This window comes from Streptomyces sp. NPDC001153, assembly GCF_053598315.1.
Genome location: NZ_JBSFJZ010000009.1, coordinates 55,275 through 112,945 on the forward strand (window position 1 = coordinate 55,275; position 57,671 = coordinate 112,945).

At 70.3% G+C, this 57,671-nt stretch carries 45 protein-coding genes and 5 pseudogenes (2 of these 50 cut by a window edge); 30 read left to right on the forward strand and 20 right to left on the reverse strand.

Annotated elements, in window-relative coordinates; genetic code table 11:
* The 5 genes from ACWDEN_RS12570 to dnaK all read left to right on the forward strand — a co-directional run.
* Window positions 1-540: the 3' end of a phage holin family protein gene (locus ACWDEN_RS12570; protein WP_450858737.1), read on the forward strand. Its footprint begins 1,620 nt before the window's first position; only the last 540 of its 2,160 coding nucleotides appear in the window; its start codon lies off the left edge, out of view; the stop codon is at window positions 538-540.
* 80 nt (window positions 541-620) lie between these two features.
* Window positions 621-1,682 (forward strand): ATP-binding protein, encoded by a 1,062-nt coding sequence (locus tag ACWDEN_RS12575; protein WP_450858739.1) that lies wholly within the window; start codon window positions 621-623, stop codon window positions 1,680-1,682.
* An 83-nt stretch (window positions 1,683-1,765) separates the two neighbouring features.
* On the forward strand, window positions 1,766-3,499 hold the full coding sequence (locus ACWDEN_RS12580; RefSeq protein ID WP_351606668.1) for a vWA domain-containing protein: 1,734 nt from the start codon (window positions 1,766-1,768) through the stop codon (window positions 3,497-3,499).
* A gap of 82 nt (window positions 3,500-3,581) precedes the next feature.
* Window positions 3,582-4,007, forward strand: coding sequence for an OsmC family protein (locus ACWDEN_RS12585; protein WP_351606579.1), 426 nt, complete (start codon window positions 3,582-3,584; stop codon window positions 4,005-4,007).
* A 137-nt stretch (window positions 4,008-4,144) separates the two neighbouring features.
* A complete protein-coding gene (gene dnaK / locus ACWDEN_RS12590) occupies window positions 4,145-6,001 on the forward strand; it encodes a molecular chaperone DnaK (protein ID WP_351606582.1) in 1,857 nt (618 codons plus the stop codon).
* A gap of 58 nt (window positions 6,002-6,059) precedes the next feature.
* On the opposite strand, the gene ACWDEN_RS12595 is transcribed toward dnaK, so the two are convergent.
* The 3 genes from ACWDEN_RS12595 to ACWDEN_RS12605 form a co-directional block, all read right to left on the reverse strand.
* Window positions 6,060-6,869, reverse strand: coding sequence for an SAM-dependent methyltransferase (locus tag ACWDEN_RS12595; RefSeq protein ID WP_450858742.1), 810 nt, complete (start codon window positions 6,867-6,869; stop codon window positions 6,060-6,062).
* 38 nt (window positions 6,870-6,907) lie between these two features.
* Entirely contained in the window at window positions 6,908-7,771 is an 864-nt protein-coding gene (locus ACWDEN_RS12600) for a helix-turn-helix domain-containing protein (RefSeq protein ID WP_351606587.1), read from the reverse strand.
* A 97-nt stretch (window positions 7,772-7,868) separates the two neighbouring features.
* Window positions 7,869-8,696: a helix-turn-helix domain-containing protein gene (locus ACWDEN_RS12605; RefSeq protein ID WP_351606590.1), complete on the reverse strand. Its 828-nt coding sequence runs from the start codon at window positions 8,694-8,696 to the stop codon at window positions 7,869-7,871.
* Between the two features lie 29 nt (window positions 8,697-8,725).
* On the opposite strand from ACWDEN_RS12605, the gene ACWDEN_RS12610 reads away from it, so the two are divergent.
* The 3 genes from ACWDEN_RS12610 (at window position 8,726) to ACWDEN_RS12620 (ending at window position 10,990) form a co-directional block, all read left to right on the forward strand.
* Window positions 8,726-9,853 carry an ADP-ribosylglycohydrolase family protein gene (locus tag ACWDEN_RS12610; RefSeq protein ID WP_450858744.1) on the forward strand — a complete coding sequence of 376 codons (1,128 nt, stop codon included), beginning with the start codon at window positions 8,726-8,728 and terminating at the stop codon, window positions 9,851-9,853.
* Window positions 9,854-9,926: 73 nt separating this feature from the next.
* Window positions 9,927-10,235, forward strand: coding sequence for a 4a-hydroxytetrahydrobiopterin dehydratase (locus ACWDEN_RS12615; RefSeq protein ID WP_351606594.1), 309 nt, complete (start codon window positions 9,927-9,929; stop codon window positions 10,233-10,235).
* Between the two features lie 5 nt (window positions 10,236-10,240).
* Window positions 10,241-10,990: a class I SAM-dependent methyltransferase gene (locus ACWDEN_RS12620; protein ID WP_351606596.1), complete on the forward strand. Its 750-nt coding sequence runs from the start codon at window positions 10,241-10,243 to the stop codon at window positions 10,988-10,990.
* 58 nt (window positions 10,991-11,048) lie between these two features.
* Here ACWDEN_RS12620 and ACWDEN_RS12625 read toward each other — a convergent pair.
* A pseudogene (locus ACWDEN_RS12625) lies at window positions 11,049-11,430 on the reverse strand (glycoside hydrolase family 48 protein); the annotation flags it as partial.
* 56 nt (window positions 11,431-11,486) lie between these two features.
* Window positions 11,487-11,735, reverse strand: a pseudogene (locus tag ACWDEN_RS12630) (hypothetical protein); the annotation flags it as partial.
* A gap of 278 nt (window positions 11,736-12,013) precedes the next feature.
* Between ACWDEN_RS12630 and ACWDEN_RS12635 the strand changes: the two are divergent.
* The 5 genes from ACWDEN_RS12635 to ACWDEN_RS12655 all read left to right on the forward strand — a co-directional run bounded on the left by ACWDEN_RS12635 (window position 12,014) and on the right by ACWDEN_RS12655 (window position 18,458).
* Window positions 12,014-13,489, forward strand: a complete 1,476-nt coding sequence (locus ACWDEN_RS12635; protein WP_450858747.1) for a cellulose binding domain-containing protein — start codon at window positions 12,014-12,016, stop codon at window positions 13,487-13,489.
* A gap of 30 nt (window positions 13,490-13,519) precedes the next feature.
* On the forward strand, window positions 13,520-15,268 hold the full coding sequence (locus ACWDEN_RS12640; protein ID WP_450858749.1) for a glycoside hydrolase family 6 protein: 1,749 nt from the start codon (window positions 13,520-13,522) through the stop codon (window positions 15,266-15,268).
* A 215-nt stretch (window positions 15,269-15,483) separates the two neighbouring features.
* Complete coding sequence (locus ACWDEN_RS12645; RefSeq protein ID WP_450858751.1) at window positions 15,484-16,449, forward strand: hypothetical protein; 966 nt, start codon at window positions 15,484-15,486, stop codon at window positions 16,447-16,449.
* 145 nt (window positions 16,450-16,594) lie between these two features.
* Window positions 16,595-17,515 (forward strand): class I SAM-dependent methyltransferase, encoded by a 921-nt coding sequence (locus tag ACWDEN_RS12650; RefSeq protein ID WP_351606607.1) that lies wholly within the window; start codon window positions 16,595-16,597, stop codon window positions 17,513-17,515.
* Window positions 17,516-17,756: 241 nt separating this feature from the next.
* Window positions 17,757-18,458, forward strand: a complete 702-nt coding sequence (locus tag ACWDEN_RS12655) for an SDR family oxidoreductase (protein WP_351606609.1) — start codon at window positions 17,757-17,759, stop codon at window positions 18,456-18,458.
* Window positions 18,459-18,471: 13 nt separating this feature from the next.
* Here ACWDEN_RS12655 and ACWDEN_RS12660 read toward each other — a convergent pair whose 3' ends face one another.
* Window positions 18,472-19,179, reverse strand: a complete 708-nt coding sequence (locus tag ACWDEN_RS12660; protein ID WP_351606611.1) for a glycoside hydrolase family 75 protein — start codon at window positions 19,177-19,179, stop codon at window positions 18,472-18,474.
* Window positions 19,180-19,390: 211 nt separating this feature from the next.
* On the opposite strand from ACWDEN_RS12660, the gene ACWDEN_RS12665 reads away from it, so the two are divergent.
* Window positions 19,391-20,002, forward strand: coding sequence for a hypothetical protein (locus ACWDEN_RS12665; RefSeq protein WP_450858754.1), 612 nt, complete (start codon window positions 19,391-19,393; stop codon window positions 20,000-20,002).
* Window positions 20,003-20,452: 450 nt separating this feature from the next.
* On the opposite strand, the gene ACWDEN_RS12670 is transcribed toward ACWDEN_RS12665, so the two are convergent.
* Complete coding sequence (locus ACWDEN_RS12670; protein ID WP_351606614.1) at window positions 20,453-21,289, reverse strand: aldo/keto reductase; 837 nt, start codon at window positions 21,287-21,289, stop codon at window positions 20,453-20,455.
* Window positions 21,290-21,604: 315 nt separating this feature from the next.
* Here ACWDEN_RS12670 and pqqA point away from each other — a divergent pair, with 315 nt between their 5' ends.
* The 8 genes from pqqA to ACWDEN_RS12710 all read left to right on the forward strand — a co-directional run bounded on the left by pqqA (window position 21,605) and on the right by ACWDEN_RS12710 (window position 33,627).
* The gene (gene pqqA / locus ACWDEN_RS12675; RefSeq protein ID WP_351606617.1) at window positions 21,605-21,772 is read left to right on the forward strand and encodes a pyrroloquinoline quinone precursor peptide PqqA; all 168 of its coding nucleotides are present in this window, start codon (window positions 21,605-21,607) and stop codon (window positions 21,770-21,772) included.
* Window positions 21,769-22,485 (forward strand): pyrroloquinoline-quinone synthase PqqC, encoded by a 717-nt coding sequence (gene pqqC, locus ACWDEN_RS12680; RefSeq protein ID WP_351606620.1) that lies wholly within the window; start codon window positions 21,769-21,771, stop codon window positions 22,483-22,485. Before pqqA ends, pqqC begins: the two co-directional genes overlap by 4 nt.
* The gene (gene pqqD, locus ACWDEN_RS12685) at window positions 22,482-22,766 is read left to right on the forward strand and encodes a pyrroloquinoline quinone biosynthesis peptide chaperone PqqD (RefSeq protein ID WP_351606623.1); all 285 of its coding nucleotides are present in this window, start codon (window positions 22,482-22,484) and stop codon (window positions 22,764-22,766) included. Before pqqC ends, pqqD begins: the two co-directional genes overlap by 4 nt.
* The gene (pqqE, locus tag ACWDEN_RS12690) at window positions 22,754-23,863 is read left to right on the forward strand and encodes a pyrroloquinoline quinone biosynthesis protein PqqE (protein ID WP_450858919.1); all 1,110 of its coding nucleotides are present in this window, start codon (window positions 22,754-22,756) and stop codon (window positions 23,861-23,863) included. The genes pqqD and pqqE overlap by 13 nt, the downstream gene beginning before the upstream one ends.
* A 316-nt stretch (window positions 23,864-24,179) precedes the next feature.
* Entirely contained in the window at window positions 24,180-25,376 is a 1,197-nt protein-coding gene (locus ACWDEN_RS12695) for a glycoside hydrolase family 88/105 protein (RefSeq protein WP_450858757.1), read from the forward strand.
* Window positions 25,373-26,158, forward strand: a complete 786-nt coding sequence (locus ACWDEN_RS12700) for a Tat pathway signal sequence domain protein (protein ID WP_450858759.1) — start codon at window positions 25,373-25,375, stop codon at window positions 26,156-26,158. The genes ACWDEN_RS12695 and ACWDEN_RS12700 overlap by 4 nt, the downstream gene beginning before the upstream one ends.
* A gap of 151 nt (window positions 26,159-26,309) precedes the next feature.
* Window positions 26,310-31,574: a glycosyl hydrolase family 28 protein gene (locus ACWDEN_RS12705; RefSeq protein WP_450858921.1), complete on the forward strand. Its 5,265-nt coding sequence runs from the start codon at window positions 26,310-26,312 to the stop codon at window positions 31,572-31,574.
* Window positions 31,575-31,596: 22 nt separating this feature from the next.
* Window positions 31,597-33,627 carry a PQQ-dependent sugar dehydrogenase gene (locus ACWDEN_RS12710; RefSeq protein WP_450858761.1) on the forward strand — a complete coding sequence of 677 codons (2,031 nt, stop codon included), beginning with the start codon at window positions 31,597-31,599 and terminating at the stop codon, window positions 33,625-33,627.
* 16 nt (window positions 33,628-33,643) lie between these two features.
* Here ACWDEN_RS12710 and ACWDEN_RS12715 read toward each other — a convergent pair whose 3' ends face one another.
* On the reverse strand, window positions 33,644-35,470 hold the full coding sequence (locus ACWDEN_RS12715) for an AMP-dependent synthetase/ligase (RefSeq protein WP_450858763.1): 1,827 nt from the start codon (window positions 35,468-35,470) through the stop codon (window positions 33,644-33,646).
* Window positions 35,471-36,137: 667 nt separating this feature from the next.
* Window positions 36,138-37,007: a LysR substrate-binding domain-containing protein gene (locus ACWDEN_RS12720; protein WP_450858765.1), complete on the reverse strand. Its 870-nt coding sequence runs from the start codon at window positions 37,005-37,007 to the stop codon at window positions 36,138-36,140.
* A gap of 136 nt (window positions 37,008-37,143) precedes the next feature.
* On the opposite strand from ACWDEN_RS12720, the gene ACWDEN_RS12725 reads away from it, so the two are divergent.
* A complete protein-coding gene (locus ACWDEN_RS12725; RefSeq protein WP_450858767.1) occupies window positions 37,144-38,187 on the forward strand; it encodes a bile acid:sodium symporter family protein in 1,044 nt (347 codons plus the stop codon).
* On the opposite strand, the gene ACWDEN_RS12730 is transcribed toward ACWDEN_RS12725, so the two are convergent.
* The gene (locus tag ACWDEN_RS12730) at window positions 38,137-40,014 is read right to left on the reverse strand and encodes an exo-alpha-sialidase (RefSeq protein WP_450858769.1); all 1,878 of its coding nucleotides are present in this window, start codon (window positions 40,012-40,014) and stop codon (window positions 38,137-38,139) included. The genes ACWDEN_RS12725 and ACWDEN_RS12730 overlap by 51 nt on opposite strands.
* Window positions 40,015-40,144: 130 nt before the next feature.
* A complete protein-coding gene (locus tag ACWDEN_RS12735; RefSeq protein ID WP_450858771.1) occupies window positions 40,145-41,062 on the reverse strand; it encodes a quinone oxidoreductase family protein in 918 nt (305 codons plus the stop codon).
* 129 nt (window positions 41,063-41,191) lie between these two features.
* Here ACWDEN_RS12735 and ACWDEN_RS12740 point away from each other — a divergent pair, with 129 nt between their 5' ends.
* Both ACWDEN_RS12740 and ACWDEN_RS12745 read left to right on the forward strand, forming a co-directional pair.
* Entirely contained in the window at window positions 41,192-41,629 is a 438-nt protein-coding gene (locus tag ACWDEN_RS12740; protein ID WP_351606648.1) for a MarR family winged helix-turn-helix transcriptional regulator, read from the forward strand.
* A 19-nt stretch (window positions 41,630-41,648) separates the two neighbouring features.
* Complete coding sequence (locus ACWDEN_RS12745; protein WP_450858773.1) at window positions 41,649-42,176, forward strand: isochorismatase family protein; 528 nt, start codon at window positions 41,649-41,651, stop codon at window positions 42,174-42,176.
* Window positions 42,177-42,357: 181 nt separating this feature from the next.
* Here ACWDEN_RS12745 and fdhD read toward each other — a convergent pair whose 3' ends face one another.
* The 4 genes and pseudogenes from fdhD to ACWDEN_RS12765 all read right to left on the reverse strand — a co-directional run bounded on the left by fdhD (window position 42,358) and on the right by ACWDEN_RS12765 (window position 46,258).
* Window positions 42,358-43,206: a formate dehydrogenase accessory sulfurtransferase FdhD gene (gene fdhD / locus ACWDEN_RS12750; protein ID WP_351606654.1), complete on the reverse strand. Its 849-nt coding sequence runs from the start codon at window positions 43,204-43,206 to the stop codon at window positions 42,358-42,360.
* Between the two features lie 7 nt (window positions 43,207-43,213).
* Window positions 43,214-43,884, reverse strand: a pseudogene (locus ACWDEN_RS12755) (4Fe-4S dicluster domain-containing protein); the annotation flags it as partial.
* Window positions 43,885-43,973: 89 nt separating this feature from the next.
* On the reverse strand, window positions 43,974-45,734 hold the full coding sequence (locus ACWDEN_RS12760) for an MOSC domain-containing protein (RefSeq protein ID WP_450858775.1): 1,761 nt from the start codon (window positions 45,732-45,734) through the stop codon (window positions 43,974-43,976).
* 242 nt (window positions 45,735-45,976) lie between these two features.
* Window positions 45,977-46,258, reverse strand: a complete 282-nt coding sequence (locus ACWDEN_RS12765; protein WP_450858777.1) for a hypothetical protein — start codon at window positions 46,256-46,258, stop codon at window positions 45,977-45,979.
* Window positions 46,259-46,411: 153 nt separating this feature from the next.
* Here ACWDEN_RS12765 and ACWDEN_RS12770 point away from each other — a divergent pair, with 153 nt between their 5' ends.
* The 5 genes from ACWDEN_RS12770 (at window position 46,412) to ACWDEN_RS12790 (ending at window position 50,308) form a co-directional block, all read left to right on the forward strand.
* On the forward strand, window positions 46,412-47,743 hold the full coding sequence (locus ACWDEN_RS12770; RefSeq protein ID WP_351604195.1) for an OFA family MFS transporter: 1,332 nt from the start codon (window positions 46,412-46,414) through the stop codon (window positions 47,741-47,743).
* Window positions 47,718-47,846 carry an MFS transporter small subunit gene (locus ACWDEN_RS12775; RefSeq protein ID WP_351604196.1) on the forward strand — a complete coding sequence of 43 codons (129 nt, stop codon included), beginning with the start codon at window positions 47,718-47,720 and terminating at the stop codon, window positions 47,844-47,846. Before ACWDEN_RS12770 ends, ACWDEN_RS12775 begins: the two co-directional genes overlap by 26 nt.
* A gap of 138 nt (window positions 47,847-47,984) precedes the next feature.
* Complete coding sequence (locus ACWDEN_RS12780) at window positions 47,985-48,932, forward strand: beta-ketoacyl-ACP synthase III (RefSeq protein WP_450858780.1); 948 nt, start codon at window positions 47,985-47,987, stop codon at window positions 48,930-48,932.
* Between the two features lie 117 nt (window positions 48,933-49,049).
* Window positions 49,050-49,727 carry a GntR family transcriptional regulator gene (locus tag ACWDEN_RS12785; RefSeq protein WP_351604200.1) on the forward strand — a complete coding sequence of 226 codons (678 nt, stop codon included), beginning with the start codon at window positions 49,050-49,052 and terminating at the stop codon, window positions 49,725-49,727.
* Window positions 49,728-49,987: 260 nt separating this feature from the next.
* Window positions 49,988-50,308, forward strand: a complete 321-nt coding sequence (locus ACWDEN_RS12790) for a hypothetical protein (protein ID WP_450858782.1) — start codon at window positions 49,988-49,990, stop codon at window positions 50,306-50,308.
* 291 nt (window positions 50,309-50,599) lie between these two features.
* Here the strand turns inward: ACWDEN_RS12790 and ACWDEN_RS12795 are convergent.
* The 5 genes and pseudogenes from ACWDEN_RS12795 to ACWDEN_RS12815 form a co-directional block, all read right to left on the reverse strand.
* Window positions 50,600-50,758: pseudogene (locus ACWDEN_RS12795) on the reverse strand (DUF4241 domain-containing protein); the annotation flags it as partial.
* A pseudogene (locus ACWDEN_RS12800) lies at window positions 50,754-51,185 on the reverse strand (DUF4241 domain-containing protein); the annotation flags it as partial. The pseudogenes ACWDEN_RS12800 and ACWDEN_RS12795, both read right to left, overlap by 5 nt.
* A 477-nt stretch (window positions 51,186-51,662) precedes the next feature.
* The gene (locus tag ACWDEN_RS12805; protein ID WP_450858784.1) at window positions 51,663-52,094 is read right to left on the reverse strand and encodes a hypothetical protein; all 432 of its coding nucleotides are present in this window, start codon (window positions 52,092-52,094) and stop codon (window positions 51,663-51,665) included.
* Between the two features lie 1,238 nt (window positions 52,095-53,332).
* Window positions 53,333-53,869, reverse strand: a complete 537-nt coding sequence (locus ACWDEN_RS12810; RefSeq protein ID WP_450858786.1) for a hypothetical protein — start codon at window positions 53,867-53,869, stop codon at window positions 53,333-53,335.
* 76 nt (window positions 53,870-53,945) lie between these two features.
* On the reverse strand, window positions 53,946-57,671 hold the final stretch of the coding sequence (locus ACWDEN_RS12815) for a golvesin C-terminal-like domain-containing protein (RefSeq protein ID WP_450858788.1). 5,055 nt of this gene lie beyond the right edge of the window; the window shows 3,726 of its 8,781 coding nt (coding positions 5,056-8,781); the start codon falls outside the window, past its right edge; its stop codon occupies window positions 53,946-53,948.

The window sequence follows — 57,671 nt, forward strand, 5'->3', positions numbered from 1 at the left end:
GACGCCCGTCACCCCGCCCTGCTGACCACCCTCGCCAACCACCCCGGCATCGGCTTCCTGCTGGTGCGCAGCACGGAACACGACGGCGTGGTGCTCGGTGCCCACGGCGCCGAGATCCCGCTGGCCGAGCTCGACGACCAGCCCGGCCCGCTGGCCCGGTTCGGCCCCGGCGCCGCCGACGCGGTGCGCCGTACCCACTCCTTCCCGCACACCGCCGACATCATGGTGAACTCCGCCCTCGACCCCGCCGACGGCGAGGTCCTCGCCTTCGAGGAGCAGATCGGCTCCCACGGCGGCCTCGGCGGCGCCCAGTCCCACCCGTTCCTGCTCTCGCCGCTGGAGTTGTCCGCACCGGTCGACGGCGGGGAGGAACTGACCGGCGCCGAGCGGGTGCACCAGGTGCTGCGCCGCTGGCTGGGCGAGCTCGACGGCCCCCAGGTCCCGCTCACCGACGGCACCGGTACCGACAGCACCGGTACCGATGACACCGGAACCGATGACACCGGCGTCGACGGCACCCAGGACGAGCGGGCCGCCTGAAAATCGGCTGCGCCGGGCCGGCCGGGCACCGACACTGTTGGCGTCGTACATGACTCGAACTCCCCTGAGGATGCTCCGCCTTGCAGGCTGCCGTCACCGTCACTCCCGCCCGTGTCCCCGAACTCCTCCTCGGTCTCGCCACCGTCCGGCCCGTGTTCCTCTGGGGCGCCCCCGGCATCGGAAAGTCGTCCCTGGTGCGGGAGTTCGCCGACTCACTGGGCATCGAGTGTGTGAGCCTGCTCGGTACGCAGCTCGCCCCCGAGGACCTGATCGGCGTGCCGCAGATCCGCGACGGGCGGTCGGTGTTCTGCCCGCCGGAGACGATCGCCCGGGACGAGCCGTACTGCCTGTTCCTGGACGAGCTCAACGCGGCCACCCCGGATGTGCAGAAGGCGTTCTACTCGCTGATCCTCGACCGCCGCATCGGAAACTACGAGCTGCCCGCGGGGTCCATCGTCATCGGTGCCGGGAACCGGGCGACGGACAACGCGCTCGCCCGGCCGCTGGCCTCCGCCCTGGTCAACCGGCTCGCCCACGTCCATCTGGAGGTCTCCGCCACGGACTGGCTGGCCTGGGCCGCCGCCCACGGCATCCACCCGTGGATCCTGGACCACCTCACCGACCGGCCGGACCACCTGTGGTCCAAGCCGCCGAAAACCGAGGAACCGTTTTCCACGCCCCGCTCCTGGCACATGCTCTCCGACGCCCTGCACTCCTTCGGCCCCGACCTGGACGAGCCGACCCTGACCGTCCTCGCGCACGGCACGCTCACGCCCGCGCACGCGACCGCGTTCTGCGGTTACGTGAAGGTCGTGCGCAGCCGGTTCGGCATCGAGGCGATCCTCAAGGGCGACGCCCGCTGGCCGCACCGCGTGCAGGACCGCGACCTGCTGTACTACCTCGCCGAGTCGTTCCGCGGCCGGCTCGTCAAGGAACTGCCCGCCGGCAAGGAGCACATGTCGGCGAACGGCCGGCAGATCGCCTACCGCGCCAAGTCGCTGCTGGTGCAGCTCGCCGAGATCTCCGTGGAGGTCGCCCAGACCGTCATCGCCGCGGACTCCGACGGCAACCCGGTGCTGCCCTCGTGGTTCCTGGTCGAGGCCGCCCGCGACATGCCCCGCCTGGTGGAGGCCCGGCGGTGAGCCGCACCGGGCAGAGGAACGGCCCGAAGAAGACCGGACCGGAGAAGAAGCGCGACCTGGCCGGTGAGGCGTTCGCCGAGGGCATGCGGCTGCTGCGCGCCAACCCCGCCCTCGCCGCCGTCGACTTCGGCACCTGCCGCAGCGAGACCTGCACCCGTGCCCCGCGCGACGGGCTGCTCGTCGTCGACTCCGACGCCACCGTGCACGCCCGCCCCGACCGGCTCGCCGAGCCGGGCGCCTGGGCCTGGGCGCTCGCGCACGCCGCCCTCCACCTCGGCTTCGGGCACCTCCCGGCCGCCAAGGGCCCGCGCGAGCAGCCCGACCGCTACGACCTCGCCGCCCGCTGTGTCGTGGTGAACCGTTTTCTACTCGGTTTCCCCATCGGCACCACCCCCGAGGACCTCCCGGCGAGCTACCCCGACGGAGACGAGGAGCGGCTCGCCGCGCGCTGGCGGGCCCACGGCCTGCCGCCCGCCTACGAGCGCTGCGGCACCGCCGGCGACGCACCCGACCAGGTGCTCACCGAATGGCACGCCTGGCAGCGCCCCGTCCCGGACCGGCAGCTGGCCTTCGCCACCGCGCTGACCCGGACCGTGTCCGCCGCGATGGACATGGCCGGCGGCCGCCGGGACTCACTCGACGGTGAGCGGGTCCCACAGCGCCCCTGGGAGCGCGCCCTGAGCTGGTTCGTCTCCTCCTACCCGCTGCTCGGCGGCATCGCCGCCGGCATCGAACTGGTCGCCGACGCCGAACTCGCCCGCGCCCACGGCATCCAGATCGCCGCCGTGAACCCCGAGGCCGGCGAGATCTACATCAACCCGCTGCGCACCTTCGACGCCGAGGAGTGGCGGTTCGTCCTCGCCCACGAGATGCTGCACGCCGCCCTCCGCCACGGCGACCGCTGCGGTCCCCGCGACCCCTTCCTCTTCAACGTCGCCTGCGACTACGTCATCAACGGCTGGCTGGTCGAGATGCGGGTCGGCACCATGCCGGAGGGCCTGCTGCACGACCCGCGGCTGGCCGGCCTGTCCGCCGAGGAGGTCTACGACCGCATCGCCGGCGACCTGCGCCGCATCCGCCGCCTGGCCACCCTGCGCGGCAAGGGCACCGGCGACATCCTCGGCGCCCCGCTGGGGCAGCCCGGCGAGTACGTGGATCTGGACGAGTTCTACCGGCGCGGCCTCAGCCGCGGTCTCGATCTGCACCAGGCCCAGGAGCGCGGCTTCCTGCCCGGCGGCCTGGTCGAGGAGATCCGCGCGCTCAGCCATCCACCGCTGCCCTGGGACGCACAACTCGCCCGCTGGTTCGACGAGTTCGTGCCCCGCCCGGAGCCCGTACGGTCCTTCGCCCGCCCCGCCCGCCGACAGGCGTCCACCCCCGGCATCCCGCGCGCGGGCCGCTGGTTCCCGCCCGAGGAGGTCGCGCGCTGCACCTTCGGGGTGGTCCTCGACACCTCCGGCTCGATGAGCCGCACCCTGCTCGGCAAGGCGCTCGGCGCGATCGCCTCCTACGCCGAGGCCCGGGACGTACCGGCCGCCCGCGTGGTGTTCTGCGACGCGGCCCCGCACGACGCCGGCTATCTCCCGGCCACCGAGATCGCGGGCCGGGTACGGGTGCACGGGCGCGGCGGCACGGTCCTGCAGCCCGGCATCGACCTGCTGCACCGGGCCGAGGACTTCCCGCCCGCCGCACCGGTGCTGGTCATCACCGACGGCTGGTGCGACGTGCTGCGGGTGCGCCGTGAGCACGCCTATCTGATCCCGCAGGGAAGTCACCTCCCGTTCACGCCGCGTGGGCCGGTCTTCAGAGTGAGATGAGCCCGGATGTGATCGGATAGGAGCACGGAAAACCCCCGTAACGGGATCTCACGTCACGGGACCCGACGCGAAAGGAATCATCGTGGCCACCACGCGCACCGCGCACACCGTCTGGGAAGGCAACCTGCTCGAGGGCAACGGCGTCGTCACCTTCGACTCCTCCGGCATCGGCGAGCAGCCGGTCACGTGGGCCTCGCGCTCCCAGGACGCGAACGGGAAGACCAGCCCCGAGGAGCTGATCGCCGGCGCTCACTCCAGCTGCTTCTCCATGGCCCTCTCGCACGCCCTGGCCGGTGCCGGCACCCCGCCCACCCGGCTGCAGACCAAGGCCGACGTGACCTTCCAGCCCGGTGAGGGCATCACCGGCATCCACCTCACCGTGCGCGGCGAGGTGCCCGGCCTGGACGCGGAGGGCTTCGCCTCGGCCGCCGAGGAGGCCAAGAAGAACTGCCCGGTCAGCCAGGCCCTGGCCGGTACGACGATCACCCTGACGGCCGAGCTGGCCTGACGCCCGTACGGTCCCGGATGCCGCGTCCCGCTCCAGGGGCGCGGCATCGCCGTGTGCGGGTACCCGGCCATTGACAGCGTCGCGGGCACGTCCTGTGCTGGGAGTGCGGCAGGCGCCCGGGCGGAAGGGGACGGACCATGGCACGTGCGGTCGGGATCGATCTCGGGACGACGAACTCGGTGGTGGCCGTCCTGGAGGGCGGCGAGCCCACCGTCGTCACCAACGCGGAGGGTGCGCGCACCACGCCGTCCGTGGTGGCGTTCGCGAAGAACGGGGAGGTGCTGGTCGGCGAGGTCGCCAAGCGGCAGGCCGTGACCAACGTGGAGCGCACCGCCCGCTCGGTGAAACGGCACATGGGAGACGCTTCCTGGCGTTTTCCGGAGCAGGGCTCCATCGACGGCAGCCGTCTGCGGGCGCAGGAGCTGTCCGCGCGGGTGCTGCAGAAACTGAAGCGGGACGCGGAGGCCTACCTCGGCGAGGACGTCACGGACGCGGTGATCACCGTACCGGCGTACTTCGACGACGCCCAGCGGCAGGCCACCAAGGAGGCCGGCGAGATCGCGGGCCTGAAGGTGCTCAGGATCATCAACGAGCCGACGGCCGCCGCCCTCGCCTACGGCCTGGACAGGGGCGACGAACAGACGGTCCTGGTCTTCGACCTCGGCGGCGGCACCTTCGACGTGTCCCTGCTGGAGATCGGCGACGGCGTCATCGAGGTGAAGGCCACCAACGGCGACACCCACCTCGGCGGCGACGACTGGGACCAGCGGATCGTCGAGTACCTGGTGAAGCGGTTCAAGGGGAGTTACGGCATCGATCTCGGCGCCGACAAGATGGCGGTCCAGCGGCTGCGCGAGGCCGCCGAGAAGGCCAAGATCGAGCTGTCGTCGTCCTCGGAGACCTCGATCAACCTGCCCTACATCACCGCCTCCGCCGAGGGCCCGCTGCACCTGGAGGAGAAGCTGACCCGGGCCCAGCTCCAGGAGCTGACCGCCGATCTGCTGGACCGCTGCAAGAAGCCGTTCCACCAGGCCGTGCAGGACGCCGGGATCCAGCTGTCCGCGATCGACCACGTCATCCTGGTCGGCGGCTCCACCCGCATGCCCGCCGTCACCGACCTGGTGCGCGACCTCACCGGCAAGGATCCGCACAAGGGCGTCAACCCCGACGAGGTGGTCGCCGTCGGCGCCGCCCTGCAGGCCGGCGTGCTGCGCGGCGACGTCAAGGACGTCCTGCTGCTCGACGTCACCCCGCTGTCCCTGGGCATCGAGACCAAGGGCGGCATCATGACCAAGCTGATCGAACGCAACACCACGATCCCGACGCGCCGTTCGGAGATCTTCACCACCGCCACCGACAACCAGCCCTCGGTCGGCATCCAGGTCTACCAGGGCGAACGCGAGATCGCCGCGTACAACAAGAAGCTCGGCGTCTTCGACCTCACCGGCCTGCCGCCCGCCCCGCGCGGCGTGCCGCAGATCGAGGTGGCCTTCGACATCGACGCCAACGGGATCATGCACGTCTCCGCGAAGGACCTGGCGACGGGACGCGAGCAGAAGATGACCGTCACCGGTGGTTCGGCGCTTCCCAAGGACGACATCGACCGCATGATGCGGGAGGCCGAACAGTACGCCGAGGAGGACCGCAAGCGCCGCGAGGCCGCCGAGACCCGCAACCAGGCCGAGCAACTCGTCTACCAGACCGAGAAGTTCATCCGCGACAACCACGACCGCGTCCCCGCCGACACGCGCGGCGAGGTCGAGACGGCCGCGGCGGAACTGAAGACCCTGCTGGAACAGAACGCCGACACCACCGCCCTGCGCACCGGCGTGGAGAAACTCGCCACCGTCAGCCAGAAGATGGGGCAGGCCATGTACGCGTCCGCCTCCGCCGGCGGGACCACGCAGGAGAACGAGACCCCGGCCGACACGGAGGGCGTGGTCGACGCGGAGATCGTGGACGACGAACACGACGGCAAGGGCGGAGCCGCCTGACGCCTGCCTGCCCGGCCGGGGGCGTACGGCGGCACACACACCAGTGGAGGCGGGGCGGTCAGCGCTTGACCGCCACCCCCGCGTACACCGGCACGACGCCCTCCGCCTGGGCGGCCACGTCCACCGGGTCCGGGCGCCAGCCGTACACCGGGATGACGCCGGGGCCGAGCAGTTCCAGGCCGTCGAAGAAGCGGTGGAACTCGGGCAGCGTGCGGGGGTGGAACGGTGTGCCGCTCCTGCGGAACAGCTCGGCCGCCCTGGCCACGCCCTCGGGGCTGAGGTCCTGGGTGACCTGGGACAGGATCAGGAAACTGCCGGGGGTGAGCGCGTCGACGTACCGCTCGACCAGCCCGAACACGTCGTCCTCCTGCTCACCCAGGTAGTGGGTGAGCGCGACCAGGGACAGGGCGACCGGGCGGCCGAAGTCGAGGGACTCGCCCGCGAGTTCCAGGATGGTCTCGGGATCGCGGACATCGGCGTGGACGTAGTCGGTGCTGCCCTCGGCGGCACTGCGCAGCAGGGCCTCGGCGTGCCGGAGCACGATCGGGTCGTTGTCCGCGTATACCACCCTGGACTCCGGGGCCACGCCCTGGGCGACCTGGTGCAGGTTGGGCTCGGTCGGGATACCGGTCCCGATGTCGAGGAACTGCCGTACCCCGGCCTCGGCCGCCGTACGGACGGCCCGGTGCATGAACCGCCGGTTGGCCCGCGCCCCGCGCACCACCGTGCCGTCCACGGCGAGGATCCTCCGCGCCAGTTCCTCGTCCACCGGGTAGTTGTCCTTGCCGCCCAGCCACCAGTCGTACACCCGGGCGGGGTGCGGACGGCTGGTGTCGATCGGCGTGGGCGTGGCATCGCGTGCGGTCATACGGCTGTTTCCCCCAGAGGAATCGGTCGGACGTGGCGTCACAAGGTCGTGCGGAACTCCCGCAGCAGGGCCTGAGTGCGCTGTGCCGACGCGGCGCGGGCCGTCATGTGGTCCAGCACCTCCAGATGCGCGGACACCTCGCGGCGGGAGTCCAGGTACAGGGCGCCGGTCAGGTACTCGGTGAACACCATGTCCGGCAGCTCCGGTTCGGCGAAGCGGAACAGCGTGAACGGCGCGTACGTCCCCGGATGCGGGCCCGCCGCGAACTCGGCGAGCTGGAGGGTGACCCGGTCCCGCTCGGCGTACTCCAGCAGCTTCTCAAGCTGCTCGCGCATCACCTCGCCGCGCATGCTCACCGGGCGTCGCAGCACCGTCTCGTCCATGATCACCCAGAGGTGGGGCGGGTCGTCCCGCTCCAGCAGCCGCTGCCGCTCCATGCGCAGCGACACATGCCGCTCCACGGACTGCGGCGAGGTCTGCCCGATCGTCCCGGCCTCCAGCACCGCCCGGGCGTAGTCCTCCGTCTGCAGCAGACCGGGTATGAAGTGCGGCTCGTAGGAGCGGATGATCCGGGCGGCGCCCTCCAGGCTGACGTACAGGCTGAACCAGTCCGGGAGCACGTCGTGGAACCGCTGCCACCAGCCCGGCTGGTTCGCCTCCTCGGCCAGCCGCACGAACGCGGCAGCCTCCTCCTCGGGCACCCCGTAGGTGTCCAGCAGCACCTGCACGTACGGGATCTTCAGCGCGACCTCGGCCATCTCCATCCGCCGTACGGTCGCCGACGCCACCCTGAGGACCTTGGCGGCCTCCTCCCGGCCGAGGCCCGACGCCTCGCGCAGTTCCTGCAACCGTTTACCGAGCACCACCTGGCCCACGGTGGGCGCGGCCCGCCGCTCACTCACGCCACGCCCTCCCCTACGCGCCGAAGTACGCGGGCAGTCTGCCATGTGATCCCCTCTCGCACACCGGTCCGAGGCGACGAGTACCGCAGGGGAGGGGTCAACCGGCCAGCCCGTGCAGGTACTTGGCCGTCGCCGGGTCCGCGGGCAGGAACGTCTCGATGGCGAGTTCGGCGACCGTGACGTCCATCGGCGTGTTGAACGTGGAGATCGACGACACGAACGACAGGACCCGGCCGTCGTGCTCGATGAGCATCGGCAGCGCGAAGTACGGGACGGGCTCGGCGGGTTCGTCACCCGGCGCGTCCTCGGGCACCGGGTACGCGGCCACCTCCTCGTACAGGGCGCGCAGTCGGTCCGAGCGCTGCAGGGCGATCTGCCGCTCCATCTGCGCCAGCAGATGCCCGCGCCACTCGCGCAGATTGCGGATGCGCGGTGCGAGACCCTCCGGATGCAGGGTCAGCCGCATCGCGTTCGGCGACGACATCAGCGTCTCCGGCACCCCGTCCAGCAGCATCATGATGCCCCGGTTCGCGGTGACCACCGTGTACCCGGCGTCGACCACCAGCGCCGGATAGGGCTCGTAGCCCTGGATGAGACGCTCCATGCCGTCGCGCAACGCGTCCAGCGCCGGGTCGCCGAGCGGGGTCTCCGGGTAGTGCGGGGCGTAACCGGCCGCCAGCAGCAGCGCGTTGCGCTCGCGCACCGGCACGTCGAGATGCTCGGCGAGCCGCAGCACCATCTCCTCGCTCGGCCGGGACCGGCCGGTCTCGATGAAGCTGATGTGCCGGGCCGAGGAGTCGGCGCGCAGCGCCAGCTCCAGCTGGGAGACCCGGCGCCGCTCCCGCCAGGCGCGCAGCAGCGGGCCGACACCCTTGTCGGACGGGGTGGCGGAGAAAGTGGCCTTACCGGTCGTGACAATGGTCATGGATACGACCGTAGTCGAGGAGTGCATGTATGAACGGGCCGTGGGACAGGGACGGTGCGGCGCAGTACCGCGCCAGGGTGCGCGGCTGCCTGCTGGGCGGGGCGATCGGCGACGCGCTGGGCTATCCCGTCGAGTTCGACGCCATCGACCGGATCCGCGCCGCCCACGGCCCCTACGGGGTGACCGACCTGGTTCCCGGGCCGCACGGCGAGGTGGGCCTGATCAGTGACGACACACAGATGACGCTCTTCACGGCCGAGGCCCTCGTGGAGGCCTACTCCTTCGAAAGGAAGGGGGAACGCCACGACCGCAGAAGAATGGGGGACATCTCCGACCGTTGGCCCGAGATGATGCTCCAGGCGTATGAACGCTGGCTGCACACCCAGTCCCAGCCCGGACCGGAAACCGGGCCGTTGCCGGCCGGCCCTGCGCACGGCCTGGTCACCGAGCCGTGGCTGTACGCCCGCCGCGCCCCCGGCAACGCCTGCCTGTCCGGCGTCGCCCAGCGGTACACCCCCGGCCGGTGGCTGCCTCTCGAGGGCCGGCCGGGCGAGGCCAATCCCGGCTCCAAGGGCTGCGGCGCGGTGATGCGCTCGGCCCCCTTCGGCCTCATCGCCCAGTACGACCACGTCGCCTTCCAGATGGCGGCCCGCGCCGCCCAGATCACCCACGGCCACCCCACCGGCTACTACGCGGCCGGCACGCTGGCCGCGATCGTCGCCAATCTCGTCGCCGGGGACTCCATGAAGGGCGCGGTCCTGCGTGCGATGCGGTTGCTGGCCGGCTACCCGGGCCACGAGGAGACGACCGAGGCCCTGGAGCGCGCCGTCACCGAGGCCGGGGACCACCAGGTGGCGCCGCCGGAGCGTGTCGAGAGGCTCGGCGCGGGCTGGGTGGCCGAGGAGGCGCTGGCCATCGCCGTCTTCTGCGCGCTGTATCCGGGCCGCGTCGAGACCAAGCTGCTGATGGCGGTCAACCACTCCGGCGACAGCGACTCCACCGGCGCCATCTGCGGAAACCTCCTCGGCGCGCAGTACGGCGACCATGCCCTGCCGCACGAGTGGGTCCAGCGGGTGGAGGGCCGGGCCAGGATCGCCGTGCTCGCCGACGACCTCGGCGCGGTGCGGGTCCGCGGATGGCTGTTCGGGCCGGCGTGATCGAACCGAGCCGGGCTGGTACGGCTGTGGCAGGCTGGGAGTCCGTGCCGCATCATCGGGAAGGACCGAGGCCATGGCCGTCGAACCGCTGTCGCAGAAGGAGATCGAGGACCGGCTCGCCGAGCTGCCCGGCTGGTCGGTCGACGACGCCGGCCGGCTCACCCGCTCCTACCGCCTCGGCTCGCATGTCGCGGCGGCGGCGCTCGTCATGCACATCGCCGCCGTCCAGGACGAACTGGACCACCACTCAGACCTCACCCTCGGCTACAACACCGTCTCCCTCAGCGTCCAGACACACAGCGCGGGCGGCGCGCTCACCGCGAACGACTTCGCGCTCGCCCGCAGGGTGGAGGACATCGCCCCAGGTCACCACGCACACTGAGGGGCGTGCTCGACTACGAGAAGGAAGCCGACGCCTATGACGCGTCCCGGGGCGGCGAGGCCCGCGCCGCGGCGGCCACGCGGGCGGTGCTCGGCCTGATCCCCGAGGGGCCGGGCCGCCTGCTCGACGTGGCCTGCGGCACCGGCATCGTCACCCGCCGGCTGGCCGCCGGCCGTCCCGCGCTGCGGGTGACCGGCGCCGACCTCACCGCCGCCATGGTGCGCAGGGCGGGCGCGCGACTGCCGGGCGCGATCGTACGGGCCGACAGCCGCCGGCTGCCGTTTCGCACCGGCACCTTCCACGCCCTCACCAGCATCTGGCTGCTGCACCTGCTGCAGGACGCCGAGGACGTCCGCCGGATCGTCGCCGAGTGCGCCCGGGTGCTGCGGCCCGGCGGGGTCTACGTCACCACCGTCGACAAGGCCGCGGCGCACGACGTCGGCAGCGACATCGACGCCGTCCTCGCCCCCCGTCCGCGCCGCCCCGCACAGGACGCCGCCGCCACCGTCACCGCGTACGCCGTCCACCACGGGCTCCGGCCGGCCGGTGCCACCGCGTTCCCCGGCGTCGGCCAGGGCCGCAGCCCCCGCGCCACCATCGCCGACCTGCGCCGCGGCTGGTTCACCCTGCTGCCACCGGGCGAGCCGCGCACCGAGGAGTTCGCCGCGAGCCTGTCCCGTCTCCCGGACCAGGACCGCCCCCGCCCGGACCCGGTGTTCGCGGTGCGCGCGTTCCGGAAGACGGAGGCGGGCTGACGGCGAAATCTTCGCCGTGGGAGGTGCGGTTACGGTCGGCCTACTCCACAAGCTCCGCCTACGAGCCCATGGCCAGGGCGATGTCCGCCTGGGCCCAGAACCGGTGATAGGTGAAGCTGGGCGCGGCGCCGCCCTTGAGGCAGGCCTCGATCTTCGACCAGGCCGGGTCGTGCTTGCTAGAAGGACCGGATCGAGGTGAACGTGGCCGAGGAGTTGACCGGGTCGCCGTTCGGCATCGTGCCGCTCCAGCCGCTCGGCACGTACACGCTGTCCCGGGAGTTGTTCGACATGCCGTCCAGCAGCGCCTTCGCGGTGGACTTCGCAGTCGCGTCGCCGGATTTGGCGCCGTAGTCGGCCACGGTGACGTGAAGTCCGCTGTTGCTGCCCGGACTTGAGGGGTTCCAGGTGTCGGGCGACCCACTTGTCGAGGACCGCCTTGGCCGTGGCGTTTGAACTGCGCACCGGTGGAGACGGCCGCGCCCGCGGCGATCGTGCCGTTGTGCAAGGCGTTCTTCACGGTGACGGTCCTGCCGGACTGGGACCAGGTGCCGTTCCAGCCGTTCGACGGCGTCTGGTTGCCCGTGTAGGCGTGAGCGAGCGTCGTTGGTCCTGTAGTCGACGCTGCACTGCACGGACGCCGCGTGCGCGGTCGTGGCGCCGGTGGCGAGCATCGACAGGGGCAGGGCGAACGCGGCCGCCACGGCGGTTCAAAGCCGCCGCCCGGCTCTGCTCTTACGTCCGGGATCCATGTGCTGGTTCCTCCTTGCGGGCTTGTCGCTCGGGAGAGCGTCCTCGGGAGAAGTCAAGGCTTGAACCAGTGGGAGCGCTCCCATAGTGGAGACGACCCCGTGAGCGGTCAAGGTGCGCGAAGAGTCGAAATGATTCGACGCGGACGGTTGAGGAAAAGTCAGCAACTCCCCTGTGCAGCAACGCCTCTTGGCGCTACCTTCCTTCGCACCAGTGGGAGCGGTTCCAGTCAGTCGACGCGCCCGTCACGGCGCGCCCATCTGCAAGGAGTCGCTCATGCGACACCCCCCGCGTTCAGTACTTTTAGCCACCGCCGGTGCGGCCGCGCTCGTGGGGAGCACGGTCGTCCCCGTGGTGTCGGCCCGGGGAGCCACGCCCGCGTGCACGGTGGAGTACTCCGTCACCAACCAGTGGGCCGGCGGCTTCCAGGGGACGGTGAGAATCACCAACAACCAGGCCTCGCTGAGCAGTTGGCGGATCGGCTTCGACTTCGCCGACGGCCAGAAGGTCACCCAGGGCTGGAACGCCGAGTGGTCCCAGTCCGGCACCACCGTGACCGCCGGGAACGAGAGCTACAACGGTTCCCTCGGCACCGGCGCGAGCGTCACCGCCGGCTTCCTCGCCTCCTGGTCGGGGTCCAACACCGCCCCCACGGTGTTCAAGCTCAACGGCACCACCTGCAACGCGGACCCCGAGCCGACCCCGCCGCCGACCACACCGCCCCCGTCCTCCGGTGGCACCGCCCCCGCCCTGCACGTCTCCGGGAACAGGCTCGTGGACGCCGACGGCAAGGGCCACCGCCTCCTCGGCGTCAACCGCTCCGGCGGCGAGTTCATGTGCGTCCAGGGCCACGGCATCTGGGACGGCCCGGTCGACGACGCGGCCATCCAGGCGATCGCCGACTGGAAGGCCGACGCCGTGCGCATCCCGCTCAACGAGGAGTGCTGGCTGGGCCTCTCCACCGTCAAACCCGAGTACGGAGGCGCCCATTACATAGCCGCCGTCAAGGACCTGGTGGCCCGCGTCGAGGCCCACGGCCTGACCCCGATCCTCGACCTGCACTGGTCCTACGGCCAGTACACCGGCAACTCGGCCGGCTGCTCCGACGTCCACGCCACCTGCCAGAAGCCGATGCCCGACATGCAGTACAGCCCGTCGTTCTGGGCGTCGGTGGCCGGCACCTTCAAGGACGACCCGGCCCCGGTGTTCGACCTGTTCAACGAGCCCTATCCGGACCGGGCCACCGCCGGCACGGCCGACGCCTGGAAGTGCTGGCGGGACGGCGGGGCCTGCCCCGGGATCCCGTACGAGGTCGCCGGCATGCAGGATCTCGTGGACAGCATCCGGGGTGCCGGGGCCAAGAACGTCATCATGGCCGGCGGTCTGGCCTACTCCAACGACCTCGGCCAGTGGCTGACGTACAGGCCCACCGACCCGGCCGGCAATCTGACCGCCGCCTACCACGGCTACAACTTCAACACCTGCTCGAACGAGAGCTGCTGGAACTCCACCCTCGCCCCGGTCGCCGCCCAGGTGCCGCTGATCGCCGGCGAGATCGGTGAGAACACCTGCTCGCACGCGTTCGTCGACCAGGTCATGAAGTGGTTCGACGACCGGAACCTGTCCTATCTGGGCTGGACCTGGAACACCTGGGACTGCTCCTCGGGCCCGTCCCTGATCTCCGCCTACGACGGCACACCCACCACGTACGGCATCGGGCTGCGCGACCACCTGCGCGCCCTGAACCCGTAGACACCACGGACGACAGAAGGAACCTCACTCATGAGTCCTACCAGAACCTCGCTGTTCGCCGCCCTGGCGCTGCTCACCGGGACGTCCGGGACGGCACTGCTGGCGGCACCGGCCGGCGCCGCCACCGAGGCCGTCCCCTGCACCGTGGCCTACACCGTGCAGAACCAGTGGGACACCGGCTTCACCGCCGCCGTCACCGTCACCAACAACGGTGCGGCGAAGTCCAGTTGGTCCCTGAAGTGGACCTACGCCGGCAACCAGAAGGTCACCAGCGGCTGGAACGCGCAGATCAGCCAGAGCGGTGCCGATGTCACCGCCGCCAACGCGAGCTACAACGGCTCACTGGCGAACGGCGGTTCGGTCGGCTTCGGCTTCAACGCCTCCTACAGCGGCACCAACGCCGTGCCCGGCACGTTCACCCTCGACGGCGTCACCTGCAACGTCGACGACGGCGGCGGAACGGGCGGCGGAGGAACCGGCGGTGGCGGAACGGGTGGCGGCGGAACGGGTGGCGGCGGCACCGGCAGCCGGGTCGACAATCCCTACGCCGGGGCCAAGGTCTATGTGAATCCCGAGTGGTCGGCCAAGGCCGCCGCCGAGCCGGGCGGCAGCCGCGTCTCGAACCAGCCCACCGCCGTGTGGCTCGACCGGATCGCCGCGATCAACGGCGTGAGCGGCGGCATGGGCCTGCGTGACCACCTCGACGCGGCCCTGAAGCAGAAGGGCTCCGGCGACCTGGTCGTCCAGCTGGTCATCTACGATCTTCCCGGACGCGACTGCGCCGCCCTCGCCTCCAACGGCGAACTCGGTCCCGACGACATCGACAGGTACAAGTCGCAGTACATCGACCCGATCGCCTCCATCCTCTCCGACCCGGCCTACGCGTCCCTGAGGATCGCCACCGTCATCGAGCCCGACTCGCTGCCCAACCTGGTCACCAACGCCGGCGGCACCAACACCAGCACCGACGCCTGCGTGACCATGAAGAACAACGGCAACTACGAGAAGGGGATCTCCTACGCCCTGGAGAAGCTCGGCGCCATCCCCAACGTCTACAACTACGTGGACGCCGGCCACCACGGCTGGCTCGGCTGGGACACCAACCTGGGCCCGACGGTGCAGGAGTTCCACAAGGTCGCGACGACGAACGGCGCGAGCGTGAACGACGTGGCCGGCTTCATCGTCAACACCGCCAACTACAGCGCCACCAAGGAGCCGTACTTCAAGGTCACCGACACGGTGAACGGCACGACCGTGCGCCAGTCGAAGTGGGTGGACTGGAACCAGTACGCGGACGAGCAGTCGTACGCCCTCGGTCTGCGGGACAAGCTCGTCGCGGCCGGGTTCGACTCCGGCATCGGCATGCTGGTCGACACCTCCCGCAACGGCTGGGGCGGCACCGCCCGGCCCACCGGCTCGGGCCCGCTGACCTCCGTGGACGACTACGTCAACGGCGGCCGCACCGACCGGCGCATCCACGTCGGGAACTGGTGCAACCAGAGCGGCGCCGGCCTCGGCGAACGGCCGACCGCGGCCCCGGCCGCCGGCATCGACGCCTATGTGTGGGCCAAGCCGCCGGGGGAGTCCGACGGGTCCAGCACCGCCATCGCCAACGACGAGGGCAAGGGCTTCGACCGGATGTGCGACCCGACGTACGGCGGCAACGCCCGCAACGGCAACAACCCCACCGGTGCGCTGCCGAACGCGCCGCTGGCCGGGCATTGGTTCTCCGCCCAGTTCCAGCAGCTGATGCAGAACGCGTATCCGCCGCTGCCCTGACCCGGTGACCTCCGCCGGGGCCCGGGCCCCACCGGCAAAGGCCCCGGCGGATCGCGCGCCCCACCGGCGGGTACACGCCGTCCACCCGCTGAAGCGATGAGGTCGGCCTTCGGTACTGACCCGCAGCTCCCGGGGCCTGACGGGCAAACGCCCAGGGGCCGGAGGTGTGGCCTCCGCCATAGCCTCGGTTGGTCTGCACCTGGTGGGCTGTCCGGATGCGCCAGACCACTCCTCTCGCCGCAGCAGCCGTCGCAGTGTTCGCCCTCGTCACCGCGTGCGGCGGACGGCAGCCGGCCTCCCGGCAGCACGAAGAGCCGGCCGGCTCCGCTGATGCCCCGGCCTTTCCCGTCGACCGCTACCAACTGACCAAGGCGGACGACGAAACCATCGACAGGGCACGCTGGGCCCTGGCGCGTTCCTGCATGAGCGACCTGGGATTCCCCGCGCTTCGCACGCTGAGCCTCGACCCGCCCCCGGCGTGGCCGATGCCTCCGCAGCAGGCCGGCGTGCTGGTCGCCATGATCTTCACGACCGACACCGACCGGTACGGCGTCAGCGACCCCAAGCAGGCGGCCGTCCACGGCTACCAGGGCGCGTACGCGGAGTGGAAAGCCGGCCGGAAGACCGTCGACCGGAAGTGGACCCTGCCGCAGTACGTCGCCCTGACCGGCGAGTTCGAGTACCTGCGCAACAACGACACCATCAACGGGCACACCGTCCCCAAGCACGGCTGTCTCGGCCAGGCAGACCGTATCCTGTACGGCTTCCGGCCCCAGGACCGCCGGAACCCGGTGCTGGACGTGGAGGGAGAAGGCATCACCGAGGGCGAGAAGACGAACGAGTGGAAGGCGGCGGACCGCGCCTGGTCGGCGTGCATGAAAGCGCGCGGCTACCACTACGCCAAGCCCTCCGATGCCCGCAACGACCCCAAGCGAAGGGAGAGGGAGTTCGAACAGAACCCCCACCGCAACCCCCATGTTCCCTCCGAGCTGGAGAAGGCGACCGCCGTCGCGGACGCCGTCTGCAAGCAGAGGACCCACTACATTCCCACGGTCCGCGCGATCGACATCCGCGTCCAGAAACACCTGATCCAGAAGAACCGGACCGCTCTCGAAGAGGCATACCGGCAGAGCAAGGCCGCTGTCGGCAAAGCCCAGGCGATCTTGAGGAACCTGCCGTGAGACAAACGCCGTGCGGCGGCCGGGTGGATGTCCGCGTCCGTGTCGCGAGTACCGCCGGCACCTTTTTTGCGGCACCGGCAAGGAAAGTGGCATCTCCCCGTGCGCCGTCGCACTCTGGCCGCATCCGAGCGAGAGGCTGAGCGACATGGCACATGACCACCAGGCCCACCACGTGCACCCCACACAGCACGGCCATGGTCACGCCCAAGGTCACACCCACGGCGGCGACGTCGACTGGGGCGCGCTGGCGGCGCTGCTGGAGGCGGAGGCCGAGGTGTGCGCCCCGGTGTACGCGCGCGCCCTGGCCTGGCTGGGCCAGGAGGTGACCGAGCCGGGGCTGATCGTGGACGCGGGCAGCGGGCCCGGAGTGATCGCCTGCCTGATGGCGGAGACGTTCCCCGGCGCGCGGGTGGTCGCCGCCGACGCCTCCGCACCGCTTCTGGAGCGTGCCCAGGCCCGGGCCGCCCGTCAGGGCTTCGCCGACCGCTTCGACACCCTCGTCGGTGAACTGCCGGAATCCCTGGCGGAGTTGGACTATCCGGCGGACCTGCTGTGGGCCAGTCGCAGCCTGCACCACCTCGGCGACCAGAAGGCCGCGCTGGCCGCGTTCGCCGCCCGGCTCGCCCCCGGCGGCACCCTGGCCATCCTGGAGGGTGGCCTGCCCAGCCGCTATCTGCCCCGTGACATCGGCTTCGGCCGCCCCGGACTCCAGGCCCGCCTCGACGCGGCCCAGGAGGACCGCTTCGCACGGATGCGCGCCGAACTGCCCGGCGCGGTTCCCGAGACCGAGGACTGGCCCGCCCTGCTGACCGCGGCCGGACTGAAGCACACCGGCACCCGCAGCTTCCTCCTCGACATCCCCGCCCCCGTGCCGGACCGGGCCCGCGCCTTCGTCGTCGGGTGGCTGACCCGCACCCGGGACATCCACGCCGACGCCCTGGACGCCGAGGACCGCGCCACCCTCGACCGTCTCCTCGACCCGGCCGACCCCGCGAGCCTCCACCGGCGGCCCGACGTGTTCGTCCTGGCGGCCCACACGCTGCACCGAGCGGTACGGCCGGTGTGACCCGCCGCGGCTCGGCATGCCCGGGCGGGGCGGCCTGCCGAGCCGCGCGAGCCGGGCGGGCATGCGGCGCCGGGGGTCGTGGTCGTGGGCGGCACGTCATCCCGCCCCCGGAGTGCCGGTCCCGCCGCCTGGCACCGCCACCCCCCGTCGGTGCCGTACCGCCGTACCTGCGACGGCACTTGACTTCGAGGGCTCTCCAAGTGATGCACTGCGGACTCACCGACACACAGGGGGACCGCACATGAACGACTCTCCGGTCGCACTCGTCACCGGTGGCGCCACCGGCATCGGCGCCGCCGTCACCCGGCAGCTGCTGGCCGCGGGCCACCGCGTCACCGTCACCGGCCGTACGGAGGCCCGGCTGCGGGACTTCGCCGACGGGCTCGGCGATCCCGAGGAGCTGATGACGGTCGCCGGTGACGCGGCGGCATTCGACGACGTGCAGGATGCCGTCGACCGTACGCTCAAGGCATACGGCCGGCTGGACACGGTCGTCGCCAACGCCGGCTACGCCACCCATGACACCGTCGCCGACGGCGACCCGGCCGGCTGGACCGAGATGGTGCTCACCAACGTCCTCGGCCCCGCTCTGCTCATCCGTGCCACCGTCGAGGCGCTGAAGGAGACCCGCGGCCGGATCGTCCTCGTCGGCAGCGTCGCCGGTTTCGTGAACACCCCGGGCAATCTCTACGGCGCCACCAAGTGGGCGGTCACCGGGCTCGCCGAGAACACCCGGCGCCAGGTCACGGAGTTCGGGATCGGTGTGACGCTGGTCGCCCCCGGCCGGGTGGAGACCCCGTTCTGGGACGGCCTTGGCAGCCTTCCCCCGGGACACCTGCTGACCGCCGACCAGATCGCCGACTCGGTGGTCTGGGCGATCCGGCAGCCGGCCGGAGTCGACGTCAACACCGTGGTCGTACGCCCGCTGGGTCAGCCCAACTGACGTACGGCGCTGGTCAGTTGTTCGCGATGAACTGCTTGGCCAGCTGGTCCCCGAGAGAGACCGCGGCGCTGTGGCTCTCGATGGGGGAGACCTTGGAGTTCTTGAACAGGATGTAGGTCACGCCCGAGTCGGCGCCGCCGGTCTTCGGGTCTGGATCGATGCCGAGCGCCTTGGCGGTGGCGTACGACGCCTCGCCGATGATCTTCGTGGGGCCGGTGTCGCCGACGACGGCGTACTCCACCTTGTTGTTGTAGATGACCGCGACCACGCCGCCGCCCTTGATGCCGGCGCTGGAGTAGTTCCAGATGCTGCTGGAGCTGGGGACGACGATGTACGGGAGCGATTCCGCCTTCAGCGGCTTGCCGTCGGACTGGTGGAAGGCGGTGTCGTTCTGGTACCAGGGGTCGCGGTTCTCGTTGCAGTTGGTGGTGCGCTGGCCGTCGCAGTCGATGTCCATGTCGGCTTTCCAGAACACCGCGCCGTTCTTGCCGCACACGGGGACCGTGGCCGACGTCTCGTCGTCGGTCTTGTACTTGCCGTTCGATATCTGCGAACAGGACTTCACCTTGGCGAGCAGATCGGCCGCGCTGACCGAGCCCTCCTGAGCGGAGGCGGGAGCGGTCCGCGCCGCCGGGCCGGCGGACGCGTGCGCGGGCAGCACTCCGGCGGCGAGCAGGGCGGCTCCGGAGGCCGCGGCAAGGGTCAGGTTTCGAAGGCGCACTGTGGGGGGCCCTTCTGTTAGGAAAGTTTCCTTACCAGGTGCCGTACACCGTGGACCCCTGTGCATGTCCTCGTCAAGCCTCCGGTTGCGAGCTCCCGAAAGCTGTGCGTATTGCGGGGATTTGAGACCGTGGCAAAACTGAAGAGGACCACTTTTCCTGATATGTCTGCCGCGTCGGTCGGCAGGGTCACCGCTCCGGGAGGCGAGGCGCATGTTCGTACGCACGGTGTACGCGACCGGCGATCCGGCGCAGCTGGGCACGGCCGTGGGGGCCCTGAACACGCGGGGGCACGACCTGCTGGAGGAGCGGCCCGGCTATCGGGGCGCGGGTGTCTTCGTCGACCGTGAGCTCGGCAAACTGCTCACGGTCAGCTGGTGGGAGTCCGCCGACGCGCGCCGCAACAGCGACGAGGTGATGAGCGCCCGGCGGCCGGAGCTGCTGCAGCCCTTCGCGGGGACCGTCGCGGTCGAGAACTACGAGGCCGTCGTGTTCCACCGCGCGCACCGGCCCCTCATCGGCGGCGGCCTGCGGGTCACCCGGCTCGAGTTCGACCCGGCGGACGCGGACCTCGCCACCGACACCTTCCACGCCGGTGTGCTGCCCCGGCTGGAGGTCCTGCCCGGATTCGCCGGCGCGGCTCTCTTCCTGGACCGTGACCGCGGCCGCGGCATGGCGGGCACCCTCTTCGCCGACCGCGTGTCGCTCGCCGCGTCCCGGGCCGGACAGGCGGTCATCCGGCGCGAGAGCGCGGCCAAGGCGCATGTGAGCGTCGTCGCCCTGGAGGAGTTCGAGGTCGTCCACGCGGACGTGCGGGGCGACTGAACCCGCCGCCGCGCCGACGCGCGGTAGGCGGCGCGGCAGGGTGGGCGTGGCTGGGCCTGCGTGGGGTCGCAGTCCGGACCGGCGCGCGCGAGGCGCCGGGTGGCGCGGGCGCGTGATGTGATCCGAGCTGGGGTGCGCGCAGCGGTTTGGGCCGGGCTGCGCCGCTGGTCAGGCGCTTGGTGGGCCGCGTGGTGCGGGCGCGTGATCCGGTATGGGGCGCGCACGTCCGTGTGGTTCGAGGCGGCGCAGGTCAGGTGCTTGCGTGTAGTGGGTCAGGCGCGTGGCGCGCCGGGTGGCCGTCCCCGGACCGCACGCGGCCGCCCGCCCCGGCGCGCGTTCGGGACGCGCGGCCGGGTGGTGCGCGGTGGGTGTCGGTCCAGACTCATGGCGATGGGGCCGGGGCCCCACCCCCGAGACGGCGGGGTCAGCCCGGGCCGGAAGTGACGGGTGTCAGCCCATGTCGAAGATGGCCGGGTCGGGGCCCAGGCGCCGGTCCTCGTTGAGGGCGCGGATCGCCGCGAGGTCCTCGTCGTCGAGGCTGAAGTCGAAGACCTCGATGTTCTCCCTGATCCGGGACGGCGTCACGGACTTCGGGATCACGATGTTGCCGAGCTGGATGTGCCAGCGCAGCACGACCTGGGCCGGAGTGCGGCCGTGCTTCTGCGCGATGGCGACGATCGCCGGCACCTCCAGCAGGCCCTTGCCCTGGCCGAGCGGCGACCAGGCCTCGGTCGCGATGCCCTGCTCGGCGTGGAACTCGCGGGCGGCGGGCTGCTGCAGATGCGGGTGCAGCTCGATCTGGTTGACCGCGGGGATGACGGAGGTCTCGGAGATCAGCCGCTCGAGGTGCTCGGGAAGGAAGTTGGACACGCCGATGGCGCGGACCCGCTTGTCCGACAGCAGCTTCTCGAACGCCTTGTAGCTGTCGGTCGACGTGCCGCGGGCCGGCAGCGGCCAGTGGATCAGGTACAGGTCGACGTAGTCGAGACCCAGCTTCTCGAGCGACGCGTCGAACGCGCGCAGTGTGGAGTCGTACCCCTGGTCGCTGTTCCAGAGCTTGGTGGTGACGAAGACGTCCTCGCGGGGCAGGCCGGAGGCGGCGATCGCCTTGCCGGTGCCCTCTTCGTTGCCGTAGATGGCCGCGGTGTCGATGCTGCGGTACCCGGCCTCCAGCGCCGTGGCGACGGCCCGCTCGGCCTCGTCGTCCGGCACCTGCCACACGCCGTAGCCCAGCTGGGGCATCTCGACGCCGTTGTTGAGGATGATCGGGGGGACCTTGCTGCTCACGAGCCTCTTGATCCTTCGGTTGTCGACAGGTGGTACTTCCTATCGTCAACGATCACACGCCGCGATGCATTCCTGACGCGCGACCCGCCTCTACTGACCGGTCAGTCAGTGCCCGAACGGAGATTGGCCGGAAACGCATCCGACGTTTTCGGTCCGGACCATTGACCGGAGCTCTCCAGTCCCGCAACTCTGTATCGCGCCACCGGACGTGTCGCTGAACCCGGTACATACATGTGAACGGCCCTGACCAGGCCGCGTCTTCCTTCCGGCCTCCGGCCTCCTTCTGAGACTCCCCTCAGGAAAGAGAGTACGCACATGAACGAGAGCCCTTCCCTGTCTGCCTCGACACACCACTCCGGCCCCCAGACATCGGATGAAAAGCTCTGGAAAAGCCCTGGTTACCACGTCGTGGAGACCGCGCTGGAGGTGACCGCGTACGCGCTCGCCGACCGCCGTCCGCCCGAGCCGCTCCCGGCCGCATGACCGCGGCACCACCGGAACTCGACGGCCGCGCCGCCTGGCCGGCCGACGGGTTCACCGAACGGCTGCGCGCGGTCACCGCGACGCGCTACCACGACCGGCACCCCTTCAACCAGCGGATGCACCGCGGCGAACTGACCCCCGCCGAACTGCGCCGCTGGATCGCCGCCCGCTTCCACTACCAGCGGCACATCCCCGTCAAGGACGCGCTGATCCTCGCGAAGCTCGACCGGCCCGAGGAGCGCCGCGCCTGGCTGCGCCGCATCCACGACCAGGACGGTACCGACGCCGCGGGGGGCGGTATCGAGCGCTGGTTACGGCTCGGCGAGGCGGCCGGCCTGGCTCGCGAGGAGCTGTGGGACACCTCCCGGGTGCCGCCCGGGGTGCGGTTCGCGGTGGAGGGGTACGTCACCTTCTGCCGGCGGCGCCCGGTGCTGGACGCCGTCGCGGCCTCCCTGACCGAGTTGTCCGCCCCGGACCTGATGCGCACCCGCATCGCCGCCTTCGAACGCCACTACCCGTGGATCGACCCGGCGGGCCTCGCCTACTTCCGCACCCGTGTCACCCAGGGCGCCCGGGACGCCGAGCAGGCCCTCGCCCTGGTCCTCGCCCGGGCCCGCACCCGCGAGGAGCAGCAACGGGCCGTCACAGCACTTGAGTTCAAGTGCGAGGTGCTGTGGGCCCTGCTGGACGCGGTGGACCGGAGCGACCCATGACAGCGGCGTCGTCGGCCCCGCCGGCCACGTCGTGGCGCCCCGTCCTCGCCCGCGGTGTGGTGCTGCGGCACGACCCGGTGCGGGACACCGACCTGTTGCTGCTGCCGGAGCGGGTGGTGGTGCTCGACGGAAGTGCGGGCGGTGTGCTCCGGCTGTGCGACGGCCTGCGGAACGTGTCCGCCGTCGTCGCGGAGCTGGCCCTACGGCACCCCGCCGCGCCCGTCGCCACCGAAGTCCCCGCGTTTCTGGACCGGTTACGGAAGGAGGGCTGGCTCAGGTGACCGCACCTCCCGCTCCTTGCGGCCCTCCCTGGGCCCTGCTCGCCGAGCTCACCCACGCCTGCCCGCTGCGCTGCGGCTACTGCTCCAACCCGCTCGAACTGGTCGGCCGGTCGGCCGAGTTGACCACTGTGCAGTGGTCGGAGGTCTTCCGGCAGGCGGGTGCGCTCGGTGTCGTCCACACCCATCTGTCCGGCGGCGAGCCGCTGCTGCGGCGCGACCTGCCCGACCTGGTCGCCGCCGCCGACGGTGCGGGCCTGTACACCCAGCTCGTCACCAGCGGTGTGGGCCTCGGTGAGCGGCGGCTGGCCGAGCTGACCGGGGCCGGGCTGCGCAGTGTGCAGCTGTCGGTGCAGCACGCGGACCGCGCAGCCGCGGAACGCATCGCGGGAGCACGGTCGTTCACCGCGAAGGAACGCGCCGCCCGACTGGTCCGCGAGGCCGGACTGCCGCTCGGGCTGAACGCCGTGCTGCACCGCGGCAACCTGGACGACCTCGACTGCCTGGTCCGGCTCGCGCTCGACTGGGGTGCCGACCGGATCGAGCTGGCGAACACCCAGTACCACGGCTGGGCGGCCCGCAACCGCGCCGCGCTGCTGCCCACACCCGCCCAGGTCGAACGCGCCCGCGACCGAGTGGCCCACTGGCGTGACCGACTCGGCGACACACTGGAGTTGGTCTGGGTGGCCCCCGACCTGGTGGACGCCACGGCCAAACCCTGCATGGGCGGCTGGGGTGCCGTCTCGCTCACCGTCGCCCCGGACGGCACGGTGCTGCCCTGCCCCGCGGCCGGCACCCTGCCCGGCCTGGACCCGCCGAACGTGACCCACCGCGAACTGGCCTGGATCTGGCGGGAGTCGAGGGCTTTCAACGCCTTCCGGGGCGAGTCCTGGATGCCCGAACCGTGCCGTGCCTGCGCCCTGCGCACGGTCGACCACGGCGGCTGCCGCTGCCAGGCATACGCCCTGACCGGCGACGCCACCCGCACCGACCCCGCCTGCCGGCACGCCCCGGACCGCCGTCTCGTCGACGCGGCGGTGCACGGCACCGCCGACGCCGCTGATCCGCCCGTGTACGTCTACCGAGGGGGAGGACGTTGATGTGCCGACGTCTGCGGGTCGCGCTGTCCGGCGACGCGAGCCCCGCCGACCCTGGCTGCCGGCGGGCCTCGGACCGCCGTCTCGTCGTCGCGGTGGTGCACGGCGCCGCGGGCGCCGCTGATTCGCCCGTGTACGTCTACCGAGGGGGAGGACGTTGATGTGCCGACGTCTGCGGGTCGCGCTGTCCGGCGACGCGACCCCCGCCGACCCCGCCTGCCGAAACGTCCCGGACCGACCGTCGTCACGTCGGCGCGGCGGTGCACGGCTGCGCCGGCGCCGCTCGTCCGACCGCGTACGCCTACCCAGAAGGAGGACCATGAGACGCCGACGTCTGCGGGCCGCGCTGACCGCGGCGACGCTCGCCACCGCCGGCCTGGTCGCGCTGCCCGCCGCCGTGCCCCCGGCGAGCGCCGCCCCGGCGCCCGTGCCCCGCCCCGCCGCCGCCCGTGACTGGTCGACGGCCGTCGTGGACTCCACCATGGCGCGCTACACACCGGCCACCATCGGCGGCTGGTCCTACCCCGTGGGCCTGTACCTCTACGGCCAGTACCTCGTCTACCGGCGCACCCACGATCCCCGCCTGCTCGCCTACATCAAGGCCTATGTCGACCGCTTCGTGCACAGCGACGGCACGATCGCCCAGTCCTTCAACAGCCTCGACAGCATGGAGGCGGGCCGGCTGCTGGTGATCCTGCACCACGAGACCGGCCAGGACCGCTACCGCAAGGCCGCGCGGAAGATCCGCGACCGCCTGAACAGCTATCCACGCACCTCCGACGGCGGCTTCTGGCACGCCGACACCAGCAGCCGGGCCCACCAACTGTGGGCGGACGGCGCGTACATGGTGAACCCGTTCCTGGTCGAGTACGGCAGGGAGTTCGGCGACAGCGCCTACACGAACGGCGAGGCCGCCCAGCAGTTGTTCGTCTACGGCGGTCATCTCCAGGTGGCGAACGGCCTGTTGCGCCACGCCTACGACGAGTCCAGGTCGGCGAGCTGGGCCGACCCGGCCACCGGACTCGCCCCGGAGCACTGGTGCCGTGCCGTCGGCTGGTACGCCATGGCGCTGGTGAACGTCCTCGACGCGATCCCCGCCGACCAGCCCCGGCGTCCCCAACTGCTCGGCACCCTCCGGACGCTGGCCTCGGCGCTGGAGAAGTACCAGGACCCGGCGTCCGGACGCTGGTTCCAGGTGATGGACAAGGGCTCCCGGCCGGACAACTGGACCGAGACCTCCTGCTCCAGCATGTTCGCCTACGCCCTCTCCCGCGGCGTCCGACAGGGCTACCTGGACCCGCACTTCGACGCGGTCGCCCGGCGCGGATACCAGGGCGTGCTCGCCCGGCTGTCGGTCGGAGCGGACGGCCGTACGAACCTCGCCGACATCTCCGTCGGCACCGACGTCGGCGACTACGCGTACTACGTCGGCCGCACCCGAGCCACCAACGACTTCCACGGGCTCGGGGCCTTCCTGATCATGAACGAGCAACTGCGAGGTGATTCAGTGTCATGAGCACGTCCAGAAGGGCTGTGCTGGGTGCCGCGCTCGGCGGCGCCGCCGCAGCCGTGACCGGCCTGCCGGTCACCGAGGCCCACGCCGCCTCCTGGCAGCTGAAGTGGTCGCCGTCGGCGCGCACCGACGGGCTCGGCGCCTTCGAGACCGTCGAGGACGACCGCGCGCACTCCCACCCGGCCGGCCATCCGCACATCTTCGCCACCGGCGACAACTGGCGCTTCAACATGCACACGGTCGACCGGGACACCTCCACCGACCGCCAGCGCCAGGAGGTCACCGGGCTGCGCACCGGCGCCGACAGCTATCTGAAGTGGACCGAGGGCCAGTCCTGGCGGCTCACGTACTCGATGTACATCCCGAGCACGCTGAAGGCGACGACCACCTTCACCCACATCATGCAGATGAAGCAGCCCGGCGCCGGGACCTCGCCGATCGTCGTGCAGTCGCTGCGGCGCGTGAACGGCGTACAGACCATCGAACTGCGGCTCGCCGTCGACGACATCCTCGTCGGCCGTACGAACCTCGATCCACTGCACGACACATGGACCGACGTCGACTTCCAGATCAAGGTCGGCAACGGCTCGGCCGGTTCCGTCCGCTGGATCCTCAAGAGCGGTTCCACCACCGTCGTCGACAGGTCCAGGTCCGGTGTCGACACCTTCCTCGCCGACCGGGTGCGGCCCAAGTGGGGCATCTACCGCTCCCTCGGTGACACCTCCGGATCCCTGCAGGACACCTACCTGCTGCTCACCAACCTCCGCGGCTACCAACTCGCCTAGAGGAGCGGACCTCGTGAAACCCGCCATCGCCGACCCGAGACGGGCGGCGGCGATCGTCCTGTGCGTCCTCGCCGTCGTCCTCGGCCTCAGCCACCCCGCCGCCCTCGCGGCCCCGCACCCTGCCACGCCCCGCCCGGCAACCGTGTACGACGTGCGCGACTACGGCGCCAAGGGCGACGGCTCGGCCAACGACACCCCCGCCATCGACAAGGCCATCACCGCGGCCAACGCGGCCGGCGGCGGCACCGTCCGCTTCCCGGCCGGCACATACAAGTCCCCGAACACCATCCACATGAAGAGCCATGTGACGCTCCAGGTCGACAAGGGCGCCACCCTCCAGGGCTCCTCCGCCGGCACCTACGACCCGCCAGAGTCCAACCCGAACGACAAGTACCAGGACTACGGGCACAGCCACTTCCACGACGCGATGATCTACGGCGACCGGCTGACCGACATCGGTTTCACCGGCGACGGGGTCATCGACGGCGCCGGCAACCTGATCACGGGCAACCCGAAGTCCGGCCAGGCCGACAAGATCCTGTCGCTGACCCGCTGCGACGGACTCCGGCTCGGCGACGGACTCACCCTGCGCCGCGGGGGCCACTTCGCCGCGCTGATCAACGGCTGCACGAACGTCGTCTCCGACCACCTCACCATCGACACCGCGAGCGACCGCGACGGCTGGAACGTCATCTCCACCACCAACGTCACGATCACCAACGCGCACATCGCCGCCAACGACGACGCCCTGGTCTTCAAGAGCGACTACGCCCTCGGCGCCAAACTCCCGAGCGGCCATGTGCGCGTGAGTGATTCCGTGCTGTCGGCGCGCTGCTGCAACGCCCTGATGTTCGGTTCCGAGACCTGCGGTGACTTCTCCGACTACCGGTTCGAGAACATCCGCATCGAAGGCGCCGACAAGTCCGGGCTCGGCATGGTCTCCATGGACGGTGCGAAGATCTCCGACGTCCACTACCGCGACATCACCATGACGAACGTGCACTCGCCGATCATGGAGAAGATCGGCACGCGCAAACGGTGCGGAAACAGTCCCGGTGTCGGCTCGATCAGCAACGTCTCCTACGACAACATCACGGCCACCGGCAACAGCCCGTCCTTCAGTCCGACCCTGTGGGGCGAGGACGGCCACCGCATCAGCGACATCACCTTCAACAACGTCAACATCACCGTCCCGGGTGGGAACGGCACCCTGTCCACCGGTGTGCCGAGCAACGACCCGAAGGACTACAACCCGAAGAGCATCGGGACGCGGCCGGCGTACGGCTGGTATCTGCACAACGCCGACGGTGTCACCTTCACCGACAGCTCCGTGAAGTTCGCGGCGGACGACGGCCGTCCCGCCTTCATCGCCAACGCGGCGAGCGGCATCCGGTTGACCCGGTTCACAGCACAGAAGGGCGGCCACTCACCTCACGACCTCGGTTTCCAGTCCGTCACCGGCTACTGCGTCAGCGACAGCCACGCCACCGGCGGCGGTGCCCTGCGCGTCTCGGCCACCGGATCCAGCCAGAACTGTGCCGCCCCGGTCCGCCCGCGCGACGTCGAGAACCCCCGCCAGGCCTTCCTCCGCGCGTCCGTCGGCGGCCTGTTCCTGCACTGGGGCCTGCGCACCGCCCCCGCCCACACCAGCTGCACCGCCTGGGAGAAGGACGTCACCAGCGGCGGCTGGACGCCGGACTACTGGGTGAACGAGGCGCGCAAACTGCACACGCAGTACATCGTGCTGGCGACGTTCCACAGCCGGCTCGGCTACGCCCGCCCGTGGCCGTCGAAGATCCCCGGCTCCTGCTCCACCAAACGGGACTTCCTCGGCGAGCTGATCAACGCCGCCAAGGCCAAGGGCATGAAGGTCATCCTCTACATGACCGACGACCCCCAGTGGCACGACGAGGGCGGCCATGAGTGGCTCGACTCGGCCGCCTACTCCGCCTACAAGGGCAAGAACATCGACCTGACCACCCGCGACGGCTTCGGGCAGTTCTCGTACGACAACTTCTTCGAGGTCATGGACCGCTACCCGGACCTCGGCGGCTTCTGGATCGACAACGACAACGCGTACTGGGAGAGCCACAACCTCTACGCGCAGATCTATCAGAAGCGCCCGAACTACACGCTCAGCAACAACAACGAAGACACGCCGATCATGGACATGATCAGCAATGAGCAGAAGACGGGAATGACGCCCGCCTACGACTACCCGCAGGCGATCTACACCGCCCAACCCCGGTTGACCGAGGCCGACTTCAAGCTGCCGTCGACCGGCGCCTGGTGGTACGACGGCTCGAACCCGACCGTCGACAAGATGCTCACCCTCGGCCGGCTGATCACCAACGCCGGCTCCTCGGTGAAGGCGCTCATGGCGGAGACCGCCCAGGTCAACGGGAAGTTCCCCACGAACCAGGCGGACTTCAACAACTTCGCGAACTCCTACCTCGACAAGATCTGGGAGTCCCTGCACGGCACCGATGGCGGCGGCTACATGTACGGCGGCCTCAAACCCGGCTTCTGGAACGACGGCGCCCACGGCGTCACCACCATCGCCAAGGACGACCCGAACCGGCAGTACCTCCACGTCCTGACCCCGCCGAGCACCAGCGCCCTGCGCATCCGCGACAACGGCTACCGCATCGCCTCGGTCACCAACCTCCGCACCGGCGCCCCGGTTTCCTGGTCGCAGTCCGGCGGCGTGCTCACTCTCACCGGCCTCGGCGGCTGGGACCCGTACGACACCGTCTTCAAGGTGATCACGGCGGGCCGCCAGGGCATCGCGACCGGCGTCAAGGTCACCGCGAGCACGTCCGCGAGCGGCCACCCCGGCTCCGCCGCCGGGGACGGCGACTACCTCACCTACTGGGACAACGACAAGACGCTGCCGGTCACCCTCACCTTCGACCTCGGCGCGGCGAAGAAGGTGCAGTACATCGGGCTCAACCAGCGTGAGGACTCCGTCGCCTACGCCCGCTCCGCCACCGAACAGTCCGCGCGGATCAAGGGCTACAAGGTCTACCTCAGCGATGACGGCAGGACCTGGGGCAGCCCGGTGAACACCGGTCAGCTCCCCAGCGCCCGCGGCATCCAGGGCATCGACCTGCCCGGCACCACGGCCCGCTACGTCCGCCTCGAGGTCGACACCACCTGGGCGGCCTCCAGCGACACCACCCGCTACCAGCGGCTGCGGATCGACGAGGCCTGGATCGGCACGTCGTACGCCACGCCGGCGGCCACTTACACCCCGTCTTCCGGCAACGGGCAGTCCTCGCGCCCCACCATGGGCTGGAGCAGCTGGAGTTTCGTGCGCAGGCAGCCGACCGAGGCGAAGATCAGGGCACAGGCCGACGCGCTGGCGTCGAGCGGCCTGCGGGACCACGGATTCGTCCAGGTCAACCTCGACGACTTCTGGCAGAAATGCGACACCAACGGGTTCGTCGTCGACTCCTACGGCCGCTGGACCGTGGACACCGCCAAGTTCCCGGGCGGCATCAAGGCCCTCGCCGACTACGTCCATGCCAAGGGGCTGAAATTCGGCTTCTACGTCACCCCCGGCATCGCGAAGAACGCCGTGCTGAAGAACACCCCGATCGAGGGCACGCCGTACCACGCGCAGGACATCGCGGACACCTCGAAGACCGAGAAGAACTACAACTGCAAGAACATGTACTACCTCGACTACGCGAAGCCCGGCGCCCAGGAGTTCGTCAACTCCTGGGCCAGGCAGTTCGCTTCATGGGGCGTCGACTACCTGAAGATCGACGGCGTGGGCAGCCAGGACGTCCCCGACGTCCAGGCCTGGGACAAGGCCCTGCGCGCCACCGGGCGGCCCATCACCTTCGCCCTGTCCAACAACCTCCCCCTCGACCACGCCACCACCTGGCGCGCGCTCGCCAACAGCTGGCGCACCCAGGGCGACGTCGAGTGCTACTGCGGGCCCGGCCCCAACGGAAGCGGTTATCCGCTCACGAACTGGTCGCACGTCTCCACCCGCTTCGACTCGGCCGCCGCCTGGCAGCCGTACGCCGGGCCCGGCGGCTGGAACGACCTGGACTCCCTGGAGATCGGCAACGGCGACCAGGCGGGACTCACCGCCGACCAGCGCCGATCCCAGTTCACCCTGTGGTCGATGGCGGCGGCACCGCTGCTGCTGGGCACCGACCTGACCCACCTCGACCCGGTCGACAAGGCGATGCTCACCAACGACCGGCTGATCGGCGTGGACCAGGACGGGGTCGCGGCGAAACGGATCGTGAACAGCGGTGTCAAGCAGGCCTGGAGCAAGCGGGAGAGCGACGGGGACTACGTGGTGGCCCTGTTCAACAGCGGAACCTCGGGCAGCGCCACGGTCACCGTGAACTGGTCCCAGGTCGGCTTCACCGGCTCCGGTGACGTCACCGACCTGTGGTCCGGCTCCGACAAGGGCACGGTCGCCGGCTCCTACAGCGCGACCCTCCGCCCCGGCGAGACCCGGCTCGTCCGGGTCAGGCCCACCGCCCCCGCCACGGCGCTCGCGGCGTCCCCCGGCATGGCCGTCGCCCCGTACGAGTACCTCGGCTGGGGCAGCCCGCCGGACCCGGCCCAGGTGATGTCGGCGACCGGCGTCAAGTGGTTCACCCTCGCCTTCGTCCTGTCCGACGGCACCTGCAACCCCAAGTGGGACGGCAGCCGGCCGCTGACCGGCGGCAGCGACCAGGCCGCGATCGACCGCATCCGGTCCGCGGGCGGCGACGTGATCGTCTCCGTCGGCGGCTGGAGCGGCGCCAAGCTGGGGGAGAAGTGCTCCAGCGCGGCCAGGCTGGCGTCCGCGTACCAGAAGGTCATCAGCGCGTACCGGCTGCGGGCGCTCGACATCGACATCGAGAACACCGAGTGGTCGAACGCCACCGTCCGCCAGCGTGTCGTGGACGCCCTGAAGACCGTGAAGGCGAACAACCCCGGCCTGAAGACGGTCATCACCTTCGGTACCACCACCAGCGGCCCCGACGCCACCGGCGTCGACATGATCCAGCGCGCGGCCAGGTCCGGCCTGGCGAACGACGTCTGGTGCGTCATGCCGTTCGACTTCGGCGGCGGCACCACGAACATGGGCACCCTCACCACGCAGGCCATGGAGGGCCTCAAGGCCCGGGTCAAGGCGGCCTACGGCTACGACGACGCCACCGCCTACGCCCGCATCGGCCTGTCGTCGATGAACGGAAAGACCGACGACTCCGGTGAGCGCGTCCGCGTCGCCGACTTCCGGACCATGCTCGCCTACGCCCGGCAGCACCACATCGCGCGGCTCACCTACTGGTCCGCCAACCGCGACCGCCCCTGCGGCGCCGGCACCGACGGCGACTCCTGCAGCGGCGTGTCGCAGCAGCCGTACGACTACCTCAAGGTCTTCACCCAGTACGCGGGCTGAGGGGAAACAAGGGGAAACACCCATGCATCTGAAGAGAGTTCTGCCGTACGGTCTCGCCGCCGTCCTCGCACTGCCCCTGTCCGGCCTGGGCCAGGGCACCGCCCTCGCGGCCACCGACTACCAGGCCGAGGACGCCCTGATCTCCCAGGGTGCCGTCGCCACCAACCACACCGGCTACACAGGCACCGGATTCGTCGACTACACCAACGTCACGGGCTCCTACGTGGAGTTCACGGTCAGCGCGGCCTCCGCCGGCCCGGCCTCGGTCAGTCTGCGGTACGCCAACGGCACCACAGCCGACCGGCCGATGGACCTCTCCGTCAACGGCACCGTCGTCGCGCCCGCCGTCTCCTTCCCGGCCACGGCGGACTGGAACACCTGGGCCGCCAAGTCCGTCAACGTCACCCTGAAGGCGGGCAGCAACAGGATCCGGGCGACGGCCACGACGGCCAACGGCGGCCCCAACCTCGACCGCCTGAGCCTCGGCACGCCGAGCGACACCCAGGCCCCCACCCGCCCCGGGCAGCCCTCCTGCTCGGACATCGGCGAGGACCACCTGACCCTTTCCTGGGGCGCCTCGACCGACGACGTGGGTGTCGCGGCGTACGACCTCTACGAGCACGGCAACAAGATCGGCGAGGCGCCGGGCGACGCGACCTCGAAGACACTGACCGGGCTCGCCCCGAACACCACCTACGACCTCACGGTCATCGCCCGTGACGCGGCGGGCAACACCTCGCCCGCCAGCCCGGTCGTCGACTGCACCACCAAGCCGAGCTCCGACACCACACCGCCGACCGCGCCCGGCACCCTGCACACCGCCGGTGTCACCTCGAACACGGTCGACCTCACCTGGGGCGCCTCGACCGACGACCGCGCGGTCACCGCCTACGACGTGCGCAGCGACACCACCGTCTACAAGACCGTCACCAGCGGAACGTCCACCACGCTCACCGGGCTCGCCTGCGACAGCCCGTACAGCCTGAACGTCGTCGCCCGTGACGCCGCCGGCAATGTCTCCGCGCCCAGCAACACGGTCACCTTCACCACCAGCGCCTGCGCCACCGACGGCGGTGTCCCGTCCTCCATCGCCACCCTCTCCACCGGCTGGACCATCCCCTGGGGCACCTACTGGATGCCCGACGGCCAGTCCGCCCTGGTCACCGAGCGGGACGCCTTCCGGGTCTGGAAGCTGACCAAGAGCGGCACGAAAACGCAGGTGGGCACGGTTCCCAACGCCGTCACCACCAACGGCGAGGGCGGTCTGCTCGGCGTCGCCGTCGATCCCAAGTGGGAGAGCAACCACTACGTGTACTTCATGCACACCGCCGCCGAGGGCAACCGGGTCGTCCGCATGACCTACGACGGCACGACGCTCAGCGACTACAAGGTGCTGCTGCAGGGCATCAAGAAGAACCGCTACCACAACGGCGGCCGCCTCGCCTTCGGCCCCGACGGCTACCTGTACGTCTCCACCGGCGAGGCCCAGCAGCCCGACCTCGCGCAGGACAAGAACTCCCTCAACGGCAAGATCCTGCGCATGACCACCGACGGCAGGCCGGCCCCCGGCAACCCGTTCGGCAACTACGTCTACTCGTACGGCCACCGCAACCCGCAGGGTCTCGCCTTCGACCGCAACGGCCGACTCTGGGAGGCGGAGTTCGGCAACAGCTCCAAGGACGAGCTCAACCTCATCAAGCCCGGCGCCGACTACGGCTGGCCCACCTGCGAGGGCAGCTGCAACGTCGCCGGCATGACGAACCCCAAGGCCACCTGGAACGTCTCCGAGGCCTCGCCGAGCGGCATCGCCGTCGTCCGCAACGTGATCTACATGGCGTCCCTGCGCGGCGAACGCCTGTGGCGGATCCCCATCAACGGCGACACCGAGAGCGTCGGCACACCGAGCGCGTACTACGTCGGCGCCTACGGCCGACTCCGTACGGTCACCAAGGTCCCGGGCGCCGACCAGCTGTGGCTGTCCACCACCAACTGCGACAACAACGGAGGTGCCGCCGCCGGGTCCGACAAGATCTTCAAGGTGACGATCAGTTGACGCTCCATCAGGAGGATCACGTCCGGTAGAGGGCCTCGACCTCGTTGTCGTACGCCTTCTCGATCGCCTTCCGCTTCAGCTTCAACGACGGTGTGAGCAGGCCGTGTTCCTCGGTGAACGGCTGCGCGAGGATGCGGAAGGTACGGATCGACTCGGCCTGGGAGACGAGGGTGTTGGCGGCGACCACCGCCCGCCGCACCTCCGTCTCCAGGTCGGGGTCGCGCACCAGCTGGACCGGGGTCATCCTCGGCTTTCCGCGCATCTGCAGCCAGTGCTCGACGGCCTCCTGGTCGAGGGTGACCAGGGCGGCGATGTAGGGGCGGTCGTTGCCGACGACGATGCACTGGTTGACCAGCGGATGCTCGCGGACCCGCTCCTCCAGCACACCGGGGGAGACGCTCTTGCCGCCGGAGGTCACCAGGATCTCCTTCTTGCGGCCGGTGATGGTCAGATAGCCGTCCTCGTCGAGCGAACCGAGGTCACCTGTGGCCAGCCAGCCGTCGTGCAGGGTCTGGTCGGTGGCCTTCGGGTTGTTGAGATAGCCCTGGAAAACGTTTCCTCCGTACAGCCAGATCTCCCCGTCGTCACCGATGTGCACGGTCACCCCGGGGATGGCCTGGCCGACGGTGCCGTAGCGGGTGCGCTCGGGCGGGTTGGCGGTCGCCGCGGCCGTCGACTCGGTCAGGCCGTAGCCCTCGTAGATCTGCACACCGGCGCCCGCGAAGAACAGGCCCAGCCGGCGGTCCATCGCGGAACCGCCGGACATGGCGTTGCGGATCCGGCCGCCCATCGCCGCGCGGACCTTGGAGTAGACGACCTTGTCGAAGAACTGGTGCTGCATGCGCAGCCCCGCCGACGGGCCGGGCCCGGTGCCCCACGCCCTGGCCTCCACGGCCTCCGCGTACTTCACCGCGATGTCGACCGCCTTCTCGAACGGCCCCGACTTGCCCTCCTTCTCCGCCTTCCGGCGGGCCGCGTTGAACACCTTCTCGAAGATGTACGGCACCGCGAGGATGAAGGTCGGTTTGAACGCCTGCAGGTCGGGCAGCAGGGCGGCGGCGTTCAGCTGCGGCTGGTGCCCGAAGCGGACCCGGCCGCGGATCGCGGCGACCTCCACCATCCGCCCGAAGACGTGCGCGAGCGGCAGGAACAGCAGGGTGGAGGCCTCGTCGTCCTTCTTGGTGTGGAACACCGGCTGCCACCGCTGGATCATCGTGTCCGCCTCGTACATGAAGTTGGCGTGCGAGAGGACACAGCCCTTGGGGCGGCCGGTGGTGCCCGAGGTGTAGATGATGGTGGCGACCGAGTCCGGGGTGACCGCCTGCCGGTGCCGGTGAACCAGGTCGTCGTCCAGGTGCGCCCCGGCGTCGTACAGCTCCTGCACACAGCCGGAGTCCAGCTGCCACAGCTGCCGCAGCTGCGGGAGGCGGTCGATGACGGTGGCGATGGTCATCGCGTGGTCCTCGTGCTCCACGATCGCCGCGGACACCTCGGCGTCGTACAGCATCCAGAAGCACTGCTCGGCCGAGGACGTCGGGTAGACGGGCACCACCTGGGCGCCGATCGACCACAGGGCGAAGTCGAACAGGGTCCACTCGTAGCGGGTGCGGGACATGATGGCGACGCGGTCGCCGAAGCGGATGCCGCGGGCGAGGAGGCCCTTGGCGAGGGCCATGACCTCGTCGCGGAACTCGGCGGAGGTCACCTCCCGCCACTGCCCGGAGGCGTCCTTGCGTCCGAGGGCGACGTGTGCCGGGTCCGTCCGGGCATGCTCGAAGACCGCGTCGGCCAGACCGCCCACCGGCGGTGCCGACGTGAGCGGCGGGTTGGTGAACTCGCGCAAACCTCGCTCCCCGATCCTCGCTGCTTGGTCAGGCCCGTGATGCTCGGCACAGCGCGGTGAAAGCTACCCCACGCCGTCACCGGGCGGGAGGGGGTCGGAAACCGAGCAAACCTCACGTTTCCCCCGGGCGGTGACCGGAAAATGCCCGCACATGGGGAAGGGCCGGACACAATACTGACGGGTCAGTAAGTTTCGGTGCCGTAATCTCCACCGAATCTGTACGCGGCGATTACGGCGCACATCATACCGATCATCACATATCCGACACCGCGTTCCCCGCCTCCGCCTTCTCCGCCGCTGCCCAGGCGCCCCTCCGCCGCACGGGCCGGTCCGCCCGCACGAGCAGCGGCACCAGCGCGCCCGCGACCGTACCCGCGTTCCCCGCCACAGCACGGTGCCGAGAACGGCCACGCCGACCGCGTACCCGAGCTGCCGCACGGTGTTCACCGCACCGCCCGCCATCCCGGCCCGGCCCGCATCGAACCCGAGGACGAACCCCTGCCGGCCGCGCGCTGTGAATCAGCGCCGCGCCAGCCGCCCTGCACTCCGTCGGCGAGGCCCTGACCGCACACATGGAGACGGCCTGGGTCTCCGCCACGGCCGGGCCGTCCGACCTCGCCGCCACCGCGCCGGCCCGCAGCACCGCCGGTCTCCCCGCTGACCGCCCTCAGCCACCCCGCCGCCGCAGTCGCTCCCCGCCCGCCAGGACGGCCGCGGCCAGCGCGTCCGCCGCTTCCTCCGCCGTGTCCCGGCGCCGGCCGTGGACGAGGACGAAGTCGACCTTGCCGAGGTCGGGCAGCCCGGCACGGTCCGGCAGGCGGAAGAGGCCGGGCGGGATCAGGTGCCGGGAGTGGGCCATCACGCCGAGCCCGGCGCGGGCCGCCGCGATCAGCCCGTTGAGGCTGCCGCTGGTGCACACGATCCGCCAGGCACGGCCCTCCCGCTCCAGCGCCTCCAGCGCGCGGGCCCGGGTGATGCCCGGCGGGGGATACACGATCAGCGGGACGGGCCGGTCCGCGTCCAGGCGCAGCCGCTCGGCGCCGATCCACACCAGGTCGTCGCGCCAGACCAGTTCGCCACGCGGATCCTGCGGGCGCCGCTTGGCGAGGACCAGGTCCAGCTTCCCGGCGGCCAGCTGCTCGTGCAGGGTGCCGGACAGCTCCACGGTCAGCTCCAGGTCGACCTCCGGATGGTCGTAGCGGAAGCCCTCCAGGATCTCCGGCAGCCGGGTGAGCACGAAGTCCTCGGACGCGCCGAAGCGCAGCCGGCCGCGCACCCGGGTGCCGGTGAAGAACGCCGTCGCCTGCTCGTGGACCCGCAGGATCCGGCGGGCGAAGCCCAGCATCGCCTCGCCGTCCTCGGTGAGCTCCACCGCATGGGTGTCCCGGGTGAACAGCTGCCGCCCGGTCGCGTCCTCCAGCCGGCGCACATGCTGGCTGACCGTGGACTGGCGCAGCCCCAGCCGGCGAGCGGCCTGCGTGAAGCTCAGCGTCTGGGCGACCGCGAGAAAGGTGCGCAGATGCGTCGGGTCGTACACGGTACGAGGTTATCGCGGAATTCGATGACAGTCAGAGTGGTATGCGGGATTCCCGATCGGTCCTCCGCAGAGGAAGATGAACGAGGGGCCCTGCGGGGCCGCACCGGAACGAAAGCAAGAGAGCAATCGGAGCACCGTGAAACGCCTGCGCTGGCCGAGCTGGATGCCGATCGACCCCTACATCGTCCTGCTGCTGGGGACGGTGGGGCTCGCCGCCCTGTTCCCGGCGCACGGCACCGGCGCCGCCGTGGCCTCGGGCGCGTCGACGGCCGCGATCGCCTTCCTCTTCTTCCTCTACGGCGCCCGGCTCTCCACCCGGGAGGCGCTGGACGGACTGCGCCACTGGCGGCTCCACGTCACCGTGCTGGTCTGCACGTTCGTCCTCTTCCCGGTGTTCGGGCTGGCGGCGCGCGCCCTGGTGCCGGTGCTGCTGACCCAGCCGCTCTACCAGGGGCTGCTCTTCCTGACGCTGGTGCCGTCCACGATCCAGTCGTCCATCGCCTTCACCTCGATCGCCCGCGGAAACGTCCCCGCGGCGATCTGCGCGGGCTCCTTCTCCTCCCTCGTCGGCATCGTCCTCACCCCGCTGCTGGCGGCCGCACTGCTCGGCAACAGCGGCGGGGGGTTCTCGGCCGACTCACTGGTCAAGATCGTGCTCCAGCTGCTGGTGCCGTTCCTCGCGGGACAGGTGCTGCGGCGCTGGATCGGCCGCTTCGTCGCCCGGCACAAGAAGGTCCTCGGACTGGTCGACCGCGGCTCGATCCTGCTGGTCGTCTACACCGCCTTCAGCGAGGGCATGACCCGGGGCATCTGGCACCAGGTCAGCCCCGCCCGGCTCGGCGGGCTGCTCGCCGTCGAGGCCGCCCTGCTCGCCGTGATGCTCCTGCTGACCTGGTACGGCGGCAGGGCGCTCGGCTTCCGCCGGGAGGACCGGATCGCCATCCAGTTCGCCGGCTCGAAGAAGTCCCTCGCCTCCGGGCTGCCCATGGCCAGTGTCCTCTTCGGCGCGCACGCCTCCCTCGCCGTGCTGCCGCTGATGCTCTTCCACCAGATGCAGCTGATGGTGTGCGCGGTCATCGCCAGGCGCCGGGCCCGGGACCCGGAAAAGGCCCCGGGCGGTGTCGGCGCGTCAGCCGCTCACATGGTCCAGGGGCAGCCACAGGACCGTGTCCTTCGGTGACCTGAGCGCCTTCGGGTCCGACAGCTCCTCGTCGGTCAGGGCCCGGTCCCAGAGGTGCACCTCGTCGATGGCGCCGGTGAAGAAGGCCCGGCTGTCCATGCGCTGACCGATGTGCACGCCGAAGGGGGAGTTACGGCTGACCGACCCCGGTATGTCGGCGACGGAGGTCTGCGTACCGTCGACGAACAACGTCAGCCGCCCCCCGCCCCGGCGCAGCACCAGGTGATGCCACCTGCCGTCGTTGTACGCGGTGCCCGTGCGGACGTAGGCGGTCTGCGGCGCCATCGCCCCGTCCCGTACCGTGATCAGCCCCTGTATCCGGTTGTTCGCCGGCTCCCCGCGCACCCACACCTGCGGCTGGGTGGTGCCGACACCGCCCATCCACAGCAGCGGCTGCTCCCCGGCCGTGGCCGTGTACCGGAACCACAGGGAGGCCGTGAAGTCCTTCGTCCCCAGGGGCAGCCCGGTACGGAAGGGCAGACGGACGGCGTCGTCGGTGCCGTCGAACTCCAGCGCGCCGCCGAAGACCCCGGCCGTCTCCTCGGCGCCGCCGAGCACCGCGGCCGGGCGGGCGTGCGGGGCGAGGTCGGCGGTGACCGGGTCGGGGCCGCGGCGCGGGGCGAGCCAGTCCTCGGTGAAGCGGGCGAAGCGGATCTCGTCGCGCGCGTCCACCGCGCCGCCCTCGTAGATCAGGCCCACCGTGTCCGCGTCGGCGCGCACCAGGTCGGAGTAGCCGGACCAGTCCGTGGTGACGACCGTGCCGCGGTCCACGCTGTCCCAGGTGCGGCCGCCGTCGTAGGAGGAGCGGATCATCATCGTGCGCCGCCGGTCGGGGTCGGCGGGGCAGGCCAGCAGGAGGCGGTCGCCGAGGCGCAGCAGGGAACCCTGCACTTGCGGGGCGTACAGGTCGGGCAGGTCGTGGAAGGGCGTGGTGAAGCTGCCCCCGCCGTCGCGGCTGACGGCCTGGGTGCGGTGGCCGAGGTCGGTGCCGTCCTGCTCCCGGGCGCTGACCAGGATGGAGCCGTCGCCGCGCTCGGCGAGGGCGAGTTCGGACGGCTTCTGCCGGAAGGTGCCGTCGTCGGCGATCGGCCAGGTGTCGGTGGCGCCGATCCGCCAGTGGCCGCCGTGGTCGTCGCTCACGATCAGCGCCGCGTGGTTGGCGGTGACCCGGCTGCCGTCCCAGGTCTCGGTGTTGACGCCGAAGACCAGCCGGCCCGCGTAGCGGCCCCGGGTGAGCTGGATGCCGTGTGCGGGCCCGGTCGCGTACCAGGAGTTCCAGTCGGCGGGCAGGATCTCCGGGCTCAGATCGCGCGGCACGGACCAGGTCCGGCCGTCGTCGTCGCTGTACTGGAGGTGCGGGGTGCGGTCGCAGGGGATCGAGCAACTGGCGCTGTCGGTACGGCCGGTGTTGTACGTCTCCGCGAGCCAGACCCGGCCCGTTGCGCGGTCCACGATCGGCGCCGGGTTGCCGTGCGTGTCACCGGCGCCCTCGTTGACCACCTGCAGCGGGCCCCAGGTGTGGCCGCCGTCGGTGGAGCGCCTGAGCACGATGTCGATGTCGGCGGCGTCCCCGCAGTTGGGGACCCGGCCCTCGGCGAATGCCAGCAGGGTGCCGTCGGTCGTCCTCACGATCGCCGGTATGCGGAAGCAGGCGTAGCCGGGTTCCTGGGAGGCCTTGAAGAGGACCTGCTGTGTGAACTCGGGTCCGCCTGCGGGGGATTGGGCGTGTGCCGGGTGAGGGTTTGCGAGCGGCACCAGGAGCAGTGCCGCCGTGGTGAGGGCGGTGGCGAGTACGGCTCTGAGACGGGCGCGAAGACCTGACGGCATGTGCGACCTGCCCTTCGTCGGCGGACATCCGGACATCCGGACATCCCATCTCCAACGTGCGCCCCATAGACGGTAGTTGGGGCCAGGGCGCCTCACAAGAAGCGTGCAGCACAAGGAGCGCGCACCGGGCCTACGGGCGCAGCACCACCTTGCCGAGGTTGGCCCGCCGCTCGATCGTCTCGTGCGCCTTCGCCGCGTCCTCCAGGGCGAACTCGGCGTGCACGGCGGGTTTCAGGGTCCCCTCGGCGAACAGCCGCCACAGCTCCCGGCGCCACTGCTCGTACAGGTCGGGCCGGCCTCGGGCGATCAGCGCCATCTGGAAGCCGATCACCGACTTGGCGCCCACCAGCAGGTCGTACGCCTGGATGGTGCCGCCGCCCGAGCTGTAGGCGACGAGGCGGCCGTGCGGGGCCAGGGCGGCGAGGGCGGGGGTGAGCAGGGCACCGCCGACGGCGTCCAGGACGCAGTCCACGGGATCTCCCCAGCTGTCGTCGCCGTAGTGGACACAGTCGTCCGCGCCGAGCGAGCGGACGAACTCGGCCTTGCCCGGGTCGGACACGGCCCCCACCACCCGCCCGGCGCCCCGCGCCCGCGCCAGCTGCACGGCGAGGTGGCCGATCCCGCTGGCCGCCGCCGTGACGAGGACCGCCTCGCCCGGCGCCGGCCGCGCCGCCTCCAGCGCCCCATACGCCACCAGGCCGCTGCGCACCAGCGCGATCGCGTCCACGGCGTCGGCGCCGTCCGGTACGGGGGAGGTCATGGCCTCGTGCAGCAGGGCGAAGTCGGCGTACCCGTGCCCGAAGCACATCCCCGTCACCTGTTCGCCCGGCCGGAAGCGGGTCGCGCCCTCGCCGACCGCCACCACCTCGCCGGCGATCTCGCCGCCCAGCGCGATCGGCTCGGCGGCCTCGGTGACCTTGCGGACCACGGGCAGGGTGACGCCGATCGCGGCGCAGCGCACCAGCAGCTCGCCGGGGCCGGGCTCGGGGACGGGTGCCTCCTCCAGGAACAGCGGGCCGCCGGTGGATTCGTACCGGACACGACGCATCGCACACACCTCCAGGGCCGGGTGCATCCCGGCGCGTCGAGCGTGGGAACACCCAAAAATTCGTTGGGAGTCCCAACGGTATCCGAGTTTCGTTGGGAGGTCCAACGATTTCTCGGTTAGGCTGCCGGCATGGCCGAAGCACCCCTGCCCGCGATCCGCTCCCTGCCCAGTTGGCTCCTCGGCCGCGCCGCCGCCCGGGGCCGCGCCCTGGTCGCCGACGCGCTCGCGGCCGAGGGCCAGAGGATGTGGCACCACGTGGTCCTCTCCGCCGTCCGCGACCTCCAGCCCGTCGCCCAGGCCGACCTCGGCCGCAGCGTGGGCCTGGACCCCAAGGACCTGGTCGGCGTGCTCAACGACCTGCAGTCCGCCGGCCATGTCCTCCGCGCCCCCGACCCCAGGGACCGCCGCAAGAACGCCGTGACCCTCACCGACGACGGCGCCCGCCTCCTCCTGCGCTGCGAGAAGGCGGCCCGCGAGGCCAACGACGTGCTCCTCGCCCCGCTGTCAGCCGCCGAACGCGATCAGTTCACGGGCCTGTTGATCCGGATTTCCGGCACGGACGGCTGACGGCGGCTAACGTTCCGTCATGACCGCAGCTCCCGTCCTCGACCCGCAGCGCACCGCCCTGGTCCTCGTCGACCTGATGGAACGCATCGTCGCGCTGCCCCTGGAACCCCGCAAAGGCACCGAAGTGCTGGCCACCGCAGAGGAGTTGGCGCACACCTTCCGCACCGCCGGCGCTCCCGTCGTCCTCGTCCGGGTCGAACGCCCCTCGCTCGCCGAACAGCCGCCCGGCAGCTCACTCGTGCCCGGCCTCGCCGGACACGGCGACCTGGAGGTGGTCAAGCGGACCATAGGCGCCTTCCAGGGCACCGGCCTGGACGAGCGGCTGCGCGAACGCGGCGTCACCACCCTGGCGGTCGGCGGCATCGCCACCAACCTCGGCGTCGAGTCCACCGCCCGCGCCGCCGCCGACCTCGGCTACGACCTCGTCTTCGTCGAGGACGCCATGGCCGCCTTCACCGCCGCCGAGCACGAGGCGTCCGTCCGGCTCGACTTCCCCCGGCTCGGCACGGTGGTGACCGCCGCCGACGTACGCCTCACCCCCGCCTGAGTCCTCACACCGGCGTCCCGCCCCCGTCCACGACCACCACCGAACCGGTGGTCCTCCGCCGCGTCGCTGCCGGTGCGGCGGACCGGGGAGCCGGGGAGTCCCTCGGCTGAGGCGGGGCCCGGCGGCGCAGGGGGCGCCCCCCGCCGGCCCGGGCCCCGCCACCGTGCCGCGGGGAGGCGCCTCAGCCCTGGGCGGCCGCCTCTCGCAGGGCGATGCGGTCCTCTCCCGCGTACACGTTCATCGAGCTGCCCCGCAGGAACCCCACCAGCGTCAGACCCGTCTCCGCGGCCAGGTCCACCGCCAGCGACGACGGCGCCGACACCGCGGCCAGCACCGGGATGCCCGCCATCACCGCCTTCTGCGCCAGCTCGAACGACGCCCGCCCGGACACCAGGAGGATCACCCGCGACAGCGGCAGACCGCCGTTCTGCAGCGCCCGCCCGACCAGCTTGTCGACCGCGTTGTGCCGGCCCACGTCCTCCCGTACGTCCAGCAGCTCCCCGTCCTCGGTGAACAGGGCCGCCGCGTGCAGGCCCCCGGTCCGGTCGAACACCCGCTGGGCCGCCCGCAGCCGGTCGGGGAGGCTCGCCAGCAGCTCCGGGGTGACCCGGACCGGGGGAGTGTCGGCGATCGGGAAGCGCGCGGTCGTCCGTACGGCGTCCAGGCTGGCCTTGCCGCACAGGCCGCACGAGGAGGACGTGTAGACGTTCCGCTCCAGGGTGAAGTCCGGGAGGGCGACGCCGGGCGCGGTCTTCACGTCGACCACGTTGTAGGTGTTCGAGCCGTCCGCCGTCGCCCCCGCGCAGTAGACGATGTTCTGCAGGTCGTCCGCGGTCGCCAGCACACCCTCGCTGACCAGGAACCCCGCCGCCAGCGCGAAGTCGTCGCCCGGTGTGCGCATGGTGATCGCGAGCGGTTTGCCGTTGAGGCGGATCTCCAGGGGTTCCTCGGCGACGAGTGTGTCCGGCCGGGTGGAGAGCGCCCCGTCCCGGATGCGGAGGACCTTGCGTCGTTCCGTGACTCGTCCCATGTCCTGATCAGCCCCGGTTCTGTACGTGCTGGTAGCCGAAACGGCCCTTGATGCAGAGATTGCCGTGGGTCACCGGGTTGTGGTGCGGCGAGGTGACCTTCACGATCTCATTGTCCTGCACATGGAGCGTGAGGGTGCAGCCCACTCCGCAGTACGCGCACACCGTGGACGTCCGGGTCTGCCGGGACTCGTCCCAGGTGCCCGCCGCCCGCATGTCGAACTACGTCCTCGGCGCCAGCGCCCCGGTCGGGCACACCTCGACGCAGTTCCCGCGCAGTACACGCAGGCCGAGTCGGTGAGCGGAGCGTCATGCTCGACGGCGATCCGGGCCTCGAAACCGCGCCCGGCGACCGAGATCGCGAAGAAGTTCTGCCACTGGTCGCCGCAGGCGTCGACGCACTTGTAGCACGGGATGCACTTGCCGTAGTCGCGCACATACAGCTCGTTGTCGATCCTCGGTCCCTCGTTCACCCGGGCCGCGTCGGGGCCGAAACGGCCGGGCTTCGCGTCGTACTCCTTGATCCACCCGGCGACCTCCGGTGTGGTCGACAAGTCGACCGAGGAGGCGAGCAGCTCCAGGACGATCTTCCGGCTGTGCCGGGCGCGCTCGGTGTCGGTGCGGATCTCCATCCCCGGCTCCGCCCTGCGCGAGCAGGCCGGCACCAGCGTCCGCGAGCCACGGTCGGCGAACTCGCCGTCGAATTATCCGTCTTGGAAGCGGTCGGCGACGGTGATGCGCAGGCCCGGCCTGTGCCTTTGCCGGCCGGCTAGAGGTCGAGGACGACTTCGGTGGCCGGCGCGCTGCAGCAGACGAGGATGGTGCCGGCTTCGGGGAGTTCGAGGGGTGGGGTGGTGTAGGTGATGTCGCCTGACACAAGGTGGGTGATGCAGGTGTGGCAGACGCCCGTGCGGCAGGACCAGCGGGTGGGGATGTCACAGGCTTCGGCGAGATCGAGGAGGGACGCGTGGGCGGGTGACCACGGGGTCGTGATGCCGCTGCGGGCGAAGGTGATGAGGGGGCCGGTGCCCGGTGGACCGGATGGTTGGTGCGGCCGCACCACGGCGGTGGGGGTGACGCCGGGGTTGATGGCCGGGAGGGCGCTGAACTGTTCCGTATGGATCCGCTCGGGGCGCAGACCATGATCGCGCAGGAAGCCACCGACGTCGTCCATGAAGGCGGGTGGTCCGCACAGGTAGGCGTCGGCGTCGGTGGGGATGCCCATGGCCGTGAGTGATCGTGCGGTCGGGCGGCCCTGGGTGATGTAGAGCTCGCCGGGATGCGGGGTTTCGGAGGTGTAATAGATGTGCTCGTGGGCGTTGGGGAGTTGCGCCAGAAGGGCGTGGCTCTCCTCCGCGAAAGCGTGGTGGGCGCGGTCGTGGGCGGTGTGGATCCACCAGACAGGGCGTGCGTCTGTTGTGGCGGCGAGTCGGTGGAGCATGGCGAGCACGGGGGTGGCACCGATCCCTGCGGAGATCAGGAGGATCGGGCGGGTGCTTTCTTGGAGTACGAATGTCCCGCGGGGGCTGGCGATGTCCACGAGGTCCCCGGGGCGGAGCGTGGCATGGATGTAGCCGCTGACTTTCCCGTGGGGCTCGTGCTTGACGCTGATGCGGTAGGTGTCGGCTGTGCGTGCGGAGGAGAGTGAGTAGCTGCGCACTGCGGGGGCGGCATCGCCGACGGCGAGGCGGATGGACAGGTACTGGCCCGGACGGGCTTCGGGCAAGGGTGTGCCATCAGTGGCGGCGAGGTAGATCGACGAGACGGTGGGGGTCTCAGGGACGATGCGGGCGATGCGCATGGTCTTGAACCCCGGCCATTGCGGCTCTTGTCTGGGCTGCTGGCAGCTGGCGCGTTCGCCCGGCCATCCCGGTTCCTGTTTAGGCTGCTGGGCGGCGGCGAGTTCGCGGAAGGACTGCTGCCATCCGGGGCTGAGAGCGGGGATGTTCAGCGCTTTACGCAGCTTCGCGGGGTCGCGACCGGGGAGGTAGAGCAGCGCGTCGATCTCGGCAACGCTGAGTTGTTCGGGACCTTTGCGGATGAGGCTGATCTCATCGCCGGCTTCGACGCGCCCCTCGGTGAGGACGCGCAGGTAAAAGCCGGGTCGGTGGTGGGCGACCAGCAAGGAGGCCATGGTCGGTTCGCCCAGGCGCATGCCGACCCGGTAGCAGGTGACGCGCGGCTGGGTGACTTCGAATTCGGCTTCGCCGATGCGGTACCGGTCGCCGATGGACACTTCGTCGTCGGGCAGACCGTCGACAGTGAAGTTCTCCCCGAAGATCCCGAAGGTCAGGTCGTCGCGACCGAGTTGCTTTTGCCAGTACTGATAGGACTGCAACTGGTAGACGAGAACGGCTCGAATTTCGCCGCCATGCCCGGCCAGATCTCCTTGACCGTCTCCATCGACGTTCAGCCGCCGGACCATGCGGGGGCCCTGGACGGGGGCCTTCCAGGCTCCGGTGTGGACAGTCCTTCCCTGCCAGGGGACGTCTCTGGGCATGCCTACGTTCACGGACAGCAGCGTCGCCATTGCGGACCTCCTGCGGGCCGGCCGGCCGGGTCAGCCCCTCACAGCGCCGTGATCTGTGCTCTGGGACCGATCCTAGTTCCCGTGCCGGGGCCGCCGCGATTCCGTGATCACGAATCGTTTGGTGCATTCGCTGAGATTCGGACGGAGGGACCGGCGCGGAAGGGCATGTCCACTCGCTTTTCCTGGGCGGATCGTCCATGCCGTGCACGCTCGGTGGCGGGGCTGCGCCGTGCTGCACCAGATCAAATGGAGTACAAGCTCGAGGTCGTCATCCTGCCTGTGAGCGATGTCGACTGCTCTTTGGCCTTGAGCCCTTTCCGAGCCGGCGGTGCTGACCGTGTGCTGGACACGCATGCGCGACGACGAAGCTCCTGGTAGACGGGTTCTCGACCAAGATCACCCGTGTCTGCCAGCGACTGCTTGTTGGCCATGGCGACGATCACGCGGGCCATTGCGCGTCCGTTGTCGGTGAGGAGATCCAGGGTGCCGGTGATGTCGATGATCGGCCGGTGGTAGTGCTCCACGGTCTCGATCGCGTCTTCCTGTTGTCTACAGTATGGAATGCCGCTCAGCAAGGGTTCGCGCGGCGACCGTTGAGCGCCTCCCGGATACCGTTCACCGCATACGGTCGACCGTGCCCTTCTCAACTCCCGCCGCTCGCCCTACCGTCCGCGGGCATGAGCCCCCCTCTCGCACCCCCGGGCTGGAGCCGCTGGCTCGTCCCGCCCGCCGCCCTCTCCGTCCATCTGTCCATCGGACAGGCCTACGCCTGGAGCGTGTTCAAACCGCCGCTGGAATCCGCGCTCCATCTCGACGGCACCCAGAGCGCGTTGCCCTTCCAGCTCGCGATCGTGATGCTCGGTCTGTCCGCCGCGTTCGGCGGCACGCTCGTGGAGCGCAACGGGCCGCGCTGGGCCATGACCGTCGCCCTCGTCTGTTTCTCCTCCGGCTTTCTGATCTCCGCGCTCGGCGCCCAGACGAAGCAGTACTGGCTGATCGTCCTCGGCTACGGTTTCGTCGGCGGGATCGGCCTCGGCATCGGCTACATCTCGCCCGTCTCCACCCTGATCAAGTGGTTCCCGGACCGGCCCGGCATGGCCACCGGCATCGCCATCATGGGCTTCGGCGGCGGCGCCCTGATCGCCTCGCCCTGGTCCGCGCAGATGCTCGCCTCCTTCGGCACCGGCCACTCCGGGATCGCCCTCGCGTTCCTGGTGCACGGACTGTCGTACGCCCTGTTCATGACGCTCGGCGTGCTCCTCGTGCGCGTGCCACGCGCGGACACACCCGGCGCGAGCGCGAGCGGGCCGAGCTCCGCCGACGGCGTGCAGGTGTCCGCCCGCAGCGCGGTGCGCACGCCGCAGTTCTGGCTGCTGTGGATCGTGCTGTGCACGAACGTGACCGCCGGCATCGGCATCCTGGAGAAGGCCGCCCCGATGATCACGGACTTCTTCGCGGACAGCTCCACGCCGGTGTCGGCCTCCGCGGCCGCCGGATTCGTCGCGCTGCTGTCGGCGGCCAACATGGCCGGGCGGATCGGCTGGTCGTCCGCCTCCGACCGGATCGGCCGCAAGAACATCTACCGCTGCTACCTCGGCGTCGGCGCGCTGATGTACCTGCTCATCGCGCTGTTCGGGGACTCGGCGAAGCCGCTGTTCGTCCTGTGCGCCCTCGTGATCCTCTCCTTCTACGGCGGCGGGTTCGCGACCGTCCCCGCCTATCTGAAGGACCTCTTCGGCACCTACCAGGTCGGCGCCATCCACGGCCGGCTGCTCACCGCCTGGTCCACCGCGGGCGTGCTCGGGCCGCTGATCGTCAACTGGATCGCGGACCGGCAGAAGGAGGCCGGGAAGCACGGCCCGGCGCTGTACGGGCTGTCGTTCGGCATCATGATCGGCCTGCTCGTCGTCGGCTTCGTCGCCAACGAGCTCGTCCGTCCCGTGCACACCCGCCACCACATCCCCGCCCAGAGGGAGGCCGCCGATGCCCAGCGACAGCAGCCCGCCTAGCCGGCGCGGCCTGATCATCCTCGCCTGGCTGTGGGTGGGGGCGCCCCTCGCCTACGGGGTGTACGAACTCGTGCACAAGGCGACGCAGCTGTTCACGGGGTGAGTGCTCGGGCGTCCGAGGGTCTGAGGGAAGCCGACAACTCGGACGCCCGATTCCTGTGGCTTCACCTGCCGTCGTACCCGTGGGTCACTGATCAGACTGGTGGATCCCGCTACCCACGGCCACGAGGGGACTCCCGCCATGAACGGCTCGCGCATCGCCGCCATCGGTCACTACCAGCCCGCCCGGGTGCTCACCAACGAGGACCTGGCCGGCATGGTCGACACGAGCGACGAGTGGATCCGCAGCCGGGTCGGCATCCGCAACCGGCACATCGCCGGACCCGACGAGCCGGTCGACGAGCTGGCCGCGCACGCCGTCGCCAAGGCCCTGGCCGCCGCCGGTCTGGCCCCCGGCGACATCGACCTGGTCCTCGTCGCCACCTCCACGGCGATCGACCGCTCCCCGAACACCGCCGCCCGGGTCGCGGCCCGGCTCGGCATCCCGCAGCCGGCCGCGATGGACGTCAACGTGGTGTGCGCCGGGTTCACCCACGCGCTGGCCACCGCGGACCACACCGTCCGGGCGGGCGCGGCCACCCGTGCGCTGGTCATCGGCGCCGACAAGATGTCCGACGTCACCGACTGGAGCGACCGCACCACCTGCGTCCTGGTCGGCGACGGGGCCGGGGCCGCCGTCGTCGAGGCCTGCCCGCCGGGTCAGGAGCCGGGCATCGGGCCGGTGCTGTGGGGATCGGTGCCGGAGATGGGGCACGCCGTGCGGATCGAGGGCACCCCGCCGCGGTTCGCGCAGGAGGGGCAGAGCGTCTACCGCTGGGCCACCACCCAGCTCCCGGCCATCGCCCGCCGCGCCTGCGAGAAGGCCGGCGTGACGCCCGCGGACCTGGCCGGTGTCGTCCTGCACCAGGCCAACCTGCGCATCATCGAACCACTGGCCGAGAAGCTGGGCGCCGTCAACGCCGTGGTCGCCCGCGATGTCACGGAGTCCGGCAACACCTCGGCCGCCAGCATCCCGCTCGCCTTCTCCAAGCTGCTCGAGCAGGGTGCGCTCGGCTCCGGCGACCCGGTGCTGCTGTTCGGCTTCGGCGGCAATCTGTCGTACGCCGGGCAGGTCGTACGCTGCCCCTGAACGGCGAAGTGGGCGCACACAGGTCTGGATTTTGTGCACCGTAGACTGTAGACAAAAGACAATCGTCACTGAGCGTCCAGGGTCCGCACAGCCAGACCTGCCCAGGAGGGGACCGCGATGTTGTCGACCGGACTGCCGCAGGGGGCGGTGCCCAGGCTGGAACGCCCCGGACCGCTGCGCGAGCGCGTCTACGAGGCACTGCTGGAGCTCATCACCACCCGCGCCCTGCAGCCCGGCCAGCATCTGGTCGAGAGCGAGCTCGCCGGTCACCTCGGTGTCTCCCGGCAGCCGGTGCGCGAGGCGCTGCAGCGGCTCAACACCGAGGGCTGGGTCGATCTGCGGCCCGCACAGGGCGCGTTCGTGCACGAGCCGACGGAGGAGGAGGCCGACCAGCTCCTCACCGTCCGTACCCTGCTGGAGGCGGAGGCGGCCCGGCTGGCCGCCACCCACGCCGGCGCCCCGGGCGTCGGCGCGCTGGAGGAGCTGTGCGCCGAGGGCGAGCAGGCCGTCGCCGCCGACGACGTGGACCGCGCCGTCGTCCTCAACGCGGCCTTCCACGCCAAGATCATGGAACTGGCCGGCAACGCGGTCCTCGCCGAACTCGCCGCCCAGGTCGACCGCCGGGTCCGCTGGTACTACACCCCGGTGGCCCGCCGGCGCGGACGCCAGTCCTGGATCGAACACCGCGAACTGATCACCGCGATCGCCGCCCGCGACGATGAACGGGCCGCCCAGCTGATGCGCACCCACACGGAACACACCCGCCGCTCCTACCACGAGCGAAGCGGCTCCTGATCACCAACTGGAGTGCCGCTCACCTGCGTTGACGGTCCGCAGGCAGGCACGCTCGTCCGTCGTCGCTCGTCTCGCGTGGTGGCGCATCGCGGCTTTCTCGATCAGCTGCCGATGCTTCCATGTCCGAGGGCCGGCCTGGGCGTTGGACGGCGGCCAGGATTGCCAAAAGGGCCGACTGGGAGCTCACGCACTGCCATGCAGGGCTCACGGAGGGTCTCCGGTCCGGACGCCACATCTGATGCAGAGCGAGGGACGAGGCAATGACCGAACCTGACTACGGCTACTGGCACACGCCCTACGGCTCCGAGCGTGAACTGATGGAGCCTGGCAAGGTCCCTTACCTTCACCAGCGGGTAATCATCGATCTGCAACTCGACGGGGCCGCGCACGAGGTCGACATCAACCCCACCGCGGTCAGGAGCGCGACGCTCGACGATGGTGGCGAGGCCCTGGAGTTCACGGTAACCGCATCGACCCAGATTCCCGGGCAGAGCCTGAACGTTCGCATCGGACGGATCTGGATCACCGTTCCGCCCGGCGCCAATGCGGTCCCCGAGGTGGTCAACGTGGCCCCGGCGTAGGACGTTTGCGCCCGGAAGGGGCCGCCTCGGAGCAGCGGCTGTGAGGCCTCCTCCTCTGCGGACGCCGGCTTGGCCCGGGCAGAGTCGCGCCGGCGGCGCCAACGACGTTCCCACCGGCCTCGATTCCGACGGCCGGAGGCACAGGGGTGCGTACCAACCGGACCTGGCGACGGCGCTCCGTCCCGCACCATGCTGTTCGGGGGTTACGGCGGACCAGCGCCCCGCGACCCGAGCAGGTCGGGCCAGGGTCGCCTCGTGCAGGACCAGCATGTCCGCCGCGAAACAGGCGACCTCGCCGTCCGCGTCCCGGCCGATCCACACGGGGTACGAGCCGTCTCCGCGGCCGCTGGGGTAGGCGATCAGGTTGGTGCCAGTGGCCGGGGCGTCGACGATCGAGATGCCATGGTCGTTCTCCCTCCAGAGGCCCGCGGCCCGACCGTCCCGGCACAAGCGCCGGCTCCCAGCTCACCGCGGGCCGCTCGGACACCAGCACACGCACCCCGGTGCACTCGTCGATGACGAGCGTCCGGCCCAGATGCTCGGCCGTGTATCCGGCGGAGGTCAGCTGCACGCGGTAACTGCCAGGTGCCGGCGGCAAGGTGAAGCCGGCGTCCCGTTCGCGGTCGAGGTATGTGGGGTCGCGTGCCACCAGGCGCCCGCTGGGCAGGTGCGGCGTTCCGGCCTCGATCGGGTCCCGGACGGTGTACGCCTCGTCGGCCGTGAAGCGGGCGCCCGCGGTGAACGGTTCGTTCAGATGTCGGGGCCGCATTCCTTGCGGTGCCCGCCAGTTGGGCCGGGCCGGCTCGCCCTCGGGCAGCTCCGGGGCTTCGCGCAGTTCACAGCTGTCGGCGCCCGGAAAGCCGAGCACGGCGAGCATGTCCTGCCACCGCCCGAAAGCCGGTACCGGGAACCATCGCCGTTCCTCGGGCACATGCGCGGTCGTCTGCAGCAAGCCCCCTTGTCGCCCCGTGGCTTGACGGTCCTGGTACCGCGTCCGTCCGGCAGTAGTTGGATCGTCACCCGCCCGGCGCCCGCCGCGAACTCCGGCATGTCGTCGTCCCTGTACGCCCAGCCGCGCTGGTGAATGAGGAAGAGCCGGTCCTCCGCCAGGCGCCGCAGGTCCATCTCCAGGAACCGCCGCCCCTGCGTGTCGTACACCCACAGCCCGAGGTAGTGACGCTCCCTGGCCACATGCGCGGCGATCACCCCGGGGCTGCCCTGCTGTCGCAGCACCACCGCGTACGGCAGCCCCGCGGCGTCCCGCGCGGCGCGGTGTCGATCGGTCCGAGCACGGCTGCGCGCCCGGAGTGCCACCCTTCGCCGTATGCGACGTCGACGATCTCCGGGCCGGCCATCAGGGGGCGGCTCGCCGGGCCCGCCCGTGCAGCGTCAAGTAGAAGAGTTGCAGGGACTCTTCGGGACCGCCCACCTCGAAGCGGTTGAGAACCTTGCCGAGGGGGTTCCACACACGCCCGTCCGGCATACGTACGCCGATGGGCTGGCCGAAGTAGGCACGCTGGGAGGCGTCGAAGTCCCACCACAGCGCCCCCGCACGGCGTACGAGCACCTCACCCACGTACGCGCCGAGCCCGAAGAGGGTGTCGTGCGCTTCCTCCCGGCACGCGCCTCCCTTCCGCAACCCGTCGATCAGGAAGTCGACGATTCGCAGGCTGCGCTCGGAGTAGTCCAGCGGAAGCCGGTTCCGGGCGGTGACACGCGAGACGAAGGCGGCCGCGCAGGTCCGCATCTCGACCGCACACGGAACGCGTTCGCGCACTTCACTCATGGGCTGTTCCCCCCTCGGCTCGACATGGGGGAACGCGGAACCACTTCCCCCACTTGACCCAGCGGAAGCAGCCCCGAGATCATCACGGGCAGGCGGCGTGTCCCATGCCACTCAGGGAAGTCACAAGGCGCGTACAACGCTTCCGCCGGCGGGAAGCGGCGTAGCCGCGCGCCCCTGCGATGAACTCGTCCACGACGGGACAGTCGCGCTCGACCAGCTCCAATAGGTCCTTCAGGCCGGCCGGTGAGACCCGGTCGACGGTGAGGAGCATTTCGGCCCATCCCGCCGGGCGTCCGACACTCCGGGCGATTTCACGACCGCACTCATCCGGGTCGATCCATTCGCCGCAGGCGCTGCTGTTGCTGAACCTTCCTCATGGGGCCTGCCGGGCCCCCGGTGTTGGTGCCGCGACCGCTGGAGCGATCGCGACACCCACCCGGCCCGGGCCCCTCGATCCGGCTCGACCATGTGAGCCGCCGGCCGAAGTCGAGTCCACTCCGCTTACCGCCGACCACGAAACCCGAAAGTCCGCGACGCTGACCTTCCGACGGCCGTACTGCTCCTGAGAGTTGTCCACTGCCTCGCGCACGGCGACCAGTGCGGGGCCGACAGTATGGTGCTGCCGGACCTGGTGAACGCCGGATACGTCGATGCCGAGCAGATCCACCACGCCGGCCGTGATCACCGCATCACCCTCGTGGGACCGGTCGGGAAGAACACCAACCGGCAACAGGGGAGCGGCGACTACTGGGAAGCACCCATTTCACCGTCGACTGGGATCAGCGCCAAGCCGTCTGACGCGGCGGCCACACCAGCGTTCGGTGTCGGGACGCGCACAGCCACCGCGGCACCCCCGTCACCCGCGTCCGCTTCGCCGAACGCCACAGCGGCCCCTGCGAGCTACGGACCTCCTGCACGAGTGCGAACCCCGGCCGCAATCTCACCCTCCGGCCGAAGGCCGAGCCCGAGATCCTCCAGCAGGCCCGCATCGATGCCTGACTCACCGGCAGACCGCTCGCCCGCGGCATCCCACCCCTCACAGCACTCCGCCCCGCTGGATGAGACCCAACGGGGCGGATCTACCAGGGCCGTCGGAAAAGGATCCGAGCCACGGGCACGTCGTCGGCGGCCGGCCTGCGGCGCCTGCTTCACTCTGCGAGCGGCGGCGGGTGAGACCAACGCAGGCACGGCCCGGCCGGAGGGCTGCCACCCGTGGAATGCGAACGGGACGTCAGACGTCAGTACGTTCGGTAGTAAGGCGGGCTAACGGAACCCGCGATCCCGAAAGGCGAGAACTCGAGGTCCGCAACGACCCGGTAGACGAATTCCGAAGCGGTCATGTCGAATCGCTGGAACGGTTCTAGCGGATCAACACGGGCCACGATCGGCCAGGTCGAGGGATCCGTCGCGGTATCGGCCAGCCAGTAATATTCCTCCTCGATGAAGGAATAGCCCCACTGAACCAACCCCTTGCCGCTTTCGGCCTCGCCCGCCCCGAGGATTCCGTACGGCTCAAACATTCGCCGACTGTCCGGGTTTCCCCGGACAGCTTTCAGCAAGGACTCGTGGTTGGCGGGGACCGATTCCGACCCGCCCTGCGCCTTGAGCAGCAGGACATGATCACAGAAAGCGCCCCACTCAGAAAACCGGCGACGCAGTTCCTTGAAGTCGGCCGGCAGAGGGGTGCCCAGCACCTGTTCGGCTTCCGACCAGTCGGGTTCGCCGGGTTCGGCGTCCCAACCGGTCTCCGCCACCAGACGATCGACCCATTCCATGTGCACCCCTCCGCGCGGCTTACTCAGTTATACGGTCCATAGACCTTACGCGGTCTATGGACCGATTGTGACTTCGTCAGGGCTTGTTCAGGATTGTCTGGTTGACTATCTGGACTCCTGTCGAAGTGTAGGCCGTCATCGTAACACCCAACGGGATCGGGTTGGTGGAATTTTCGTAGATCGGAATCGACGAATAGTAGACGGTATTACCCGCCGCGATCGAATCTGCGATCTTCTGCTCCGCGCCGGACATTACCGGGGAATTGGCATTCCGGTACAGCGGGACGAGATTGCGCCGGTCCGTGCCGCTGCCGCCGAGCTGACGCGCCAGCAGGTGGCCGCGGTTCATCGTGGGGTCGTTACCCAGCTTGAAGCCCGGAGGGAGGCTGTCCCCGAACCCGGGGGCCGAGGGCGGCCACGGTGCGTTGCTTCCCATGATCTGCGTGTCGGGCCCGTCCAGCACCGAGTCCCCGTTCTTGTCGGTGTAGTTGAACCCACCGGCGGTGAGACAGGCGTACGCGCCAGTGGCTCGCCCCTGCTGATCGAGAGGGGCGTAGTACGTCATGCTCATACCGCGCGAGCAGTCCCCGCGGTCGAACGGACGCTGGGCGTCGCCGGGCTGCCATTCCTTCTTGGAGTCCGGCTTGAGGAGGAGCCCCTTGCTGTAGTCCGGCTTCGCACCGGGATCCGACTCGTATCCGTTGGCTGCGGTCGGCGTGGGCGCGGAGGCATACGCGAAAACGGATGCTGCGATGCCCCAGGGGCTCATCCGGCTCAGCAGACTGCTCCCGCTCGCCGCGGCGTCAGCGATGCCCGAGGCCGCGGAGTCGGCAGCGCCCGAGAGCGCGCCCTCCAGTGATTGGGCGCCGCCTTCCAGTGCGCTTCCGATGCTCTTGACGGCGTCGCCCAGCCCCCAATCGAAGTGGCCGTCGAACTCGATCATGCTGACCGGGTTGCCACTGCCGAAGGCGTAGCGGTTGCCGGTGTACGGGTCGGTGCCGAGGTTCATGTCGGCGAGGGCGCCGTTGTACATGTCCCGGCTGGTGAAGCGGTTCAGGCCGGGGTCGTAGTTGCGGAAGCCCATGTCGTAGGTGCCGGACTGGGCGTCCCACCGCTTGGCGTTGTAGCGGTAGGGGTTGTAGGCCTCCTTCGTCGGGTCGGCGGCGTCGGGTTTGTCGATGCCGGTGAACTCGGACTTGTCGTCGGAGCCGTAGGCGGTGTAGCCGTAGGTCGCCTTGGTGTTGCCACTGTTGTCGGTGAGGCTTTCGACGTCGGTGTGGCTGTTGTAGCCGTAGTAGCCGTCCGAGGTCGTGCCATCCGAGTTGTGGGCGATCTGCGACAGGCGCTCGCCCCACGGGCTGTACTGGTAGGACTTGGTGACGGTGCCGGCGACCTTCTCGTTCAGGACCTGGCTGGACAGGCCGAGGTAGTCGTAGTCCGTCGTCTTGCCGTTCGCGGTCTCCGACGCGGTGCGGTCCAGCGGATCGTAGGTGTACGTCGTGGACTGCATCGCCCCCGTCGAGTCCGTCTTCTGGGACTTGGCGACGTTGTCGAAGCCGTCGTACGTCGTGCGGGAGACGATCTGCCCGCCCGAGGTCACCGATTCCTGACGCCCGAACGGGTCGTAGTTGTAGTCGGCCGTCGTGCCGCCGCTGGTAGCGGTCAGCAGCCGGTTGCGGTCGTACGCGTAGGTGGTCGTTGTGCCGCCCACTGTCTGGCTGGTGACGTTGGCGTTGTCGTCGTGGACGTACGTTTCCGTGTCCGCGCCGTTGCCCGACTTCACCGCCTTCGCCAGCCGGTCAGCCGGGTCGTAGGTGTAGTCCGTGGTGGAGGACAGGTACGCCGTGTGGTCGTCGGCGTTCATCTTCTTCGCCACATCCTGCGTCTTGTTCCCGTTGGGGTCGTAGGCGTAGGTGTGCGAGGCGATGAGGGTCGTGCCGTCGGACTTGGTCTCCGTCGTGGACTTGACCGGGCCGTCGAGGTAGTACGTGTAGTCGACGGTGTTGCCGTTGGCCTTCGTCTCCTTCAGCTGCTGGCCGCGGGCGGTGTACGTGTACGAGGTCACCTTCGGCGACGTGTCCGTGGACGAGGTGCCCACCGAGACGGCCTTGACCAGGTTGCGCAGGTCGTAGGTGTACGAGGAGTACTGCCCCGGATGGTCGGCCGTCAGCGGCTGACCATCTGCGTCGTACGTGTACGACGTCGACGTCTTGGCCGTGCCGCCGGCCAGCTCGGTCACCTTCTGGACCTGGTTCAGGCCCGTGTAGGCGATGTCGTAAGTGTCGATGGATGCGGTCGACGACGTGTCACCGATGGTCGTCAGGTTGCCGTTCGCGTCATAGGAGTACGTGAACGATTTCTGCTCGGTGTCGGTGTCGGCGGAGTTGTCGCGGACCAGCTTCACGCCGTCCGCCACGACCGAGCCACCGCTGTTCTCGAACAGCTGCATCTTGGCTGCGTTGCCCTGCTTGAAGCTGTAGGAGCCGAGTGACACCCATGTGCCCGCGCCTGCGGTTTGGTCGACCGTCTTGTCCGTCGTTCCGCCGTCGTGGGTCAGTGAGTACTTCGCGTTCGTCGCCGCACCCGACACCGCCGGGAACTTCACGAACGCCTGGTACGTGCCGTCCGCGGGGATGTTCAGCGTCCACGTGAACGAGTCCGTGCCCGTACCCGGCGCGTGCGTGACGTGGTCATAACCCTCCTGACCCGTCGTGTCACCCGACGTCCAGGTGCCGGTGGACATGGTGTTCTGGGTGTCGGAGTTGTCGGCCAGGACCACGTCCTTGCCGACGGGAACACCATCATCGGAGCGGGACTTGAGCTTGCCGTCGGGGTAGTAGGACCAGTTCATCGTGCGGTTGGAGGAGCCACCCGCTGATGTCAGCGTCCGGGCCGTCTGCTGGCCCAGGTCGTTGTAGTCGTAGGTGGTGCTGATGTCCCACGGATCCGTGGACGACTTCACCCAGCCGTTGTCGAAGTAGCTGTAGGCAGTGGTGTTGCGGACCGTCTGCCCCTTCGACGGGGGCTGCGACGTGGAGGCCACCTGGCCGACCGCGTCGTACGAGGTCTGGGTGTAGACGTTCGGGTCGTTGTATGTCGGGTCGTTGGGGTCGTAGGGCTGGTACTTCTTGACCGGGCGATTCAGCGCGTCGTACTCCGTGCGCTGGGTGAACGCGTCGGTTGAGCTCGCGTCCACCGACCGCGGGGTGAGGACCTTGGTGACGTTGCCCACCTGGTCGTACTCGTACTTCGTCGTGCGGTACGTGATCGGCGAGGCGCCCTCGTGCGGGACCTGCACCTGAGTGGTCTTGCCACGCTGGTCATAGGCGATGAGCGTGGTGTTGTTGTCAGCGTCGGTGGTGGAGACGACCAGGCCGTCCTTGTCGTAGGCCTTCTTGGTCGTGTTGCCGGCGGCGTCCGTGACGGCCGTTGCCCGGTGGTCCAGGTCGTACGACGTCTTCGAGGTGTAGTCGGTGGTGTCGGTCGTGGCGTTCTTGATGGGGTCGATGACCGTGACGGCATTGCCGACGTCGTCATACTCGTACGAGATCGTGTCACCCTTGGCGTTGACCACGGAGGTGAGCTGGTTGATCGCGTCGTAGTTGTTGGTGGTGACGTAGTCGGTGGTGTCGGACGTGGTCAGGGTGCCGTCGGGCTCCGTCGTCGTCCTGAGGTTGCCGACCTTGTCGTATGTGTAGGTCGTCACCCGGTCGGCCGACGTGGAGGAGTCCTTGGGTGCGGTGGCCGAGGTGATCTCGTCCGCCTCGTCGTACACGGCTGCCGAGACCGCGCCGTTGGGCGC

Bases quoted from the DNA above. Each gene is read 5' to 3' on its own strand.
- ACWDEN_RS12655 (WP_351606609.1), top strand. From the start codon at position 17,757: ATGAACGACTCTCCGGTCGCACTCGTCACCGGTGGCGCCACCGGCATC.
- ACWDEN_RS12700 (WP_450858759.1), top strand. From the start codon at position 25,373: ATGAGCACGTCCAGAAGGGCTGTGCTGGGTGCCGCGCTCGGCGGCGCC.
- ACWDEN_RS12640 (WP_450858749.1), top strand. From the start codon at position 13,520: ATGAGTCCTACCAGAACCTCGCTGTTCGCCGCCCTGGCGCTGCTCACC.
- ACWDEN_RS12760 (WP_450858775.1), bottom strand. From the start codon at position 45,734: ATGGCGACGCTGCTGTCCGTGAACGTAGGCATGCCCAGAGACGTCCCC.
- ACWDEN_RS12790 (WP_450858782.1), top strand. From the start codon at position 49,988: ATGACCGAACCTGACTACGGCTACTGGCACACGCCCTACGGCTCCGAG.
- ACWDEN_RS12730 (WP_450858769.1), bottom strand. From the start codon at position 40,014: ATGCCGTCAGGTCTTCGCGCCCGTCTCAGAGCCGTACTCGCCACCGCC.
- fdhD (WP_351606654.1), bottom strand. From the start codon at position 43,206: ATGGGACGAGTCACGGAACGACGCAAGGTCCTCCGCATCCGGGACGGG.
- ACWDEN_RS12785 (WP_351604200.1), top strand. From the start codon at position 49,050: ATGTTGTCGACCGGACTGCCGCAGGGGGCGGTGCCCAGGCTGGAACGC.
- ACWDEN_RS12780 (WP_450858780.1), top strand. From the start codon at position 47,985: ATGAACGGCTCGCGCATCGCCGCCATCGGTCACTACCAGCCCGCCCGG.
- ACWDEN_RS12805 (WP_450858784.1), bottom strand. From the start codon at position 52,094: ATGAGTGAAGTGCGCGAACGCGTTCCGTGTGCGGTCGAGATGCGGACC.
- ACWDEN_RS12735 (WP_450858771.1), bottom strand. From the start codon at position 41,062: ATGCGTCGTGTCCGGTACGAATCCACCGGCGGCCCGCTGTTCCTGGAG.
- ACWDEN_RS12665 (WP_450858754.1), top strand. From the start codon at position 19,391: ATGTTCGTACGCACGGTGTACGCGACCGGCGATCCGGCGCAGCTGGGC.
- ACWDEN_RS12650 (WP_351606607.1), top strand. From the start codon at position 16,595: ATGGCACATGACCACCAGGCCCACCACGTGCACCCCACACAGCACGGC.
- ACWDEN_RS12635 (WP_450858747.1), top strand. From the start codon at position 12,014: ATGCGACACCCCCCGCGTTCAGTACTTTTAGCCACCGCCGGTGCGGCC.
- ACWDEN_RS12710 (WP_450858761.1), top strand. From the start codon at position 31,597: ATGCATCTGAAGAGAGTTCTGCCGTACGGTCTCGCCGCCGTCCTCGCA.
- ACWDEN_RS12615 (WP_351606594.1), top strand. From the start codon at position 9,927: ATGGCCGTCGAACCGCTGTCGCAGAAGGAGATCGAGGACCGGCTCGCC.
- ACWDEN_RS12595 (WP_450858742.1), bottom strand. From the start codon at position 6,869: ATGACCGCACGCGATGCCACGCCCACGCCGATCGACACCAGCCGTCCG.
- pqqD (WP_351606623.1), top strand. From the start codon at position 22,482: ATGACAGCGGCGTCGTCGGCCCCGCCGGCCACGTCGTGGCGCCCCGTC.
- ACWDEN_RS12745 (WP_450858773.1), top strand. From the start codon at position 41,649: ATGACCGCAGCTCCCGTCCTCGACCCGCAGCGCACCGCCCTGGTCCTC.
- pqqC (WP_351606620.1), top strand. From the start codon at position 21,769: ATGACCGCGGCACCACCGGAACTCGACGGCCGCGCCGCCTGGCCGGCC.
- ACWDEN_RS12775 (WP_351604196.1), top strand. From the start codon at position 47,718: ATGCCCAGCGACAGCAGCCCGCCTAGCCGGCGCGGCCTGATCATCCTC.
- ACWDEN_RS12605 (WP_351606590.1), bottom strand. From the start codon at position 8,696: ATGACCATTGTCACGACCGGTAAGGCCACTTTCTCCGCCACCCCGTCC.
- ACWDEN_RS12645 (WP_450858751.1), top strand. From the start codon at position 15,484: ATGCGCCAGACCACTCCTCTCGCCGCAGCAGCCGTCGCAGTGTTCGCC.
- ACWDEN_RS12580 (WP_351606668.1), top strand. From the start codon at position 1,766: ATGCGGCTGCTGCGCGCCAACCCCGCCCTCGCCGCCGTCGACTTCGGC.
- dnaK (WP_351606582.1), top strand. From the start codon at position 4,145: ATGGCACGTGCGGTCGGGATCGATCTCGGGACGACGAACTCGGTGGTG.
- ACWDEN_RS12695 (WP_450858757.1), top strand. From the start codon at position 24,180: ATGAGACGCCGACGTCTGCGGGCCGCGCTGACCGCGGCGACGCTCGCC.
- ACWDEN_RS12740 (WP_351606648.1), top strand. From the start codon at position 41,192: ATGGCCGAAGCACCCCTGCCCGCGATCCGCTCCCTGCCCAGTTGGCTC.
- pqqA (WP_351606617.1), top strand. From the start codon at position 21,605: ATGAACGAGAGCCCTTCCCTGTCTGCCTCGACACACCACTCCGGCCCC.
- ACWDEN_RS12810 (WP_450858786.1), bottom strand. From the start codon at position 53,869: ATGGAATGGGTCGATCGTCTGGTGGCGGAGACCGGTTGGGACGCCGAA.
- ACWDEN_RS12770 (WP_351604195.1), top strand. From the start codon at position 46,412: ATGAGCCCCCCTCTCGCACCCCCGGGCTGGAGCCGCTGGCTCGTCCCG.
- ACWDEN_RS12610 (WP_450858744.1), top strand. From the start codon at position 8,726: ATGAACGGGCCGTGGGACAGGGACGGTGCGGCGCAGTACCGCGCCAGG.